39 protein-coding genes, 2 tRNA genes, 2 rRNA genes and 2 riboswitches (1 of these 45 running past the window's edge) are annotated in these 57,671 nt (G+C 56.3%); of the genes, 10 read left to right on the top strand and 33 right to left on the bottom strand.

What is annotated here, in order from left to right:
• The 9 genes from H6B30_RS04930 to H6B30_RS04890 all read right to left on the bottom strand — a co-directional run.
• A protein-coding gene (locus H6B30_RS04930) for a hypothetical protein (protein ID WP_205108506.1) crosses the window boundary here: on the bottom strand, nt 1–48 show its 5' portion. Its footprint begins 300 nt before the window's first position; only the first 48 of its 348 coding nucleotides appear in the window; its start codon is at nt 46–48; its stop codon lies off the left edge, out of view.
• Between the two features lie 158 nt (nt 49–206).
• The gene (locus H6B30_RS04925; RefSeq protein WP_205108504.1) at nt 207–1,862 is read right to left on the bottom strand and encodes a hypothetical protein; all 1,656 of its coding nucleotides are present in this window, start codon (nt 1,860–1,862) and stop codon (nt 207–209) included.
• A gap of 530 nt (nt 1,863–2,392) precedes the next feature.
• A complete protein-coding gene (locus H6B30_RS04920) occupies nt 2,393–2,998 on the bottom strand; it encodes a thiamine phosphate synthase (RefSeq protein ID WP_205108646.1) in 606 nt (201 codons plus the stop codon).
• A complete protein-coding gene (gene thiC, locus H6B30_RS04915) occupies nt 2,998–4,575 on the bottom strand; it encodes a phosphomethylpyrimidine synthase ThiC (RefSeq protein ID WP_205108502.1) in 1,578 nt (525 codons plus the stop codon). Before thiC ends, H6B30_RS04920 begins: the two co-directional genes overlap by 1 nt.
• A gap of 161 nt (nt 4,576–4,736) precedes the next feature.
• Nucleotides 4,737–5,351, bottom strand: a complete 615-nt coding sequence (locus tag H6B30_RS04910) for a thiamine phosphate synthase (RefSeq protein ID WP_205108500.1) — start codon at nt 5,349–5,351, stop codon at nt 4,737–4,739.
• On the bottom strand, nt 5,348–6,166 hold the full coding sequence (thiD, locus tag H6B30_RS04905; protein ID WP_205108498.1) for a bifunctional hydroxymethylpyrimidine kinase/phosphomethylpyrimidine kinase: 819 nt from the start codon (nt 6,164–6,166) through the stop codon (nt 5,348–5,350). The genes H6B30_RS04910 and thiD overlap by 4 nt, the downstream gene beginning before the upstream one ends.
• A gap of 119 nt (nt 6,167–6,285) precedes the next feature.
• The gene (gene thiH / locus H6B30_RS04900) at nt 6,286–7,416 is read right to left on the bottom strand and encodes a 2-iminoacetate synthase ThiH (RefSeq protein WP_205108496.1); all 1,131 of its coding nucleotides are present in this window, start codon (nt 7,414–7,416) and stop codon (nt 6,286–6,288) included.
• 4 nt (nt 7,417–7,420) lie between these two features.
• Nucleotides 7,421–7,621, bottom strand: a complete 201-nt coding sequence (thiS, locus tag H6B30_RS04895; protein ID WP_205108494.1) for a sulfur carrier protein ThiS — start codon at nt 7,619–7,621, stop codon at nt 7,421–7,423.
• A 235-nt stretch (nt 7,622–7,856) separates the two neighbouring features.
• The gene (locus H6B30_RS04890) at nt 7,857–8,630 is read right to left on the bottom strand and encodes a thiazole synthase (RefSeq protein ID WP_205108492.1); all 774 of its coding nucleotides are present in this window, start codon (nt 8,628–8,630) and stop codon (nt 7,857–7,859) included.
• 81 nt (nt 8,631–8,711) lie between these two features.
• Nucleotides 8,712–8,812, bottom strand: a riboswitch (TPP riboswitch).
• Nucleotides 8,813–9,302: 490 nt separating this feature from the next.
• On the opposite strand from H6B30_RS04890, the gene H6B30_RS04885 reads away from it, so the two are divergent.
• From H6B30_RS04885 to H6B30_RS04855, 7 genes are all read left to right on the top strand, one after another.
• Nucleotides 9,303–9,980 carry a response regulator transcription factor gene (locus H6B30_RS04885; protein ID WP_205108491.1) on the top strand — a complete coding sequence of 226 codons (678 nt, stop codon included), beginning with the start codon at nt 9,303–9,305 and terminating at the stop codon, nt 9,978–9,980.
• Nucleotides 9,977–11,257 (top strand): sensor histidine kinase, encoded by a 1,281-nt coding sequence (locus H6B30_RS04880; protein ID WP_205108489.1) that lies wholly within the window; start codon nt 9,977–9,979, stop codon nt 11,255–11,257. The genes H6B30_RS04885 and H6B30_RS04880 overlap by 4 nt, the downstream gene beginning before the upstream one ends.
• A gap of 192 nt (nt 11,258–11,449) precedes the next feature.
• Nucleotides 11,450–11,884 (top strand): PepSY-like domain-containing protein, encoded by a 435-nt coding sequence (locus H6B30_RS04875; RefSeq protein ID WP_205108644.1) that lies wholly within the window; start codon nt 11,450–11,452, stop codon nt 11,882–11,884.
• 276 nt (nt 11,885–12,160) lie between these two features.
• A complete protein-coding gene (locus H6B30_RS04870) occupies nt 12,161–13,051 on the top strand; it encodes a YitT family protein (protein WP_205108487.1) in 891 nt (296 codons plus the stop codon).
• A 130-nt stretch (nt 13,052–13,181) separates the two neighbouring features.
• Nucleotides 13,182–13,256: transfer RNA gene (locus tag H6B30_RS04865), tRNA-Val, on the top strand.
• 216 nt (nt 13,257–13,472) lie between these two features.
• Nucleotides 13,473–16,061, top strand: coding sequence for an ATP-dependent chaperone ClpB (clpB, locus tag H6B30_RS04860; RefSeq protein WP_205108485.1), 2,589 nt, complete (start codon nt 13,473–13,475; stop codon nt 16,059–16,061).
• 256 nt (nt 16,062–16,317) lie between these two features.
• Nucleotides 16,318–17,991, top strand: a complete 1,674-nt coding sequence (locus H6B30_RS04855) for a glycoside hydrolase family 43 protein (RefSeq protein WP_205108483.1) — start codon at nt 16,318–16,320, stop codon at nt 17,989–17,991.
• A 71-nt stretch (nt 17,992–18,062) separates the two neighbouring features.
• Here the strand turns inward: H6B30_RS04855 and H6B30_RS04850 are convergent, their stop codons facing one another.
• Nucleotides 18,063–18,770 (bottom strand): MBL fold metallo-hydrolase, encoded by a 708-nt coding sequence (locus H6B30_RS04850; RefSeq protein WP_205108481.1) that lies wholly within the window; start codon nt 18,768–18,770, stop codon nt 18,063–18,065.
• 912 nt (nt 18,771–19,682) lie between these two features.
• Here H6B30_RS04850 and H6B30_RS04845 point away from each other — a divergent pair.
• Complete coding sequence (locus tag H6B30_RS04845) at nt 19,683–20,939, top strand: aminoacetone oxidase family FAD-binding enzyme (protein ID WP_205108479.1); 1,257 nt, start codon at nt 19,683–19,685, stop codon at nt 20,937–20,939.
• Between the two features lie 195 nt (nt 20,940–21,134).
• Here the strand turns inward: H6B30_RS04845 and H6B30_RS04840 are convergent, their stop codons facing one another.
• The 4 genes from H6B30_RS04840 to H6B30_RS04825 all read right to left on the bottom strand — a co-directional run bounded on the left by H6B30_RS04840 (nt 21,135) and on the right by H6B30_RS04825 (nt 28,250).
• Nucleotides 21,135–22,433, bottom strand: a complete 1,299-nt coding sequence (locus H6B30_RS04840) for a hemolysin family protein (RefSeq protein WP_205108477.1) — start codon at nt 22,431–22,433, stop codon at nt 21,135–21,137.
• A 73-nt stretch (nt 22,434–22,506) separates the two neighbouring features.
• A complete protein-coding gene (locus tag H6B30_RS04835; protein ID WP_205108475.1) occupies nt 22,507–24,306 on the bottom strand; it encodes a M6 family metalloprotease domain-containing protein in 1,800 nt (599 codons plus the stop codon).
• Between the two features lie 76 nt (nt 24,307–24,382).
• Nucleotides 24,383–26,032: a fumarate hydratase gene (locus H6B30_RS04830; RefSeq protein ID WP_205108473.1), complete on the bottom strand. Its 1,650-nt coding sequence runs from the start codon at nt 26,030–26,032 to the stop codon at nt 24,383–24,385.
• Between the two features lie 478 nt (nt 26,033–26,510).
• Complete coding sequence (locus H6B30_RS04825) at nt 26,511–28,250, bottom strand: ATP-binding protein (RefSeq protein ID WP_205108471.1); 1,740 nt, start codon at nt 28,248–28,250, stop codon at nt 26,511–26,513.
• Nucleotides 28,251–28,846: 596 nt separating this feature from the next.
• Between H6B30_RS04825 and H6B30_RS04820 the strand changes: the two genes are divergently transcribed.
• Nucleotides 28,847–29,356 (top strand): hypothetical protein, encoded by a 510-nt coding sequence (locus tag H6B30_RS04820; protein ID WP_205108469.1) that lies wholly within the window; start codon nt 28,847–28,849, stop codon nt 29,354–29,356.
• Between the two features lie 292 nt (nt 29,357–29,648).
• On the opposite strand, the gene H6B30_RS04815 is transcribed toward H6B30_RS04820, so the two are convergent.
• The 15 genes from H6B30_RS04815 to H6B30_RS04745 form a co-directional block, all read right to left on the bottom strand.
• On the bottom strand, nt 29,649–30,227 hold the full coding sequence (locus tag H6B30_RS04815) for a flavodoxin family protein (RefSeq protein WP_205108467.1): 579 nt from the start codon (nt 30,225–30,227) through the stop codon (nt 29,649–29,651).
• Complete coding sequence (gene glmM, locus H6B30_RS04810) at nt 30,224–31,615, bottom strand: phosphoglucosamine mutase (protein WP_205108465.1); 1,392 nt, start codon at nt 31,613–31,615, stop codon at nt 30,224–30,226. The genes H6B30_RS04815 and glmM overlap by 4 nt, the downstream gene beginning before the upstream one ends.
• Complete coding sequence (gene bamK / locus H6B30_RS04805; RefSeq protein ID WP_205108463.1) at nt 31,616–32,239, bottom strand: BamK family beta-barrel-assembly machinery protein; 624 nt, start codon at nt 32,237–32,239, stop codon at nt 31,616–31,618.
• 142 nt (nt 32,240–32,381) lie between these two features.
• Nucleotides 32,382–33,419 (bottom strand): DHH family phosphoesterase, encoded by a 1,038-nt coding sequence (locus H6B30_RS04800; RefSeq protein ID WP_205108461.1) that lies wholly within the window; start codon nt 33,417–33,419, stop codon nt 32,382–32,384.
• A 407-nt stretch (nt 33,420–33,826) separates the two neighbouring features.
• Complete coding sequence (locus tag H6B30_RS04795; protein WP_205108459.1) at nt 33,827–35,359, bottom strand: acyl-CoA carboxylase subunit beta; 1,533 nt, start codon at nt 35,357–35,359, stop codon at nt 33,827–33,829.
• Nucleotides 35,356–35,871, bottom strand: a complete 516-nt coding sequence (locus tag H6B30_RS04790) for an acyl-CoA carboxylase biotin carboxyl carrier protein subunit (protein ID WP_205108457.1) — start codon at nt 35,869–35,871, stop codon at nt 35,356–35,358. The genes H6B30_RS04795 and H6B30_RS04790 overlap by 4 nt, the downstream gene beginning before the upstream one ends.
• A gap of 156 nt (nt 35,872–36,027) precedes the next feature.
• Complete coding sequence (accC, locus tag H6B30_RS04785; protein WP_205108455.1) at nt 36,028–37,539, bottom strand: acetyl-CoA carboxylase biotin carboxylase subunit; 1,512 nt, start codon at nt 37,537–37,539, stop codon at nt 36,028–36,030.
• A gap of 46 nt (nt 37,540–37,585) precedes the next feature.
• A riboswitch (cobalamin riboswitch) is annotated at nt 37,586–37,797 on the bottom strand.
• A gap of 384 nt (nt 37,798–38,181) precedes the next feature.
• Nucleotides 38,182–39,093: a glycosyltransferase family protein gene (locus H6B30_RS04780; protein ID WP_205108453.1), complete on the bottom strand. Its 912-nt coding sequence runs from the start codon at nt 39,091–39,093 to the stop codon at nt 38,182–38,184.
• Nucleotides 39,094–39,798: 705 nt separating this feature from the next.
• Nucleotides 39,799–42,120 carry a translocation and assembly module lipoprotein TamL gene (gene tamL / locus H6B30_RS04775; protein WP_205108451.1) on the bottom strand — a complete coding sequence of 774 codons (2,322 nt, stop codon included), beginning with the start codon at nt 42,118–42,120 and terminating at the stop codon, nt 39,799–39,801.
• Entirely contained in the window at nt 42,104–46,741 is a 4,638-nt protein-coding gene (locus H6B30_RS04770) for a translocation/assembly module TamB domain-containing protein (RefSeq protein WP_205108449.1), read from the bottom strand. The genes tamL and H6B30_RS04770 overlap by 17 nt, the downstream gene beginning before the upstream one ends.
• 679 nt (nt 46,742–47,420) lie before the next feature.
• Entirely contained in the window at nt 47,421–48,104 is a 684-nt protein-coding gene (locus H6B30_RS04765) for an RluA family pseudouridine synthase (protein ID WP_205108447.1), read from the bottom strand.
• Nucleotides 48,105–48,552: 448 nt separating this feature from the next.
• Nucleotides 48,553–50,049 (bottom strand): DUF7017 domain-containing protein, encoded by a 1,497-nt coding sequence (locus tag H6B30_RS04760; protein ID WP_205108445.1) that lies wholly within the window; start codon nt 50,047–50,049, stop codon nt 48,553–48,555.
• A 2-nt stretch (nt 50,050–50,051) separates the two neighbouring features.
• On the bottom strand, nt 50,052–52,109 hold the full coding sequence (locus H6B30_RS04755; RefSeq protein ID WP_205108443.1) for an ATP-dependent DNA helicase: 2,058 nt from the start codon (nt 52,107–52,109) through the stop codon (nt 50,052–50,054).
• A gap of 830 nt (nt 52,110–52,939) precedes the next feature.
• Complete coding sequence (fabG, locus tag H6B30_RS04750; RefSeq protein WP_205108441.1) at nt 52,940–53,686, bottom strand: 3-oxoacyl-[acyl-carrier-protein] reductase; 747 nt, start codon at nt 53,684–53,686, stop codon at nt 52,940–52,942.
• A gap of 65 nt (nt 53,687–53,751) precedes the next feature.
• On the bottom strand, nt 53,752–54,345 hold the full coding sequence (locus H6B30_RS04745; RefSeq protein WP_205108439.1) for a TetR/AcrR family transcriptional regulator: 594 nt from the start codon (nt 54,343–54,345) through the stop codon (nt 53,752–53,754).
• 327 nt (nt 54,346–54,672) lie between these two features.
• Here H6B30_RS04745 and H6B30_RS04740 point away from each other — a divergent pair.
• A tRNA-Met gene (locus H6B30_RS04740) sits at nt 54,673–54,745 on the top strand.
• A 157-nt stretch (nt 54,746–54,902) separates the two neighbouring features.
• Here the strand turns inward: H6B30_RS04740 and H6B30_RS04735 are convergent.
• From H6B30_RS04735 to H6B30_RS04720, 4 genes are all read right to left on the bottom strand, one after another.
• On the bottom strand, nt 54,903–55,595 hold the full coding sequence (locus H6B30_RS04735; protein ID WP_239483600.1) for a GDSL-type esterase/lipase family protein: 693 nt from the start codon (nt 55,593–55,595) through the stop codon (nt 54,903–54,905).
• A gap of 203 nt (nt 55,596–55,798) precedes the next feature.
• Nucleotides 55,799–56,224 (bottom strand): lytic transglycosylase domain-containing protein, encoded by a 426-nt coding sequence (locus H6B30_RS04730; protein WP_205108437.1) that lies wholly within the window; start codon nt 56,222–56,224, stop codon nt 55,799–55,801.
• 1,114 nt (nt 56,225–57,338) lie between these two features.
• Nucleotides 57,339–57,451: ribosomal RNA gene (gene rrf / locus H6B30_RS04725) — 5S ribosomal RNA — on the bottom strand.
• 97 nt (nt 57,452–57,548) lie between these two features.
• Nucleotides 57,549–57,671: ribosomal RNA gene (locus H6B30_RS04720) — 23S ribosomal RNA — on the bottom strand; the annotation flags it as partial.

Below are 57,671 nucleotides of genomic sequence, written 5' to 3'. Positions count from 1 at the left end.
GACAGAACTAACAGCAATAACAAATGCAAAAAATGTCTTTTGTCTCATGCCAATCCAAATCTATTGATTAATAATTTTCAACGCTGCAAAATTACGATATGGCATGCGTAAATCACAAAAAAGCGATTGAATTAAAATTGAATTCACACTTTCAATTTTAATTCAATCGCTTTTTCAGCCAACGAACCAGCCTGCTACACAGTCAATTACAATGAAGTTACAAACTCCTCAAAAGTCGTTTTATCATGGTCATCGCCCAAAAACCGCTCCTGCAATTTTCTTTTTGCCTTAGAAACTGCGCCATCTGTGCGCCCCAACAAGATGGCCATATCCTTTCCAGCAAGCCCCCCGATACGTATCAAAAGACAAAGCCTGTAATCCTGCTCGCTTATTTCACTTATACAATATAATCCATTCCTAAAGTTAGGAATAAGCTCATTGATGAATGTGTCTATCTCCATCCAGTCACTTTTCGACAAAACACGTCCGTCCTTTGCAGCCGCATGAACCATAGAATAGACACTCGACGTGACCAAACGCTCTTTTATTGTATCACAAATTGTCCGCTTTTGGTGAGCCATAGACACAAGCATCTCCAACTTTTCCTTCTGTTGCATCAACAACTTTGACTGCCCGGCATTGCGATCCTTGGTTTCCTCGAGTTCAAGTGCAAGCTTGTATATCTGTTCCTCTTTTTGTTTTATATTTGCTTCGCTTATCTCCTGCATTTCTTTCTGAAGAGAAATCCATCGTAGTTCGCGTTCCCTGTTATTCCGACGCGACACATTTAAATGTCTGACATAAAGCAAAACAACTCCCATTACAGCAAGACCGAGAGTCCATAAGGCCGCAAATGTCTTGAGTTTTCCGGCTTTTAACTCAGCATTCTCTATCTTATATATATTATAATTATAGCTTGCGTTCATACGAGACACGACCTCTTTGGCCGTCAGTCTATCCAAAGAGTCTGAATATTCAGAGAACAACGTTACATATTTTGACACTTTCTCGATTGCACCTTGCCGTAGATAATACTGTATTAGCAAGCGGCATGCAGTCTGCTTAGACAATACTGTGCCATCATCCAACATCATTTTACAATATGAATAGCCTTCATCATAACGCCCGGTGTTCATACATACAATGGCCTTCATACCGTAAAATGGTATCCTATCGAACTCCTTAATATAAGGACTGTATTTAGCCAAACAACTGTCAGCCTGCCCATACATTCCCGACTTGACATAATAAGAAGCCATTGAAGCAACCATACGTTTATATAATACACTGTCACGCGAATCCTTGGCACACAATATGGCTAACCGATGATAATACAAGGCACTGTCACACACCCCGCCATCTTCATAAGTATATGCCAGTTTCTCGTAGCAGTAAGCCATCATGGCCGTATCCTTGCGCAGCCGTTCAAGCCTGAGCGACTCTTTGAAATAATTCACGGCGGGCGCATACACCCCTTGTTCAAACAGCAGGAAGCCGGTCTGGAAGTTGAGAATGCTCCTCAGTTTCAGGTCGGTGGTGTCTGCCATGGCGTCCATGCCCTGCTGAAACAAGTCGATGGCCATTGGCGCGTTGCCAATGTCGCGCACCACGCAGCCCGCATAATAATAGGCTTGGGGCAGCAGATGGCGGTCGCCACGTCCCCGGTAGTGGTCGAGCACGGCAAAGGCCTCGGTGCTGTCGGCGCGTGAAAACGCCTCGTAAGCCTTGCCGCGCACCTTAAGCCGCAGCAGCCTGTAGTACCACAGCGCGTCGTCGTCCATGGCCTTCAGCCCACGTTCAACACTGCCAAGCACCACCATAGCGCTGTCGGGGCTCACTTCGCTGAGACTGTCGGCTGCCACAAGCCCGGGCGGATAGCCGGGCCTGCCACAAGAAAACAGGGCGGCAGCCAATATAAAAATGCGCAAACCAAATGCTTCATCTGCTTCACAAAAGTTTTATCCCATGCTTGCTACGTGACTTAGGAGGCGTGGCTACATGGCACAACGATTTAGGCGAACATGCACGAAAGGCACAAACACAAAGGCGGGAGAACGCCCGGTGAACTCCGGGCGCGGCCTACCGAAATGCAAAGATAAGCAAAAAACCACGGAAAAACGATGCCAAGGGCAGATAACTGCAACGGCAGGGATGTAAAAAATGTTTGCAACCGCCCTGGCATGCCTGCCGCGAAGGCAAAGCGCTGCAGGCCAGGCCATTGGTGCAACGGGCCGTTTCGCCCTGCGAAACAGGCCAAACAGCATTGCCGCACAGCCTGTTTTGAAAGGCAAAACGGCCCATGCGGCAACGCGAAACGGCTGCCTCTGGCAAGCATGTGAATATTTTTTACCGGCCCGGACAAAAGTTGCCGCCAGGCAGCGCAGACGTCAACCTACTCCGGCAGGCCGTCGAGCGCCGAGCGCAGCCGGGCGAGATAGTCATCAAAGCCGGGCTGCCCCGCACGCTCCCACACATCGCCAAGAAAGGCGGCACCGCCGAAACCCCAGTCGCGAAGCATGGGTATGCCATGCAGGCTCACCCCGCCGAGGGCCACCACACGGCTGTCGATGATGCCCGCCGAGGCCGCGCCGCGCAGTTGGGCATCGGTGTAGGCCGAGCGGTAGCCCTGCTTTGATATGCTGTCGAACACGGGGCTGAGCGTGACATAGCTCAGTCCGGGCTTGCGCCGGGCCACCTCGGCCAGCGAATGGCACGAGGCCGACACCGACCGCGGCACAAAGCCCGACGGCGGCAAAGGGTTGCGGCTGTTCAGGTGCACCCCCATGAGGCCGTAGTCGCGGCAGAGCCCGAAATGGTCGTGCACCACTATGCGGCCATGCCACTGCACGGGTATGGCATCGAGCAGTGCCGCGCAATGGGCGGCCGAGGCCCCCGGCTTGCGCAGGTGGAGCACGTCGACACCGGCGTCGAACAGCCGGCGTATATAAAAATCCTCCCCGGAGAAGAACTCCGGGGAGGTAAACACGATAAACTTCATCACAAGTCGCAGTCTTTGAGCGAGTGGCTTATGCGCGCAGCGCAGAAGTTCGGGCCGCACATGGTGCAGAAACGGCCCTCCACCTCGTTTGACGTCTTGTAATATTCGAGCGCGCGCTCCGGGTCGAGAGCCAGGTTGAACTGGTCTTTCCAGCGGAATTCGTAGCGCGCCTTGCTAAGCGCATTATCGCGGATGGTGGCCCCGGGATGGCCCTTGGCCAGGTCGGCCGCATGGGCGGCAATCTTGTATGTTACCACACCCGTGCGCACATCGTCCTTGTCGGGCAGCGCAAGGTGCTCCTTGGGCGTCACGTAACAGAGCATGGCCGTGCCATACCAGCCTATCATCGACGCCCCTATGGCGCTGGTGATGTGGTCGTAGCCAGGGGCGATGTCGGTGACGAGCGGGCCCAGAGTGTAGAAAGGCGCGCCGTGGCACTTCTCTATCTGCCGCTCCATGTTGGCCTTTATCTTCTGCATCGGCACGTGGCCCGGCCCCTCGATGAAGGCCTGCACGTCTTTGGCCCAAGCCCTCTCGACGAGCTCGCCCATGGTGTCGAGCTCGGCAAACTGTGCGGCGTCGTTGGCGTCGTGGATGCTTCCGGGGCGCAGTCCGTCGCCGAGCGAGATGGCAACGTCGTACTTGCGGCAGATGTCACAGATATCGTCGAAGTGTGAATACAGGAAGCTCTCCTGCTTGTGCACCATGCACCACTTCGAGATGATGCTTCCGCCGCGGCTCACCATGCCCGTGAGCCGGCCCTGCGAGAGCGGCACGTTCTTCAGGCGGATGCCACAGTGGATGGTGAAATAGTCGACGCCCTGCTCGCACTGCTCGATGAGCGTGTCGCGGAATATCTCCCACGAGAGGTCTTCGGCGCGCCCGCCCACCTTCTCGAAGGCCTGGTACATGGGCACGGTGCCCACCGGCACGGGGCAGTTGCGCAATATCCACTCGCGCGTCTCGTGTATGTTGTCGCCCGTAGAGAGGTCCATCAGCGTGTCGCCTCCCCACTTGCAGCTCCAAACGGCCTTCTCCACCTCTTCGTCAATGCCCGAGGTGGTGGCCGAGTTGCCTATGTTTGTGTTTATCTTTACAAGGAAGTTGGTGCCTATCACCATCGGTTCCGACTCGGGGTGGTTGATGTTGGCCGGTATGACGGCGCGCCCGGCGGCCACCTCCTGGCGCACGAACTCGGGCGTGATGTGGGTCTCTATGCCCAGCTCGGCGCAGTTCATGTTCTCGCGAATGGCCACATACTCCATCTCTTCGGTTATCACCCCGCGCTTGGCAAGGGCCATCTGCGTCTCTCCCGGCTGGCGCTTGGCTATCCAGGGGGCACGCAACTTGGGCAGGCCGCGCTTGAGGTCGGTCTCCACGTCGGGGTCGCTGTACGGGCCGCTGGTGTCATACACGTAGACGGGAGCGTTCTCCGTCATAACTTTCTTGCCGTCTACAATGTCGACGGTCGGGGTCAGACGCACCCGGCGCATGCCCACTCTGAGGTCGGGATAGAGCTTTCCGCTCATGTAAACCTTTTCCGAACTCGGGTAAGTAATCTTGATATTGTTGTCCATAATTAAGTTGTTTACTGTTGTAAATTTTAGGATTCTTTGGGTCGGGATGTATGGGGAGTCAAGGAGTAAGGAAGTAAAGGAGTCAAGACATTTGCCATGCCAGCCCGCCGGGCGGCGGCCATGCGGCGGCACCTGCGGCCATAGCCGCAACTCCCCGGCGCCTAAGCGTCGATCATCCGGCGCATCTCTGCCACGGGGTCGGCAGCGTTTAGCACTGCCCCCGAAACGGCAATGCCGCGCACGCCGGTACGTATGATGGCCGGAATGTCGTCGTAACAGATGCCACCGATGGCCACCACAGGCAGCGGTATGCCCGCCGCGCGCATGCGGTTGACGATGGTGAAGTAGCCCTCGAGCCCCACTATGGGTGCCAGGTTCTGCTTGGTGGTGGTAAAGCGGAACGGGCCGCAGCCTATGTAGTCGGCCCCCTGGCGGTATAGCCGCTCTATGTCTTCGAATGTGTTTGCCGTTCCACCGATGATGAACTCCTCGCCGAGCACTCGCCGGGCCTCGTCGACAGGCATGTCGTTTTTGCCGAGATGCACCCCGTCGGCCTTTATCTGCTTGGCCAGGTGCACCCTGTCGTCGATGACAAACAGAGCCTCATGCTGCCTGCACAGGGGCTGTATCTCTGCTGCCGCGGCCAGCACCTCGGCATCGGTGGCGCCTTTCATGCGCAGCTGCACCCACCGGCAGCCCCCCTCGAGGGCCATTCGCGCCCCGTCAACATAGCCGAAGCGGTCGGTGGCGTGGGTTATAAACTGTATCTGAGTCATACTGTCAGCATCTTTAACGGGTTGAAAAAATGGTTTACTGGGCCATGTCCCTGCCCTATGCCAACGCCTGCCCCGGCCGCAAGCGCGGCCGTGACATAGTCTTTTGCCAGCCTGACGGCATCGGCAACGGCGTATCCGCGGCCCATGAAACAGGCTATGGCAGACGAGAGCGTGCACCCCGTGCCATGTGTGTTGACGGTGTCTACCGACTCGGCGGCAAACGTTTCGACCAGCCGTCCGTCAGCGTCGTAAAGCCTGTCTACCTTGTGGCCGCCCTCAATGTGGCCGCCCTTGATAAGCACTGAGCAGTGGCTGTCGCGCGCAATCACCAGTCCGGCGGCATGGCATGATGCCTCGTCGGTTATGGCAAGGCCCGAAAGCGTGGCTGCCTCATGCATGTTTGGCGTGAGGATGGTGGCCAACGGCACCAGTTCGCTGCGGAAGGCGGCAAGCGCATCGGCCTGCATGAGTGCCGAGCCGCTGGTTGACACCATGACGGGGTCGACCACGACAACCTTCGGCCCGTATGGCCGTAGCGCGCCGGCAATGGCCTTTATCGTTGCGGCATCGTTGACCATGCCCACCTTTACGGCAGCCGGGCGGATGTCGTCCATGACCGCTCGTATCTGGCCGGCCACGACTGCGGGGCTGACAGGCTCTACGGCGCCCACCCCCATGGTGTTTTGCACGGTGAGGGCCGTTATTGCCGAGGCCGCGTAGCAGCCCAGGGCAGATATCGTCTTGATGTCGGCCTGTATGCCGGCCCCGCCGCTGCAGTCGCTCCCGGCTATGGAGAGAATTGGTATGTAACGCATAATATGGATTTTAAACAGTTAACGGCTGTGGCCGACGGCCGCACGCCCGGCTGTGCCACCCGGCGACAAGAAGCCGCCTGAGGGGCCCGGCAGCGCGGCGGCCCGGCCACGCCACCGATTCAGACGGCCATCTCGACGCGGTCGAACGAGGCGTCCCAGTTTTTCCAGACGGGCTCCATGCCCACGGCCTTGAGGTCGCGCTCCACCTCGCGGGCTGTGCGCTCGTCGCTCACGTGGAACTGCTCGAGGGCGTTGGGATAGCACGCATAGCCTCCCGGGTCGGTGTGGCTCTCGGCACTCATGGTGGTTACGCCGAGCGTGGCCATGTTGTTGCGCACCTCGGGAGTCTCGCGCGTGGAGTACGAAATGTCCACGTCGTGGTCGAAGATGCGCATTGCAAAGGTCACCTGGGCCAGCTCGCGGTCGGTCATCTCCACGTTTGGCTGGAACCCGCCGTTCTCGGCCCGGCGCATGCGGGGGAAGTTGACGCTGTACTGCGTGCGCCAGTAGGTCTTCTCAAGGTAGCGCAGGTGGTAAGCCATCATGGTCACCTCGGTGCGCCAGTCTTCCAGCCCGATGAGCGCGCCCATGCCAATCTTGTGTACACCGGCCTGCCCCATGCGGTCGTATCCGTTGAGCCTCCACTCGTAATTCGACTTCGGCCCGCGCGGATGGTACACCTTGTAGCGCGCCTCGTTGTAGGTTTCCTGGAAACAGATGACCCCGTTCAGCCCGTGGCGTCGCAACTTGGCATAGTCGTCGGTGGCCAGCGGCATCACCTCGATCTGCAGGTTGTTGAAGTAAGGCTTGGCCAGGTCGAGCGCCCGGGCTATGTAGTCGACGCCGGCCTTTGCCGGGTTCTCGCCCGTGAGCACGAGCAGGTTGTCGAACGGGCCCAGCTTCTTTATTGCCTGATACTCGCGCACTATCTCCTCTTCGGTGAGTATTGTGCGCGGCATCTTGTTCTGCACGTGGAACCCGCAATACACGCATGAGTTGGCACACGAGTTGGTGATGTATATCGGTATGAACATGTTGATGGTCTTGCCGAAGCGCTCGCGCGTGTACATGCGGCTCAGGCGGGCCATCTGCTCAAGGTACTTGTCGGCAGCGGGCGACACGAGCGCCATGAAATCGTCGACGCTGAGGTGGCGCTTGGCGAGCGCGCGGCGCACGTCGGCATCGGTCTTCCGCATTATCTTCTCGGTGGTCTCGTCCCACCCAATGTTCTTTATTACGTCGTAAAACATTTTGTTATCCTCCACAAAAAGCTTTGAGTATCACTATGTCGTCGCCCTCGACGAGTGTGCGTCCGGCCCATTCGGCGCGCGGCACCATGGCGTTGCCCACGGCCACTGCCACGCCGCGGTCGGGCAGGTTGCGCTCGGCAGCCAGCTGGGCCAGCGTTGTTCCGTCGGCCAGCACGGCCGGCTCGTTGTTTATCTTTACGTTCATAGCAAGTTGTAGTTATATTGGTTTGTGTAAATATTGCTTACCTCTGGTCCGCCTCCTGGGCACGGCGGCCTGAGCCTCTGGGCCACAGGCCGTTACGCCCACGGCCGGACGGCCGGGCCAAACGGGCCGCAACGCGCGCCCGAACGGGCTGTTTCGGCGGCCCATACAGGCCGTTTGGCAGCCCCGAACAGGGCGGGCCGTAAAGCAGGCAGAGCCGTTGTAAAGCATTTTCGCATCAGTTGAGGAACGCCGTGAGGGGCGAGCTGGCGTCGGCTGTCATGTCGGCCGACTGGCGCCCGAGCCCGGCCTCGTAGGCCTCGCGCCCGGCCTCGACAGCCTTCTTGAAGGCCTTGGCCATGGCAACGGGGTCGCCCGCCACAGAGATGGCCGTGTTGACGAGCACCGCGTCGGCACCCATCTCCATGGCTGCCGCGGCATCGCTCGGCGCGCCTATGCCCGCGTCGATGACCACCGGCACCGATGCCTCTTCGATGATGATGCCGAGGAAGTCGCGTGTGCGCAGCCCCATGTTAGTGCCTATGGGCGCGGCCAGCGGCATCACCGTGGCTGCACCGGCCTCGGCCAGGCGCTTGCAGAGCACGGGGTCGGCCTGGCAGTAAGGCAACACCACAAAGCCCTCCTTGACCAACAGCTCGGTGGCGCGGAGCGTCTCTACCGGGTCGGGCAGCAGGTAGCGCGGGTCGGGATGAATCTCCAGCTTGAGCCAGTTGGTGCCAAAAGCCTCGCGGGCCATCTTGGCGGCAAAGACGGCCTCGTCGGCATTGCGGGTGCCCGACGTGTTGGGCAGCAACTGAATGCCGGGGCGCACAATGTGGGCGAGCATGTCGTCGCCCTTGTCGGCCAGGTCGATGCGCTTCATGGCCATGGTCACCATCTCTGTGCCTGAGGCACCGATGGACTCGGCCATCACTTCGTTGGAACTGAACTTCCCAGTTCCCAGGAACAGGCGCGAGCCAAACTCGCGTCCTGCGATAACAAGCTTTTCCATTTAACCTTATTTTATATCAACATGCGCAAATAAGGAGTGTTGTCAGAGATTTGCCCGCGGCTGCCAGACCTGCAAGAAAGCATCATCCACAAGGCAGCTTCCCTACGTCGGCATTATCCGAATCAGGTGTTACGGGTATAATCTCAGCCCGGGCAACAGCCCGGGCACCCCTGCCGGCAATGAAAGCCGGACTCAGCGCGCTTTAGTTTTGTGACTGCAAACTTACACAAAAAAAATGAAACGCGGCACACAACATCACTAAATTGGCAATATTTAAGGAAAAGGCAACCACAAACAGCTGCACCGACGAGGCTGACGCCATGCATGCGGGAGGGCGGAAACGGGCTGAATGGCCGCAAGGCATGGCGGTTGGGGGCAACGGCCTCAAAGCCATCGGCGGGCGGATGAGGCCGAGGCAAAGGCATGGAGGATAAAAAAATAACGCGGAATTGTTTTGGGCGACAAGCTATTTAAGCTATCTTTGCAATGGTCAAGCTGCATTGGGGAAACCGGGGGGCAAGCTCGGCTACGGCCCGCCGGCATAGGCCTTGAAACAGGCAGCGGCACGGCGAGGCCACCGACAGGCGGCCGCAAAGCCACGGCGGAGGCGCCTGGGGCAAGGCGCGACAACCAAAGGCAGCATACGGACACAACAAATCAAGAACGGGAAAAATGAAAATACTGATAGTGGAAGACAACGACGACCTGCGCGAAATCATTGTAAGGTCGCTGGAAAAAGAACGTTACGTGGCCGAAACGGCCGCCTGCTACGCCGATGCCCGCACGAAGGCGTTTGTGTATGAATACGACTGCATACTGCTCGACATCATGCTGCCCGACGGCAACGGGCTCGAACTGCTGCGCGAACTGCACGCCGCCGGCAGGCGGGTGAACGTGATCATCCTGTCGGCCAAAGACTCGATAGAAGACAAGGTGAAGGGACTGGAACTGGGGGCCGACGACTATCTGCCCAAGCCTTTCCACCTGGCAGAGCTGCACGCAAGGATAAAAAGCGTGCTGCGACGGCAGATGAGGGGCGGAGAACAGGCCATAAGGATTGCCAACGTGACCATACACCCCGACACGTTTGGCGTTGACGTTGGCGGAAAGCCCCTCGAACTGAGCCGAAAGGAATACGACATCATGCTGTACCTCGTCAACCGCCAGGGGCGGCTGATAGAAAAACAGCCCCTGGCCGAAGCCGTCTGGGGCGACGACATAGACCAGGCCGACAACTTCGACTTCATATACGCGCAAATGAAAAACCTGCGCAAAAGGCTCAAGGCCGCAGGGGCAGGCATAGAGATAAAGACCGTTTACGGATTCGGCTACAAACTCGTTGAGACATGAAACTGCAAAACCAAATCACGCTGCGCCTGTCGCTCATAGGCGCACTCGTGTTTGCCTTCTGGGCGGCACTGTTCTACTTTGCCATCATCGACGAGATAAACGACGAGGTGGACGACTCGCTCGAAGACCACGCGGAGATGATAATACGGCGCTCGCTGGCAGGAGAGAAACTGCCCAGGGAGGCCAGCTACACCAACAACCAGTACTACCTGCACGAGGTGTCGGCACAATACGCATCGCAACACTCGCACATCAGATACGAAGACTGTGAGGTTTACACCAAAGCCAAGAATGAGTTTGAACCCGCACGCACCATCTCTTACATATTCATGGACGACAACGGGAAGTTCTTCGAGGTGGTGGTGTTCACGCCTACCATAGACAAAGCCGACCTCAAGGCTGCCGTGGCGTATTGGCTGATAGCCCTGTATGCGGCCATAGTGACATGCATCATTCTCGTAAACCTGCACACGCTGACCAAAGGCATGCGACCACTGAGGGCCATACTCGACTGGCTCGACGCATACAGGCTGGGCGAGCGCAACAAAGCCATGGACTTGCACACCAACGTGACTGAGTTCAGGAAACTGGCCAACGCCCTGGAACGCAGCACCGAACGCAACGAAACGCTATACGAACAGCAGAAGCGGTTTATCGCAAACGCATCCCACGAACTGCAAACACCGCTCGCCGTGATACAAAGCCGGCTGGAGATGATGCTCGACGACGGGCAGCTGACCGAGGCGCAAATGGGCGACGTGGTGAAAACGCTGCACACGCTAAAGGCACTGGCGCGCACAAACCGCTCGCTGCTGCTGCTGTGCAAAATAGACAACGGGCAGTTTACAAAAACCAAGCACATCAGCATGGCCGCAACAATAGGGCGGCTGCTGCCCGACATGGAGATGATTTACGCCAACAAAAACATAAAGGTGGAAATGAACGTAGAGGCCGACATGACTGCCGAAATGGACGAGTCGCTGGCCACCACGCTCGCGGCCAACCTGCTGAAAAACGCTTTCACCCACGGCAACGACGGCGGACGGATACGCATCTGCCTGAAAGCCAGGGCAATGACCATAGCCAACACCGGGGGCGACAGACCGCTCGACGGGGCAAAAATATTCGAGCGGTTCTACCATTCGGCCGATAAGGCCTCGTCGACGGGACTCGGACTGTCGATAGCTCAGGCTATATGCAGGCTCTATGGCATGGACATATTATATATATATGAAAACGGAATGCACGTGTTTGAGGTGTCACGCCGATGGCCATAAAGCCAAGACGCACAATGGCACAAGGCTACGCAACAAGGCAAACGGAAGGCATCGCGCGCTAAAGAATGTTAAACAGTGACGCAGCCAACCATTTTTCAGATTCTTTTCAGAATGGCTTCGCAACTTTGCAATACGAAAAGAAACAAAGTATTAACAATAAAATCAAAGGAGAAAAGAATTATGAAGACTTTCATCAAGAAGAGCATCATGGCAATAGTTTGCCTCGTGGCATTCCAGACAACGGCAATGGCCGACAACGACAAGCCCATCAACGTGAACCAACTGCCTGCAACCGCACAGCAGGTTATCAAGGGAAGCTTCAGCGGAATGAAGGTTGCGCTGGCCAAGGTGGAGAGCGGACTGATAGACAAGAGCTACGACGTAATATTCACCACAGGCGAGAAGATTGAGTTCGACCGCAACGGCAACTGGACCGAAATAGACTGCAAGCGCTCCAGCGTTCCCTCAAAACTCGTGCCGACGCAGATAAACAACTATGTGAACACCAACTACAGCGGCAACAAAATACTCAAAATAGAGAAAGACCGCAACGAATATGAGATTAACCTCTCAAACGGTGTTGAAATCAAGTTCAACAAAGACTTCATGGTAATCGACATCGACTGACACAACAAACGACTAACTCTAAGTAACGGTCAAAGAACGGCCCGGAAGCAAGACGCCCGCACAAACAAAAAGCAGGCTCTGCTACCGGGCCGCAATGCGTTTCGAACCGACGGCAAAAACAATTGGTAACGCACACACCGGCAACGCCACCAAAACCTTGGACAGACCTCCCGGCAAAGCAAAAAAACAAGCCACAGCATTTAAGTCGTTTTTTCTTTGCGAGTAATGAAATTTATACTATCTTTGCATAGTAACAGAAAAGAGTCAATATCAATCATGAACAAGATTGCAGACATAATAATAAAAAGGAGGCGCAAGCAAGTTTTCAAAGACATGTTCTTCCTGTTTCTGGGCATCGTCATATACTCGCTCGGCTACACGGCCTTCGTCCTGCCCGAACAAGTAGTGATGGGTGGCGTAACAGGTATATCGGCCCTACTCTTCTATGCGTTCGGATTTCCGCCCGGAATATCCATCTGGGTGCTCAACGTCACGCTGCTGCTCATAGCCCTGCGGGCGCTGACAAGGCAGTTCACCATACGCACAATAATAGGCGTTACCATGCTGTCGGCCGTGGTGGGCGTGCTTCAGCCTCTGTTCCAACAGTTCCACCTGATCACCGTCGGCGAAGACAAGTTCATGCACGTGCTCATCGGTGGCGCGCTGGGAGGCACGGGCCTGGGCCTCATCTTCTCACACAACGGGTCGACGGGAGGCACCGACATCATAATAGCACTGCTCAACAAGCACTTCAACATGAGCTTCGGGCGGGCAATGCAGTTCATCGACATCACCATCATCAGCTCGTCTTACCTGCTCTTCCACAGCATGGAGACAATAGTATATGGCATCGCCTTCACACTGACCGCAAGCTTCGTGTGCGACTATGTCATCAACGGCACACGCCAAACGGTGCAATTCATCATCATATCCAAGGAATATGAGAAAATCGCCGACAAGATAAACAAGCATGTCAACCGCGGAGTGACACTCATCGAGGGCAAAGGGTGGTACTCGAAACAAGAGGTTGACATACTCATCGTGCTCACACGGAAATATGAGTCGCAGGGCGTGATGAGCCTGGTCAAAGCCATCGACCCGCACGCCTTGGTGTCACAGACATTCTGCCACGGTGTGTTCGGCGAGGGATTCGACAAGATAAAATGATGGACGTGGCCTGTGTCATTGTGGCATAAAAATGCAACATTGGCAGAATTTAACATATACGGCAATAAAAAAATCCTGATTTTCTTGCGCAAGACGCTTTTATTTATTACTTTTGCACATCGAAACAAAGAGGGGCGTAGCCCAGTTGGTTTAGAGCGCCGCAGTCACATTGCGGAGGTCATCGGTTCGAGCCCGATCGTCCCTACACTTATACAAGTGCCTTGATGTTTTCACACAACAGATTGGAAACAGGCTGAAAGCACATAGAAACACAACCCACAACATTTAACAAACAACGCCTCAAGCGCACGACATGGCGCTTGGGCTCTGCCAAAATGTCATAAAATGGCCGCAGGGCACACTCTTTGTTCCTATGTTCGACGGATAACCAAACAGAGAAACAATAGAAAGGAGACATAATATGACATTAGACAAATTCACCATCAAGGCACAAGAAGCCATACAGGAAGCCGTCAACGCGGCAACCGCAGGCGGGCAACAGGTGATTGAACCTGTGCACTTGCTCAAAGGAATCATGTCCAAAGCCAAGGACGTGACCAACTTCTTGTTCCAAAAATTAGGCATCAACGCCTCTCAGATAGGCATTCTTGTCGAACAAGAGCTCAAGCACTTGCCACGGGTTCAAGGCGGCGAGCCTTATCTAAGCAACGAGTCGAACCGCGTTCTGCAGCAAGCCATCGACTATTCCGGCAAGATGGGCGACGAGTTCGTGAGCGTAGAGCCGTTGCTGCTGGCACTGCTCACGGTAAACTCCACGGCAAGCCGCATACTCAAAGACGCCGGGTGCACCGAAAAAGAGATGCGGGCGGCCATCAACGAACTGCGGCAAGGACAGAGCGTAAAGTCGCAATCGGCCGACGAAAACTACCAGAGCCTTGAGAAATACGCCAAAAACCTCGTAGAGGAGGCACGCCAAGGCAAGCTCGACCCGGTGATTGGACGAGACGACGAGATTCGCCGCGTATTGCAGATATTGTCGCGCCGCACCAAGAACAACCCGATACTGATAGGCGAACCGGGCACAGGAAAGACGGCAATCGTTGAGGGCCTGGCCCAAAGAATAGTCAGGGGCGACGTTCCCGAGAACCTCAAGGACAAGCAGGTATACTCGCTCGACATGGGCGCATTGGTCGCCGGAGCCAAGTATAAAGGCGAGTTTGAAGAGCGTTTGAAAAGCGTCATCAACGAAGTAACCAAGAGTGAGGGCCGCATAATACTCTTCATAGACGAGATTCACACCCTTGTCGGAGCCGGAGGGGGCGAAGGTGCCATGGATGCAGCCAACATCCTGAAACCAGCTCTGGCCCGAGGCGAACTCAGAAGCATTGGTGCCACCACGCTCAATGAGTACCAAAAGTACTTTGAGAAGGACAAGGCACTGGAACGACGCTTCCAAACCGTGATGGTTGACGAGCCCGACGAGCTGAGCGCCATAAGCATACTGAGAGGGTTGAAAGAGCGCTACGAGAACCACCACAAGGTGCGTATACAGGACGACGCGTGCATTGCCGCCGTGAAACTGTCGGAGCGTTACATCTCCGACCGGTTCCTGCCGGACAAGGCCATCGACCTGATGGACGAGGCAGCAGCAAAGCTCCGCATGGAGAGAGACTCCGTACCGGAAGAGCTTGACGAAATAACACGACGGCTGAAACAGCTGGAGATTGAGCGCGAAGCCATCAAACGGGAGAACGACCAGCAGAAGATTGCACAGCTCGACAAGGACATCGCCGAACTCAAAGACCAGGAAAAGCAGTTCAGGGCCAAGTGGGAAGGCGAACGCACACTGGTGAACAAGATTCAGGAAGACAAGCAGCAGATGGAGAATCTCAAGCTGGAGGCCGAACGGGCCGAGCGCGAAGGCAACTACGAACGTGTGGCCGAGATACGCTACGGACGCCTGAAAGCGCTCGAAAACGACATCGCCGCAATACAGAAGCAGCTGCACAACGCCCAAGGCGACGACGCCATGGTGCGCGAAGAGGTCACGGCCGACGACATTGCAGAGGTTGTCAGCAGGTGGACCGGCATCCCCGTCAGCCGCATGATGCAAAGCGAGCGCGACAAGCTGCTGCATCTGGAGGAAGAGCTCCACAAGCGTGTCATCGGGCAAGACGAAGCAATAACGGCCGTCAGCGATGCCGTAAGGCGCAGCCGTGCAGGGCTTCAGGACCCCAAGAGGCCAATAGCCTCGTTCATCTTCCTCGGAACTACGGGCGTGGGAAAGACGGAACTGGCCAAAGCACTGGCCGAATACCTGTTCAACGACGACTCGATGATGACGCGAATCGACATGAGCGAGTATCAGGAGAAGTTCAGCGTAAGCCGGCTTATCGGTGCCCCTCCGGGATACGTTGGCTACGACGAAGGCGGGCAACTGACCGAAGCCGTGCGCCGCAAGCCGTATTCCGTGGTGCTCTTCGACGAAATCGAGAAAGCCCACCCGGACGTGTTCAACATCCTTTTGCAGGTGCTTGACGACGGAAGGCTGACCGACAACAAGGGCCGCACGGTGAACTTCAAGAACACCATCATCATTATGACGTCAAACCTCGGAAGCCAATATATACAGCAACAGTTTGAAAACATCAACGCTTCGAACCGAAACGCTGTGGTGGAAGAGACGAAAACGCAGGTGATGGAGATGCTGAAGAAGACCATCAGGCCGGAATTCCTGAACCGAATCGACGAAATAATAATGTTCCAGCCGCTGAGCAAAGCCGAGATTGCCGATGTGGTGCGCCTGCAGATGAACGCTGTTAGCAAGATGCTTGAGCCGCAAGGCTTCACACTCCGCGTGACCGACGCTGCCATCGACTACCTTGCCGACGTAGGGTTCGACCCTGAGTTTGGCGCACGACCGGTGAAGCGGGCCATACAGCGCTACGTTCTCAACGACATGTCGAAACGAATACTCGCTGAGGAAGTGAACCGCGACAAGCCGATAATCATCGATGCCAACGGCGCCGGGCTGCAGTTCAGGAACTGACAACGGCACCTACTTACATCTTGAACGCCGCAGAGGCATTACCGAAAAGGTAAAGCCACTGCGGCTTTTTTGTGCCCTGGCAATGGCAAGGGCAGCCAGACTGAGCACAAAGGAGGCAAAAAAGCAAACGCAAATCACACTGCACAATGGTGGTATGTGGCGTTTTTTTCGTATATTTGCACTGAATAAACTGCGCTTTGCAACGGGCAAGCCTGCCGGCCTTGCCTTTGTTGCAAACATACCAAAACTGAAAACAATGACTATCAAGACCAAATTGCAAACCCTGATTGCCGCAATGATGGCCACAACGGCAATAGCTGCACAACAGCAGGCCTGCTTCAACTATTTCAGATACAGCGGCAACGACACACGGTTCGACAGACCCATAGACCGAACCCGCCAATACTTCAACCCCATACTCGCAGGATTCTACCCCGACCCTTCGGTTTGCAGAAAGGGAGACACCTACTACATGGTCAACTCCTCATTCGGATTCTTCCCCGGCGTACCCTTATTCACAAGCAAAGACCTCGTAAACTGGAAGCAGGCAGGCCACGTGCTCGACAGGCCCGGGCAGCTCCCGCTCGGAGGCCAAGGGGTGTCTGGCGGCGTATTTGCCCCTTCCATAGCGTACAACGAGCACAACAACACCTTCTACATGATTACCACAAACGTTGGCCGAGGCAACTTTTTCGTAAAGTCGGCCAATCCGGAAGAAGGCTGGAGCGACCCTATATGGCTGCCGACGGTGGGCGGTATAGACCCCTCGTTTTTCTTCGACAAAGACGGCAGCGCTTACATAGTGAACAACGACGAGCCGCGCGGTGGCAGCGGCTACGACGGCGAGAGAAGCATCATGCTGCACAAATTCTGCGTCGAAGGCGACAGCACAACGGGCGAGCAGGTCGAAATAATACGCTCGGGCAGCCATGTTGAGCAAAAGCCGATATGGATTGAGGGCCCCCACCTTTACCGCATTGGCAAGTATTACTACCTGATGTGCGCCGAAGGTGGAACAGGGGCAAGGCATTCGGAAGTAGTTTTCAGGGCAAGGCATCCAGAAGGCCCGTGGGAGGAATATGCCGAAGGCAACCCTATACTGACCCAGAGGGATGGCCTCGACCCGCTACGCCCCGACCCGGTGACAAGCGCCGGCCACGCCGACCTGGTGCAGACACCCGAAGGACAGTGGTACGCCGTGTTCCTGGGATGCCGCCCTTACGAAGCCGACATGTACAACACCGGGCGCGACACCTACCTGCTGCCAGTGACATGGAGCGACGGGTGGCCAACCATTCTCAAGGCCGGGAAAACCATCGAGACAGTAATCGACAAGCCCGGGCTGCAACCCGGAGGCGACTTGCTGACGGGCAACTTCACTTACACCGACAGTTTCAGGCAAGCCAGGCTGCACCACCGGTGGGTAATGCTGCGCAACCCTACCGACTTCTATGCCACCGGCACGACACGCGGACTGGCCATCACGCCAAAGCCGGTGAACATATCGCAACACCAATCGCCCGCGGCTGTGTTCGCCAGGCAGCAGCACACCGACTTCACGGCCGAGACCGAACTTACCTTTGAGCCTAAGTCGGAGAAAGACCTGGCCGGCATGGTGCTGCTGCAAAACGAAGACTACAACATCGTGATGGGCAAGACCATGGTGGACGGTCGCCCTGCCATAACCCTGACACGCACCGAGAAAGGCAGCGTGAGGGTGGCCACGGCCATGCTCACAGGCCCGGAGGCTGCGTCGCCGCTGCGGCTCAGGATATGCGGACGGGGCAGATACTACGACTTCGACTACTCTGCCGACGGCAGGCAATGGCAAACGCTGGCCCGAGGGGTCGACGCCTCGTGCCTGAGCACGGCTCTCGCGGGAGGATTCACCGGCACATGCATAGGCCTTTATGCCACCAGCGCCAACTGAACGGCACGCCACCCGGCCACCATGCCGGCCGAGCCAAGTCTACGGCAGCCACTACACCGAAAGGGCGCCCGTCAGACACAGATGCTTTGGCCCGGGCATGAGGGCAGCCAGAACCGGCCGCACAGCGGCGAGGCCTCAGGCTCGAAAGCGGCCGCCGAGCCTGCCGCGGAAGCGGTAAAGTGCATAGGCACAAACAGCGAGGTATGCACACGCTCCAAAAACTGGCGCGGCCCGCGCATGTAACCGCCCCCTATGCGGGCATCGACAGGAAAGAACGCCACGTCGACTCTGTCGGCAACCTTGCACACATCCTTCAGTTCGCCGAGATACATTGCCTCGGCCCGGCTGTCGCCTACGCCTGCCCCTGGCTGTGAAGGCTGCCAGTTGTTAAGGTCGCCGGCATGGAAAAGCCTGCAGCCACCCACGTCGATGACAAACGAGACGCCCGAGTCGGTAGACCCCGTGGCGCCGACCGAAATGTTGCCGTCGGCATAGCTGCCACCTTTGGCCAGCCAGTGGGCCGCATCCTTTGGGGCGCGGCGGCGGCGCATGATATCCTTCGACAGCACGTATGTCACCCCACTCCGACCGCGCCCCCAGTCAAGCACGGCGGGGTTGAAGTGGTCTTCGTGGAAATGGGAGGCAAGCACATAGAGCGGCTTGCCGCCAGCGAGCAGTGGCCCGATGACGCCGGCAGGGTCTTGCCAGAAGTCTATGACAACGGCGCACTGCTCTGTCTCGACCGCGAAACCACTATGATAAATGTATGTCAGCTTCATGTTCAAACGTATGTTTATGCCTGATTAGGCTTATGAATGTCTGCATCCTGCCAAATGCAATCAGCCGGCATGAGCCTGAAGAAGCAATCACCAGATGCCCCCGTTCATCGTGTTAGCCTGCATCACCCACCAAGGCTGTTGTCCGCCAACTACGGGCGACGGTAAGGAAGCCTGACTACAGTCAACTACCGATGAGTGCTTGGCAACTTGCAGACATCCATTTTACGCGTTTTACCCCAAACGGCCGTCAGACCGCGGCATGCCTGTCTCGGCATTCTTTTTATCATTACCAAACCCACCCACGCTCTATGACGCTTCGTGCATGCGCCTTGCCACGCACCGGCCCGATGCAACTTCGGCAATGGCTACGGCCAACCAGCACCGCAACCGGACGCAACAGCCATGGGACAATATCGCCGATTGGCAGCCCAGACCACCGCCTGCAACCGTAGCGCAGCCCGAGCAATCCTGCCGGAAAGGCCGTTTCACAGTGTAAAACGGCCCGAACGGGAACGCAGAACGACCTGAACGGAAACGCAAAACGGGCCATTCGGCAAGTGGCTGGCATACAGGCAGTTGCACAGCGGCATTTTAGTCATGGTGATTTCTGGCCGAACCAACCGCACATCACCACCGCCCCCGGCTCTTCACTGAGCTAAGCCGGCCAAGGCAAAGTTAACCATTTTCAGCCGAAAAACGCGCAATCAAAACCTCATTTTGCTGCGGAAGCGGGCTTTTACGGGGCCTGCCTACCGCCAGCCGGCGCATTATTAGGGAGAGGGCGAGGCTTTTCTCGCGATTTTTTATTAAGTTTGCAGACCGATGGGCCGGCGTAGGCCACAAACCGGGCCCGGCCGAGGCGGGCCACTACGGCCGCCACACCGCCCGGAAAAGCAAATAACCAGACAAACGATGAAGATAGCAATAATAGGGGCAGGGGCAGCCGGATGCTTTGCCTCGATACAAATAAAGCGGCTTTGCCCCACTGCCGACGTGACTGTATATGAAAGCGGCCGAAAGCCGCTGGCCAAGGTCTCGGTGACCGGCGGAGGCCGCTGCAACCTTACAAACACGTTCGACAACGTGCGCAGCCTTGCCTCTGTATATCCCCGTGGCGAGAAACTGATGAAGCGACTGCTCAAAGAGTTCGGGCCCGCCGATGCGTGGCAATGGTTTGAGGCCGAAGGCGTGAGGCTTGTGGCACAACCCGACGGCTGCGTGTTTCCCGCCTCGCAAGACGCCATGGAGATTGTGGGCACCCTGCTCCGCCTGATGGAGCGCAACGGGGTAAGGCTGGAAACGGGCCACAGGGTGAGCCTTGTCACCCCTGGCGGCGCCAGCGGCTGCAACAGGTTCGGCATCAGTTTCGCTGCCGAAGGGCTCGCGCCACGGCAGGCCGACATCGTGCTTGTGGCCAGCGGAGGCAGTCCGAAGGCGGCAGGCATGGCCATGCTTGCGCCCACGGGTGTGGAGACGGTGGCCCCGGTGCCGTCGCTGTTCAGCCTGTGCCTGCCCGGCGACAGCATCACCGGGCTTACAGGCACGGTGGTGAAGCACGCCACGGCAAGCATGACCGGAACGAAACTGAAGGCCTCGGGGCCGCTGTTGATAACACACTGGGGCATGAGCGGCCCGGCTATACTAAAGCTGTCGGCCCATGCGGCGCGCCTGTTGCATTCCAACGGCTACAAAGCCGACATAGCCATCAACTGGCTCGGCGAATGCAATGCACAAGAAGCCATGGAGACCATTGCCAAACTGGCGGCAGACAACCCGAAGAAACAACTGGCTTCGGCTTATCCGGCGCAACTGAACGCCCGCCTTTGGATGCGCATAATAGGCAAAAGCGGGCTCAACCCTGCCATGAGGTGGGGAGAGATGGGCCGCAAAGGCATGAACAAACTGGCGGCTGCACTTACGGCCGACATATATAATGCCGATGGCAAGTGCCGTTTCAAAGAAGAGTTCGTTACCTGCGGGGGCGTGGCGCTCGGCGGCATAAATCCCTCGACGCTCGAGAGCCGCACCTGCCCCGGACTGTTTTTTGCCGGCGAAGCGCTCGACGTCGACGGCGTCACCGGAGGTTTCAACCTCCAGGCCGCATGGACAACGGGCCACGTGGCGGCAAGTGCCATTGCCAAACTGTGCCGCCACGGCACCCAGGATTAACCCCCTAACCGGCCATCAAGACCGAGGGGGATATGCAATGCCGATTTTCACGGCTTTCAAATCGCTCCAATGCTGCTGCCGGCATCTTGCCGCCCTCTACGCCACGGCTCATGCCTCAAAGCCACAGGCAAGGGCGGCAGCCAACCAGCACGGCAACACAACCAAACCACAGTGGCCCCGAAGGGCCTGCCGGGGTCAATCGTCCTGCTCCTTAGACGGCTCTTTTACCCGGGTCACCAGCAGCTTGTCTATGCGCGCCCCGTCCATGTCGATGACTTCAAACTTGAAAGACTCCCACACGAAAGTCTCTCCGCAGTCGGGCACATGGTCCAATTGGAACAGGCACAACCCGGCCACGGTGTTGTAGTCCTCGTCGTCGAGCAAGTCTTCCTCGCCGAAATAGCTCAAGAAATCATACATGGGGCATTGGCCGTCGACAAACCATTCCTCGCCTTCCTTGCGCGGTATGATGTACGGTTCCTCCTCGGCCGGCTCCTGCACCGTGCCGACAAGGCTCTCAAGAATGTCATTAAGGGTGATTATGCCTATGCACGATCCGAATTCATCACACACCAACCCTGTGCTTATGTGTTGCGCCTTCATGTCTTCAAGCACCTTGTACACATCGGTGTTCTCGTAGAAATAGGTAGGCTTGTGCATTATCTTGCGCAGGTCGAAGTCGTTGTTGCCGAGCGTGAGAAACAGGTCTTTTATCGAAACGATGCCCTTCACGTGGTCGAGGTCGCCTTCGGCCACGGGGTATACGGCATACATGTTCTCCTTGATTATCTCTCTCACCTCGTTGGCCGTCATCGAGCAATCGAGCCATGTTATCTCGCTGCGATGCGTCATTATGGCATCCACCTCGAGGTCGCCTACGAGAAACACACGCCGCATGATGTCTTGCTCCATCGGTTGCACCTCTCCGTCTTCGGCCCCTTCGCGTATTATAGACTTTATCTCTTCCTCGGTCACCTTGCTGCCCTTGTCCTTCAGGCCCGTAAGACTGAAGATGAGCGAGGTGCTCTTAGACAGAAGCCACACGAAAGGATAGGCCACAAGCGACAGGCCGTACATGGGCACGGCCACCAGCTTGGCGGCTTTCTCGGCCACGGTGAGCCCGATGCGCTTCGGCACAAGCTCGCCGAAGATAAGCGTCAGGTAGGTCACCACAATCACGATGATGGCCTGCGAGAGCACAGACGCGTAATGTGAGGTCACCCCAATGCCGGCGAGCCATTCAGAAAAGATGACCGCCACCTTGTTGCCTGAGTAGATACCGGTAAGGATTCCGATGAGCGTAATGCCTATCTGGACGGTGGAAAGAAAACGGTCGGGCTCTTTCGCCAGCTTCAGCGCATACCGCGCAGAGCGCAGCCCGCTGTCAGCATCGGTAGAAAGGCTCGACTTTCGGGCGGAAATCAATGCAATTTCCGACATGGCAAACACACCATTGAGTAGGATTAGGCCAATAATGATGAATATTTCGTCCATTAAATGATTTGTGAATATATACTTCTTTCCGGGCTGAAACGGCGGCGGGAGAAGAGCCTCCCGCCTTTTGCCGTCATTGTTTTATTACTTTTATTGTTGTTCCGTTACTTGATTTCACCATATATACACCTGCGGGCAGCATGCCTGGCAGCCCGTCATAGGCGTCGACACGGGCCACACACCGGCCCGAAGCATCGAACACCGTTGCAGGATTGCCTTCCAGCAAGCCGTCGGTGGCTGTCTCGACGGTTACAATGCCGGAGTTGTAGGCCCCGCCCATAAAGTCGAACGACACCTCGCCCGAAGCATCGTCGCGCTTTATGTGCGTTATGGGCTTGCCCATGAATTTCGTTCCGCGCACGTTGGTGTTGAACACCGTGGCTGCCGGACGAGAGTTGTCGGTGAGCGAGTCGCGCCTGTTGTAAGGATAAGTCACGCGCGACGAGTTGGGGTCATAAATGCCGCTGGCCGGTATGATGGCCACGCCGAAGTGGTCTTCGTCGTCGTTCACGCTGTTGTAATACCATTTATCGGCATCATAATCAACATGCATCACTATCAGTCCGTTGCCGGGCACGTAGGCGTCCCAGCCTGTCTTGCGCCGGTTTTCGAGCAGGTAATACTCGTCGACGTCGCCATAGCAGTCGTTGCGCACCTTGTAGGCGGTGCCTCCGTCGCTCATAGGCAGCAGCCCGGTGACCGTAGTCGGTTCTGTCAGCTCTACGGCCTGGGCCCATCCGCTGAGCTCTTTCTCATGTATGGTATAGTTTGGCGGGCACCATCCGTTGGCATTGTAGCACCCGCTGGAAAGCAGGTCCCAATCGCCGAGCATGTCGTCTCCGCCTGTAGTATTGTAGAAGTCGGGCAACCCAAGGCAGTGTGAGAACTCGTGGCAGAACGTTCCGAGGCCGCTGAGCTCACCGCGGTTGTATGTCTCAATGCCATAGAGCTCGCATCCGCAGGCATAGGTGTCTATCTTTACTCCGTCTACCTCATAGCCGTCGGGCCACTGCCTGTAGGCCGACACATAGTATTCGTGAGGCCAGATGAAGCTTGTGGGATTGCCAGTGCTGGCCTGTCCGCCGCCGGCATAGAGCACAAACACCTGGTCTACCTCGCCGTCGCCATCCCAGTCGTAATCGCGGAAATTGACTCCGGCGGCCTTTGCCGCATCGCAAGCCTCAACCACCAGCTCGCCGACATGGATGTCTATCATGCCTATCGAGTCTCTGCTGGTGCCCGAATAGTCGGCTCCGTAATAATTGCGGTTGTGCTTTGCCATGACAGGGCCTATGATGTCGAACTTCAGGTTGAACAGTCCGGCGCTCTGGTCGGCAAAATAGTCGCTCACGCTGCCGTTGGCCCCGAAGTCGTTGAAGCCCTCCTTGTTGAGTATGTCGCCCCATACGCCATTTGCGTCAGCGTCGTAAAACCTCTTGTCGGGAAACTCCATCATTACCACAAGGCCCCGATGCTCGCTGCCGTCGGCCAGCGCCCTCGTTGCCGTACGGCTTGAGGCGCGGCGCTTGGCCACGTAAGCAGCCCTGGCCGAACGCTTGGCCACGGCTTCAACCGAAGCGAGCGACGACACCTGCCTGCGCTCCTGGGGCGAACGGCGGGCCTGCTCGTGGGCAACCACTCCCGACGACTTCAGGCTGAAGCCCAACGCATCGGCATAGCAGAAGTCGCCATTGGCATCGCGCAAGAGTGGCACGCCATCCTCTGTGAGGTAGTAGTGCATGTTCTCATCTCCACACAGGCGCACGGTTATTGTTGTGCCATCAGACTGCGTGAATGTGCGCCATACAGACTGGGCCGGCACTGCCCCCACCCTGACAGAGCTAAAGAGCAGCGCCATTGATGCTAATGTCAATCCAAGTTTTTTCATATCTTATCAGTAAAGAAAATAGTCCCCGCCCCGGGTCGAGGTGAGGACTAATGTATTGCATTTACTTGCCGCACACGGGAGCCCAAGGCTTCAGTTGCTTAAAGAAGTCGTTGCCCTTGTCGTCAACAAGTATGAACGCAGGGAAGTCCTTAACCTCTATCTTCCAGATGGCCTCCATTCCGAGCTCCGGATACTCTACGCACTCAATGCTCTTGATGCTGTTCATCGAGAGCACGGCAGCCGGGCCGCCTATGCTTCCGAGGTAGAAGCCGCCGTGCTTCTTGCAGGCGTCGGTGACCACCTGCGTGCGGTTGCCCTTGGCTATCATCACCATCGAACCGCCATGGTCTTGGAACTCGTCTACGTAGGGGTCCATGCGGTTGGCCGTTGTGGGGCCCATCGATCCGCAGGGCATTCCCTCGGGCGTCTTTGCCGGCCCGGCGTAGAGCACGGGATGGTCTTTGAAGTACTGCGGCAGGTCTTCGCCGGCATCAAGGCGGGCCTTGAGCTTTGCATGGGCGATGTCGCGTGCCACGATGATGGTGCCGTTGAGGCTCACTCGTGTGGCCACGGGATACTGCGAAAGTATGTTGCATATCTCGCTCATGGGCTGGTTGAGGTCTATGCGCACGGCATTGCCCTCGCCTGCGTTACGCAGTTCTTCGGGTATGAGCGAGCCGGGGTTGTCGTCCAGTTTCTCTATCCATATACCGTCCTTGTCTATCTTTGCCTTTATGTTGCGGTCGGCCGAGCAGCTCACTCCGAGGCCTATCGGGCAGCTGGCGCCGTGGCGCGGCAGACGGATTACGCGTATGTCATGGGCGAAATACTTGCCGCCGAACTGTGCGCCAAGGCCAATCTTGTGGGCCTCGTCGAGCAGTTGCTTCTCCAGCTCCACGTCGCGGAAGGCGCGCCCTGTCTCGTCGCCCGTCGTTGGCAGGTTGTCGTAATAGTGTGTCGAGGCGAGCTTTACCGTGAGCAGGTTCTTCTCTGCCGATGTGCCGCCGATGACAAAGGCTATGTGGTAAGGCGGGCAAGCGGCCGTGCCGAGCGTCTTCATCTTCTCGACAAGGAAGGGGACAAGCGTGCCTGGGTTCTGTATGCGGGCCTTTGTCTCTTGGTAGAAGTATGTCTTGTTGGCCGAACCGCCGCCCTTGACCACGCAGAGGAACTTGTATTCGCAGCCCTCGGTGGCCTCGATGTCTATCTGTGCGGGCAGGTTGCAGCGCGTGTTCACCTCGTCATACATGGTGAGCGGGGCGTTCTGTGAGTAGCGCAGGTTCTCCTCGGTGTATGTCTTGTAGACGCCGAGCGACAGTGCCTCCTCGTCGCAGAAGCCTGTCCACACCTGCTGGCCCTTCTCTCCGTGGATGATGGCCGTGCCTGTGTCCTGGCAGAAAGGCAGCTTGCCCTTGCACGAAACCTCGGCATTGCGCAGGAAAGTGAGCGCAACATACTTGTCGTTGTCGCTGGCCTCGGGGTCGCCCAGTATCTTTGCCACCTGCTCGTTGTGCGAACGGCGCAGCAGGAAATTAACGTCGCGGAAGGCGGCATTGGCCAGCATGGTCAGCGCCTCGGGCGATACTTTGAGAATGGGCTTGCCTTCAAACTCACCCATCGACACACCATCCTTGCTCAGGAGGTAATATTCTGTCTCATCCTTACCCAACTGGAACATTGGGGCATACTTGAAATCCGGTGTACTTGCCATAATAGTTATTTGATAGTTTAATGTCGGCCTGAACACTGGCGGGCCGAACCTGCAGGCGTTACCTGTTTGTCGGCGAGCCGCAGACGGCCGTGCGTGACGACTGCAAAGTTATAACTTTTTTCTGTATTTTGGCTATATTGTACACGATATTTAACGCAATTGACAGACGAATGGCTCTATATACCACCTGCAACAGGCTTAGGGGGCTGTGGAGCCGGCCCGTCAACTGTCACGGCCACGGCACAGACGGGGCTTAGTTTTATTCTCCCGAACAAGCCGCGGACGCAAAGGCAGTGTAACCAACTGACAGCCAACACACTGCGACAGCGGGCCGTTGGCAAGCCAAGCCACAGCTTTTCGCATAGCGCTACAACGTGCATTTGGCGAGCCTTATAACCGTCGGCTGTAACCAAAGCCCATCAAGCTGGCTTAGGGTTCGCCCGTATCAACGCAAGCCGACAGTTGCCTAATGGCGTTATCACAGCGAAGCAATGAAGTCGTCAAGGTTACCTGCCTCACGACCGGAACCGATAAAACGCTCTTGCAACTTGGTTTTTGCTTTCGACACCGCACTCTTTGTCCTGCCCATGACCGTGGCCATGTCTGTACCGCTCAGCCCCCCGAGCCTGATAAGCAGGCACAGGTGGTAGTCTTGCTTGCTCAGTTTGCTGATGCCATAAAGGCTCGCCTTAAAGCCGGGTATCAGTTCGTTGACAAACGAATCAAGCTCATCCCATGCCGCATCAGACAGTATTGCACCGGCAGCAGCTGCATCCCTCACCATCATATATATTGAGGAACCGGCCAGACGTTCCTTTATGGTTGTGCGGATTGACCGCCGCCTGTTTGCCATGTCTACAAGGGCTTCGAGCTGAGCCTGCTGCATAACCAGTTGCTGAGCCTGTTGTGCGCCATGCCTTTCGGCCTCGCCAAGTTTCAATTGCAACTCTGCCATGCGCCCCTCCAGTTCTCTAATATGGGCATCGCTGTGCTCTGCCATGTCGCGCTTCAGTATTTCGAAGCGCATTTCGCGCGCCTTGGCCCTTTTGCGAACCCACAACAAACCCACTATCAGCAATGCCGCAAGCACAAAAGCAAGGCTGCCATAAAGCATTTTCCACATGTTGGCCCTGGCATTCTCCACTTCCAGATTGGCCGCCTTGGTCTTATAGTTGCTGTAATTGTAGCTCGCATTCATACGGGCCACCACGTCTGCAGCCTCAATCACCCTTACAGAGTCTGTGTATTTGTCATACAAATCAATATATCGCGATGCATTGCGAACGTCATTCCGAGCCGAATGATACATTACAAGAAGCCGACAGGCCTTTTGCTTGAAATAAACATCCCCTTTATCTAATAAATATAAACAATACATATTGCCCTTATCACATCTCCCTGTATTCATGCATACATCGGCCATAAGGCCATAAAACACCATTTTATCAGCATCATGTACATACTCCATATATGGTGCCAAACAACTATCAGCCATAGAATATTCACTATTCTTTATATAGTAAGAAGCCAAAGATGCTGTTATCTGCTTAACTAACAGAGAGTTTCTTTGAGTTTTTGCTAATGATATGGCACGATTAAAATACAATAACGCACTATCAATCTTATGCGAATCCATATAAGCAAAAGCCTGCTTTTCGAGACAATAAACCATCATTGCAGTGTCTTTACGTATCTGTTCCAAGTGATATGATGTTCTAAAATAATCTAACGAAGGAGCATACACGCCTTGGTTCAGCAATAAGAAACCTATTCTGAAATTAAGAGCACTGCGGAATTGCAAGTCCGTCGTATCAGCCAATGCGTCCATTGCACGTTGAAAATATTCTACTCCAGCAGGTGCATCCCCCAAATCATAGGCTACACTGCCCGCATAATAATAAGCACGCGACAACAAATTGCGGTCGCCACTGTTCTCGTAATGGTCTAATACAGCCATGGCCTCAACCTTATCACCCTCATTATATTTTATATAAGCCTTGCACTTGGCTTTAAGACAAAGCAACCTGTAATACCAACGAGAATCGTCGTCAAACTCAGATTGATGAGAAGACAATCCAGACAAAAAAGCAATGGCACTGTCAGGATTTGCCTCACAAAGACTGTCGGCAATAAGAAGCGAAGACGGATAACCTTGATGTCCGCACGAAAAGAGGCTGGACAAAACCAGGATAAAAGGAAATATAAATATTGACTTCATCCGCAATTAGAATAGATTTCTATCATGAAAGACCTTGTCAATTGGTCGTAAACCAACTTAAAACAGTAACACAAAGGTAGAAAAATTTACCCAACAAACCATAACAATGGCCATTTTTTCGCATTTCATGCAAAACATTACACATTCATCCGAATTATATTCGATAATAAATCACTGCATGTTGTCAACTTTCAAAATGGCTGTTGAAAGGTAAACATTGACATTCCATATATTACAATCTGTTATTCGTGCGCAAAAATTCACCGTTGAACAAAAGTTGAAAAGCACAATTCAACTATAATTCAACTAATATATGAGCAATAATTCCACAAAAACCATAACTTTGTAACGCAATTTATTACAGGTTGAAACCTTGCTATCATGAAACAGGAAGCAGCTCCACTCATGACGCCCGCATAAGCAACAGCCATTGGCACCAATGACGCAATGGTGGAAAAGTGAAGCAAGCACACAACATGCACAACGATTGCAAACGGCATGCTGGGTCACACGATACAATAAATAATATCCGTGGCCGACGGCAGCGCCAAGTTATGGAACACTGACATATTCTTCAAATAAAACCGTTTACGCTTATGGAAATACGGAGGTTTACACTCATCATGATGCTAACAGGATGCTTTGCGGCAGCGGCTCCGGCACAAAAGAAAGAACTGACGCTTGGTGTCGACGCCCACTCTTCGTTCTACGACATGTCGTTTGCGCCGATAGAACTGGGCCTCGACGTTGGCTATGGCTTCACCAACTGGCTGAAAGCCGGGCTGCGCATAGAGCAGTCGATAGCCCTCATGGAAGAAGGCGACGCGCGGACGTTTGCCAAGAACAACACTGCAGGAGCCTTTGCCTGCTTCGAGATGCTGCACTTCAACACGTGTGCGCTGTCGCTGAAAGCCTCGGGCGGTGCTTCGCTGAAAAGCGACGACTGGAAATACGTATATTACGACGGCTACCTCTGCCTTTCTAAACGCAAGGGCGACCTCGGCACCAACGTCGGCATAGGAGTAAGATATTACGACTCGCGCTCCGAATTCATGGACAACAAACTGCGCGGTTACTTGTCGATAGGAGTATCTTACACGCTATAGACACAACCTGGAAACGGCAAACGGGGCGCAAGCCCGGCTGCAGTATGGCGGCGTTGACACCATGGCCAACCAATCGGCATGTCGCTCAACGCCGCTAAACCAACACTATGCGTATGGCCGCCAAACAAAATCATTGCGCTTGTGGCACGCCGGCCAAACGCCCAAGCACCCTTTGCGGCATCATGCCGGCTGCTTTGTAGCCACGCAACACCCTGCACCTCGGGCAAAGGCTCAGGCCCGCACAGTCGGCATCAGGATATAGAAGCCCGTGTGCCACGCCGCACCGTAGAGGCTAAAGCCTGCCCACAAGCCTGGCGCAACGGCGCAACTTGCGGGCTCCTACCAGCGGCGCCCCTTTCGTTCCGCCATGCTGCACGGTGCCGACAATGCCGAAACCGCTGTAATGCAGTATCTCGCGCAAGGCCCTGACGGTGCCGGCCGATTGGCCGAACAGGATGTTGAAAGGCCACGGCGTGGTGCATGCAGTCACGATAATGGCCCGCTTGCCCTTGTGCAGAGGGCGCGGCAAGCCACGCTTTCCCTCGCCCATCATGGCGTAGACCATGCGGTCGAACAGCACCTTCAGCTGCCCCGGCATGTTGCCCCAGTAACAAGGGGCTCCCACAACCACGGCATCGGCATCACGCAAAAGCGCAGCCGTGCGGTGCGCATCGTCTTCGGGAAGCACGCAACAGCCCTTGGTCCGGCACGCCATGCACCCCGTACATGGAGCCACATGCAGGTCGGCCATGCGCACGACGGCGACGTCGAACCCTTTGCCAACAGCCTCGCGCTCAATGGCCTCGAGCATGGTTGCCACGTTGCCGCCACGGCGCGGGCTGCCGTTGATTACGAGCAGGCGACGGCTCATGCATTCTGCTGCATGTCGTAAACCACCTGCATCAGTTCCTTTCCGATGGCCTCGGCCTCGTCGATTGTCGGGGCCTCGCTGTAAACGCGTATTATCGGCTCGGTGTTCGACTTGCGCAGGTGAACCCATTTGTCGGGGAAGTCAATCTTCACACCGTCGATGTCGTTCACCTTCTGGTCTTTATACATCTGCTTAACGCGCTCCAATATGGCATCTATGTCGGTGTCTGGCGTGAGGTCAATGCGGTTTTTGGCCATGAAATAGGTTGGCAGCCCTGCACGAAGCTCGCTCGCCTTGCACCCCTTGTGGGCCAAGGCCGACAGGAACAAGGCTATGCCAACCAGGGCGTCGCGCCCGTAATGGCTCTCGGGATATATTACCCCGCCGTTGCCTTCGCCACCGATGACGGCCCCCGTCTGCTTCATCAGCGTGGTCACATTGACCTCGCCAACGGCCGAAGCAGCATATTTCCCCCCGTGGCGCTCAGTGACATCGCGCAGCGCGCGGGTGGAACTGAGGTTGCTCACGGTGTTTCCGGGCGTGTGGGCCAGCACGTAGTCGGCCACGCTGACCAGCGTATACTCCTCGCCAAACATCTTTCCGTCTTCGCATATAAATGCAAGCCTGTCTACATCGGGGTCGACCACAATGCCAAGGTCGTAGGCCCCGCCACGCATCTCGGCCATTATCCCGCCCAGGTTTTTCTCAAGAGGCTCCGGATTGTGGGCGAAGTCGCCCGTGGGCTCGCCGTTGAGCATATTGTAGCCAACGCCAAGCCTGTCGAGCAACTCAGGCAAGATGACGCCGCCCACGCTGTTGATGGCGTCGACACACACCTTGAACCCGGCCTTGCGCACAGCCTCAACGTCGACAAGCGACAGGGCCAGCACCGACTCGACATGGCGGCGGGCATACGACGAATCCTGCACGTAACAGCCCACATGGTCGACGTCGGCATAGCAGAAGTCTTCGGCCTCGGCCATGGCAAGCACCTCGTTGCCGTCGGCCTTGGTCAGGAACTCGCCCTCACTGTTTAGCAGCTTGAGCGCATTCCACTGCCTCGGGTTGTGGCTGGCAGTGATGATGATGCCCCCGTCGGCCCCCGACATTCGCACGGCGAGCTCGGTGGTCGGTGTCGTGGCGAGCCCTATGTCAACCACATCGAAGCCCATGCCAAGAAGCGTTCCGCAGACAATGCTGCGCACCATCTCGCCCGAGATGCGGGCATCGCGGCCCACCACTATCTTGCCCCGCCCGCTGTTGCACCCACGCCTGATGAAGGCGGCGTAAGCCGTGGTAAACTTCACTATGTCAAGCGGGTTGAGCGTGTCACCCGTGCGGCCCCCGATGGTGCCGCGTATGCCGGATATTGATTTTATTAGCGTCATTTATCTTTCCCTCTGATAAGTTATCACATAATAACACGGATAAACGTTGGTCGAGGCATACGTCTGCCCCTGTGAGTGGGGCACGATGAGCTTGACCATGGCAATCTCCTCTCCGGGAGTGTTCTGCCGCCCTATGTTGATGTATGTAAAGGGCACCAGCCAGCCTGTAGGCACCGAAGAGCCATAAGTGGAATACATTACCCCGCTGACGAACGAGGCCGTGTAGGTGGCCCCGGTGCGCACAACGGTCATCTTGTCGTAATTGCGCGCGTCGTAGTCGTTGCGGGTCTGCATGGCCCGGTCGAGTATGTTGTATTCGGTGTAGCGGCACAGCACGTTGACCTGCTTGTTTTCCTCAAGCTCGTCGCCGCACCCCTTGCGCACTATCTGCATGTATACGCCGCTGTTGTCGAGGTATACAAACTCGTTGTCCTCGACGCTGGTGGAGTCGCCCTGCGCATGAAACTGGTCTTCGCCTATCACCTTTATCCCCTCTTCGGAGATGAAAGCGTTTATCGCATCCTGTTCTTTCTCTTTCTTCTCGCCATAGGTCTCGTAGTCGTTGCACGAAGCCAAAGCCAGCACGGCAACCATGGCGAGCACGGCATAAAAAGTCTTCTTCATTGTCGTTTCAAACATTTTGTCCACAGTGGCGGCCCGGGCGCTTCGGCGCCAATGCCCTGCATGCCGGCGGCAGCCACTGCGGGTAATGGAAAAATAGCGTGGCAAAGTTAATAAATTCTTTGCAACGAAGGGCATTATTAGGCTACTTTAACGTCGGTTCAAAGTGTGCTATGGCCCTCTTGGTTATCTCGACGGCCTCGTCGATGCTGCAGTTGAGCCTGCCGCCCGAGGCGTTGAGGTGTCCACCGCCGTTGAAAAACATCTCGGCAACCTTGTTGCACGGGAAGTCGTCGACGGAGCGCAGGCTCACCCACACGAGGTTGTCGCGGTCGCGGTCTTCGCGCAACGATATTGACAGTTTGAGCCCCTTAATCTGCAGCGGTATGTTCACCAGCCCCTCGGCGTCGCCTTTTATGAAGTGGAAATCGAGCAGGTCGCGCCGTGTGAGCGTGAAGAACGCGGCATGGCGCGCCCTGTCTACCACGAGCTTGCGGTAGAGCACGTACCCCACGAGCCTGAGCCTGTTTTCGCTGTAGTTGTTGTAAACGTTGCGGTATATCTTGTCCTTGTCTATCTGCTTGGTCAGCAACTGGCTTATAATGAAGTATATGCCGGGGCGGGTGCTGTTGTATGTGAAGCCCCCCGTGTCGGTCATCATGCCGCAATACACCGGTGCGGCGAATGCCGCCCCCAGCCTGTCGAAGCCCCCGAGCTGCCACACCACCCTGAAAACAATCTCGCTCGTCGAGCACATCTCGGTGCGCGACACCATGAGTGAGCATCCGGGCATGTCGGGAGCCAGGTGATGGTCGAACATCACCTTTGGCGCGGCAGCCCCCACAAGGGCGTCGGCCATGGCGTCGGTGCGCGAAGGCTGGTTGAAATCAAGGCAGAACACCAGGTCGGAACCGGCAAACAGGGCGTCGGCCTCGTCCTTGCGCCTGTCGTAACGCACTATGGTGTCCGTGCCCGGCATCCATTGCAGGAAGTCGGGAAACTGGTCGGGCACCACTATGGCGGGCTCCTTGCCGAGCGTCTTCAGGTATTCGGCCCAGCCCAAGCTCGCCCCTATGGCGTCGCCGTCGGGGTTGACGTGGCAACAAATCACTATATTGTGTGCGCCGTCTATAAGTGAGCGCAGCATGCCGCATTCGGCAGGCGATAACAAATCTTTAAGCATAACAGCTGCAAAGATACTTATTTATTGGCAAAAAACGTCATCAGCGGCATTAAAATATGCCGGCGGGCAGGATGGCGCGGCAAAAGCCGGCCGGAGCCGGACAAGGCGCAAATCACGACAATGCCTGCGCGGCCGGGCCGCGGCGGCGGCATCGCTCTGCCAAACGGGCCGTTCGGGCTGCCCGGACGGCCCGTTTGGCAGGGCTATCGGGGCCGTTTTGCAGCGCCGCCACGCCCATGCGCCAACGCGCTGTGTGCCAGGCTGTTGCAGCGACGGGGCCACATGGTAACAAATTACGACAAAATCAGTCGCCTGCCACATGCCCCAAGCCATTACAACACGGGCCGCCCGGCCACCTTGAGGCGGTGGCATGGCGGCCCGTGCACAAGCATATGCCGGCGCTGCTGCTACAGCGGCATGTTGCCGTGTTTCTTCGGCGGGTTGCTCTGGTTTTTGTTGCGGCACATCTCGAGGGCGCATATCAGCTTGCGGCGCGTGTCGCGAGGCATGATGACCTCGTCGATGAGCCCCCGCTCAGCCGTGCGGTACGGGTTGGAAAACTCCTCCTCGTAGGCAGCGGCGGCGGCGGCCTTCTCTTCTGCCGACGCCTTGCGGTAGAGAATGTTCACAGCCCCCGAGGCCCCCATGACGGCAATCTCGGCCTGTGGCCATGCCATGCACACGTCGGCGCCGGTGTTCTTGCTCGACATCACGATGTAGGCCCCGCCGTAAGCCTTGCGTGTAATCAGGGTGACCTTGGGCACCGTTGCCTCGGCATAGGCATAAACAATCTTGGCCCCGTGGCGTATGATGCCTCCGTGCTCCTGCACCGTACCGGGCAGGAAACCGGGCACGTCTTCTATGGTAACGAGCGGGATGTTGAAACAGTCGCAGAAGCGTATGAAGCGCGCGGCCTTGTCGGAAGAGTCGATGTCGAGCACTCCGGCAAGGAAGGCTGGCTGGTTGGCAACGATGCCCACGGTCTGGCCTGCCAGCCGTGCGAAGCCCACCACGATGTTCTTAGCAAAGTGCGGCATGACCTCGAAGAAATAGTTGTCGTCTACCACCGGCTCTATCACGTCCTTGATGTCGTAAGGCTGGTTGGGGTCTTCGGGCACGACGGTCTGCAGGCTCTCCACCTTGCGGTTCACGTCGTCGGTGCACTGCGCCACAGGGGCGTCTTCCATGTTGTTGGAAGGCAGGAAACTGAGCAGCTCGCGCATCTCCATGAGCGTCTGTTCCTCCGACGAATACATGAAGTGGGCCACCCCGCTCTTGTTGCTGTGGGTGTAGGCGCCGCCCAAAGTCTCTTTGTCCACCTCCTCGTTGGTCACAGCCTTCACCACGTCGGGGCCCGTGATAAACATGTGGCTCTTCTCGTCGACCATGAAAATGAAGTCGGTCAGGGCAGGCGAATAGCAAGCGCCTCCGGCACACGGGCCGAGTATGGCCGTGAGCTGCGGTATGACGCCCGACGCCATGGTGTTCTGATAGAATATCGAAGCGAACCCCGCCAGGCTGCTGACGCCTTCCTGTATGCGTGCGCCGCCCGAGTCGTTCAGGCCGATGATGGGCGCCCCGGTCTTCAGCGCCATCTGCTGCACCTTGACAATCTTGGCGGCGTTGGTCTCACTGAGCGACCCTCCGTGCACGGTGAAGTCGTAGGCATAGACAAACACCATGCGCCCGTCAATCTTTCCGTAGCCGCACACCACGCCGTCGCCCGGTATCTGCTTTTTGTCCATTCCGAAGCGGGTGCAGCGGTGGTTCACAAACTTGTCCACCTCGCAAAACGTGCCCTTGTCGAGCAACATGTCGATGCGCTCACGCGCCGTCATCCTTCCAGAAGCGTGCTGCTTCTCAATCTTGTCGAGCCCGCCACCCTGGGCAGCCCTCTTGTCCAGTTCCTCAAACCGGGCATATACTTCTTCTCTGTTCATTCTTCCTTGCTTAAGTCCAATTCAATCAACGTCTGGTTATCCTGTACCGAGTCGCCCTCGGCCACCAATATGCTGCGCACGGTGCAGTCGGAGTTCACCTTGTAGTTGCTCTGCATCTTCATTGCCTCGAGCACCACGGCTATGTCGCCGGCCTTGAGCCTGTCGCCCACGGCCACGGGTATGCTGACAACCTTGCCCGGCATGGGGGCCACAATCTTGTCCGACTGGCGCTCCGACGAGTCTTTGCGCAGGTGCAGGTACTTTGCCTGCGTGTCTACCACATCCACATGGTATGAGCGGTAGAACATGTTTACATCGTAACTCTTGCCACCCTCGCCCCTTATGAGCTCGGCGTTGTACGAGTTTCCGTCGTGAAGGATGGAGCAACTGCCGTTTTCGGCCATCACTATGTCAACCACGACCGGCTTGCCGTCGATGGTAAGCTCCACCCTGTTGCCTTCCTTGCTGACCAGTGTCACGTCGGCGACACGGTCTCCTATGTGTATCTCCATATTTTCTTATTAAGTTAAAACGGTTAATAGGCCAACGTGCAGGCGGGCCACCGTAATGCCCGGCCCTGCCCGGGGGCAATGGCCCGGGGGCCCAACGAGGGCCCGCACACCGGCCGGCGCGCCTACAGCACCGCCGGCCACGGCTTGCAGCCGCTGTTATATCCTTAGCACACCTTTCTGCAACCCGAACTCGCGCCAGCGGCTGATGGGCCGCGAGTCGACCGTCCGCACGGGCGTGTTTTCATCAAGGTTGAACAGATAGTCGACGTAGGCGGCAACCATGGCCATGTTCTCTATCTCCTCGTTGCCGCCGTTGGGACGCTGCAACGAACGTGAATATTTTTCAAGAAACGACGTGTCATACTCGCCCTTGACAAAAGCCGGGGCGTACATTATGCGCCGCAGGTAGCTTATGTTTGTCTTCAGGCCCGTTATCTTAAACTCATACAGCACTCGCCTCATGCGCTCTATGGCATACTGGCGGGTGACGGCCCACACTATCAGCTTGCCTATCATAGGGTCGTAGTACAGCGGTATCTCGTAGCCCTCGTACACATAGCTGTCTATCCTCACGCCAATGCCGTTGGGCTCTGTAAGCTGGCGGATGACGCCGGGGCACGGCATGAAGCCGTTTTCGGTGTCTTCGGCGCAGATGCGGCACTCGATGGCGTGGCCGCGCTGGAAGAGTTCGTCCTGGCGGAAGCGCAACTTCTCGCCGTCGGCCACACGCAGCTGCTCCTTGACGAGGTCGACGCCCATCACCTCTTCGGTTATGGGGTGCTCCACCTGCAGGCGTGTGTTCATCTCGAGGAAGTAGAAGTGGCGGTACTTGTCAACCAGAAACTCTATCGTGCCGGCCCCCCTGTAGCCGACGGCCTTGGCTGCCGCCACCGCCTTGGCGCCCATCTCGCGCCTCAGCTCGGGCGTGAGGAACGGCGACGGGCTCTCTTCGACAATCTTCTGGTTGCGGCGCTGCACCGAGCACTCGCGGTCGAAGAGGTGCACAACGTTGCCATACGAGTCGCCGAGTATCTGGAATTCGATGTGGTGGGGCTCTTCGACGAACTTCTCGAGGTATACTGTGTCGTCGCCAAACGACGACAGCGACTCGGAGCGGGCGGCATCATAGGCCTCCTTCACCTCGTCGTCGCTGTGTATGAGGCGCATGCCCTTGCCCCCGCCTCCCATAGATGCCTTGAGCATCACGGGGTAACCTATTTCCCGGCAGGTGCGCAAAGCCTCGTCGGCGCTGCCCAACGGCTCGGTGGTTCCGGGCACCACAGGCACGCCGGCGGCCATCATGCGCTTCCGTGCGGCAATTTTGTCGCCCATTTCCTCCATGGTCTCGGCGGTGGGGCCGATGAAGATGATGCCCTCGGCGTCACAACGGCGCACAAAGTCGGCGTTTTCCGACAGGAAGCCGTAGCCGGGATGTATGGCGTCGGCCTTGCAATGCTTGGCTACGGCGATAATCTTTTCGATGTTAAGATAACTCTCGTGCGACTCTGCCGGGCCTATGCAATAGGCTTCGTCGGCATACATCACGTGACGGGAGGTGCGGTCCACCTCCGAGAACACAGCCACCGTGCGCAATCCCATCTCACGGCACGAGCGCATGACACGTACCGCTATCTCGCCACGGTTGGCTACTAAAACCTTTCTAATCATCCTTATTATATTAACAACATACTTGTCAGGCCAACCCACGGGCCGGAACAGCCTTAACCGAATGGCAGGTCTTCTGACTGACTCCTGTTTCTGAAACCTTCCCGAACTTTACACAAGTAAAGGCCAGTGGCGTTGAGTTTCCTTTCAGAACGTAAGCGGAGCTTCACAGCAGCGGGACTGTCCGGGAGTTCCACCCGATTCCCTTTTAATCCGGGGCGCGAGGTATCGGCGCCGGAACCAATTCGGGCGCAAAGGTAATACTTTTTCGTTTTATGGCCTAAAAAAATGCTAATTATTTTTAACCACCGCCGGTCGACAGACAGCCTGGCGCCTGGTTCGGCGCCGTTGTCTTGCTACCCAAACGCCCGCATCATCACCGCCGCGCCTTGCCCGGCGCCTTGCCCCGACGCAGCCCCATGAGCTTTCGGCATTGACGGACAGCATCACGGGAGGCGACACAGCGAATTTGCTTGTGCCACGCAGACAGCCCGGGACTAACGCCGCACGCGGGCACAAGTGCTTTCTGGCCCAAACTTACAACAGCGCCCAAGCCGAAAGCAAACAAAAAAACACGCCCCGGGGCACTTGCGGCGTTGCGCTGGGCTCCATGGGCGTGTTACGATTAAAACCTAAGAACAAAGTTCAGAAGAGCTTGGCGGGGTAAACGCCCTCGTCGATGAGGCTCTGTATCTTGTCTACCACTCCTTGGCGGTCGGCAGAGTAAGTAACTCCGAACCACTTGCTCGTAGTGTCGAGCACCTTGACCGTGGCCGTCTGCTCGTTGATGAGCTTGTTGACCATCAGCGGAATGAAGAACTCGGCCTTGGGGTTGGCCATGTTCTTCGGGTCGGCCAGGAACTCCTTGAAGTATGCCTCGCTGTGCTCGAAATAGTCGGGAGTGAAGCCCCACATGTTCATCGACACGGGAGTGTTGTCCTCGACGGGCACCCAGGCGCCCTGTTCGTCCTTATAGCATATCGGGCCGTCTACGCGCATGATCTCCGTACGCTCAACCACGGTGGTCAGGTTGCCCTTGTCGTCCTTCGAGCAAATGCCTCGTGCCACGGTGCCGTTTTCCGAAAGGGTGTTGCCAACGCGGAATCCCACCATGGCATAGGCGTTCTTGCTGCCCTCGGGCAGGTCGGAAAGGAACTTGCCAATGACCATGAATGCGTCGCGGTTGTAGAAGTCGTCGCAGTTGATTACGCAGAACGGCTCGTGTATTACGTCCTTGGCCATGAGCACGGCATGGTTGGTTCCCCACGGCTTTACGCGCCCTTCGGGGCAGCTGAAGCCCTCGGGCAGTGCGTCGAGGCTCTGGAAGCACAACTCTGCCGGCACGTGACCCTCATACTTGCTCAGTATTTTCTCGCGGAAATCCTGCTCAAAGTCTTTGCGGATGACGAAGACAATCTTGCCGAATCCGGCCTTGATGGCATCGTAGATAGAGTAGTCCATTATGGTCTCGCCGTTGGGGCCGAGTCCGTCGAGCTGCTTGAGCCCTCCGTAGCGGCTGCCCATGCCGGCGGCCAGGAGTAACAATGTTGGTTTCATAATCTTTTATATTTGGTGTTATTTATAGTTGTTTAAGTTTGATGCTTAGTATATGCAAAAGTAACAAATATAGTTGAGAGTGGAGCAATGCGGCCGCATAGTTAATATTATTTAACCCCAGAATGACGCCGGGGCGCAAGGCGATGGCATGCAACTGCCGGCATATTGGCCGCCGGCCGCGGCGAAGGTGCAGCCCGCCACGCCGTCGGCAAGCGTCACGCCGGATGCCTCAGGCATGGCGGAAGCGCCGGTGAGGCATGCCAGCAATGCAAAAAACAAACAGCAGGCGGCATGGCGGCCGGGCGCAGGGAGCCCAATGCGGTGGCAGCCGGGCCCCGCGCACACGGCCCCACCCGCCCCGTTGCCGTGGCCCGCAGGTGTGAATATTGTTTACAACATGCCCCGTGAGAATGAAGCGGACGCCGGCTTCCGCCATCTCGGCGGCAAATACGCCGCTCTCGGAACACGTAGCGCAACGTCCTCTGCCAAAGGGCGTTGCGACGGCAGCAGCGGCAATTGCCGCGCCCGAAGACGTCACAGGGGAGAGCCGAACGGGTCGTTTGGCTTTTCAATCCTTGCCGTTTTGCCCTGCCCGACGGCCTCAGGCGGCTGCCAACGGGGCCCAAGCGACGCCACGGCAACTGTTTGAGCCGGTAGGCAGGTGGCTTTTTCCGGCAAATAATGCTGACAAAGCGGGCTTGCCGCTCAGAACGGATAGCCTATGGCAAAGTGCACCCCGAGCCCGTCGGAAAACTTCGGAATGTTGTAATAGCCGCTCTTGCCGGTGTCGTAAGGCACGTGGAGGGCTATGCCAAGGTCGAGCCGCAGCACGAAGAAATCGAGGTCGTAGCGCACGCCGAGGCCCGTGCCGGTGGCCAGCTGGCGCCAGAAGGTGTCGAAGCGGAACTCGGCGTCGGGGCGGTTTTCGTCTTTCTTCATCAGCCAGATGTTGCCAGCGTCGAAAAACAGAGCCCCATACAGGCTCCCGAAGATGTTGAAACGGTACTCAAGGTTCATCTCGAGCTTTATGTCGCCGGTCTGGTCGAGGTATGAATACGTGGACGAAGGGGCAACATATTTGCCCGGCCCGATGCTGCGTATGGTGAACGCCCTGATGCTGTTGGCGCCTCCCACGTAGAACTGTTCGCTGTAAGGGCCGCGCTCGGAATTGCCGTAAGCATAGAGCACGCCGGCGGCCACGTGGCCCACGAGCTGCGACTTGTATCCCAGCGACCACGTCTTGCGCAGCGAGGTGCTGACCTTGACAAACTGTGCAAACGGATTTCCGAACAGGTCTTTCTCCTTGTCGTTAAACTTCTTGCCGGCAGCCATGTAGCCCAGCGAGAGCAGGTTGCCCGACTCGGTGAGGCTAAGCTCCCATGCCACGGGGTTGCGGTATGACGCAGGGCTGGTGTAAGTGTACGTGTACTTTATCTTCGGCACAAACTGATTGCGCATCGACACGTATATCGCAGGATTGGCATCCATGATAGAGTCGAACGCCTCGGTGGTGTGGTTCAGCATGGTGTAGTCGAGCAGGAAGGGGCTGAACTCGTGCATCGAGTTGGGCGAAGTCTGGAACTTGTACGTCACCGCCCCTGTGACGGTGAGCATCTTGAAATAGTCGGCGCGGTTGAGCACATTGCCAGAGAGCGAGAACAGCGTCGAGGGCGTCGACGCAAAGCGGTGGCGCCTGAACAGCTTGAACGGCGTCTCGAGCCTCGGATACTCTATCGACACGTCGGCGCCATACTCGTAGGAGTTGATTTTAGAGCTGTTGCCGTCCACCTTCCTGCCCGTCTGCCACTCGTATGAGCCCTTGAGGTTTACCGTGAGCTTCTCTGCCCCGCGGAAGGCGTTGCGCTTGGTAAGCCCAAGCACGAGGCCCGGGCCTGTTCGGTCGTTGCTCTTCAGCGAGTAGTTGGCCTCTATCGAGCCGTCGTAGGGCTTGTCGAGCACGCAGTTGAGCGTCATGTCGAGCGTGTCGCAGTTGGCTGTAGTGTCGCGTGGTGCAAACGAGAAGTCGGCCAGGCTGAACAGGCCGAGGCTGTTGACGTTGTTGGCCGACTCCATGTAGGCATCCTGGCTGAACAGCTGCCGCGGCCTCAGCTTTACGTCGCGCAGCACTGCCCCCGGGCGTATGGGTATTTTCTTGCCCACACTGCGGCCGGCAAAATAGATGGACAGGTAGCGGTGAACGAACGAGTCGGTGAGCTGCTCACCCATGTCGCGCCTGAGGTTGACGCGCAGACGGCCCAGGTACCACTTGCGCTTGGCCAGCTCGGGCATGCCCCCCGCCGGCTGCACATGCACCTCAACCTTGCCGGGATTGGACACCGAGTCGGCCACGAACACGGCGTGGCCCGCGCTGTAAAAATAATAGCCGTTGTTGCGGAACAGCGTGGCCAGCCTGCTGCGCTCGGCATCGAGGGCCGCGGTGGTGAACGGCTTGCCGGGCTTCAGGCCGCTCTGCGCGGCCGTGGCGTGTATCAGGCTGTCGGCCGCCGGCTCGTAGCCCACATACTTTACTGTGTCGATGGTGTACAGCTTGCCCGGGGTGACAATGTAGCTGAGCTTGGCTTTCTTTGGGTTCTTTTGTGGAATGATGCCGTAGGCCACCTGCGCGTCAAAGTAACCGTTGGCCCTGAGCAGGTTCTTGGCAACGAGGGCGCGCGTCTCGGGGGCCACATAGCTGAGCAACACGGGCGCCGAGCCAAACTTGTCGCGCATCCAGCGCCCGAACTTCGAGTCGGCGTTGGCATACTTGTTGAACACGGCAAGCTTTATCTGTAGCGGCGACCGGTAGTAAGGACTGCCCAGCAAGGAGCCGTTGGGCTTGCATGCCAGGGCCGCCTCGACCTCGTCTTTCACGTTGTCAAAGTTGGCATCAGAGTCTGCCACGACGTATTGCGTCTTCTTCATGCCCGTATACAGCATATCGTCGTCGGGCAGGTTGCTGGTCGTGGAGCACGAGGCAAGCGCCCAGAGTGCCACAGCCGACAGCAGTATGTCAATAGTCTTTCTCATTGCTTTTAATCGAATCTTGTTCCGCCCTCTCGCGTTGCTTGCGCTTCTTGCTGCGCAAGTCGAACAGCTCGCTTAGGCTTGCCATCTTCTTTCTCCATACGAAACCGGCGCCATACTCCGTGATCTCGCCTTCAAGCAGGTCGTTGGCGTTCTTGTTATAGAACAGCCTTACATAGCGCTGGGCCGTCTGGTCGAGCCTGTACTCAAGCGACACGTTGTCGATGAACGCCTCGTTCTGGGTGCCTGACGCCGCATTGTCGGAGCCCGACGACACCTTGCCGCCAATGATGAAGCTGAAACGGTTGTTCCAGAAGCGCTTTGCAAACTTGAAAGAGTAGTCGGTGCGGGTGTTGCCCGAGGCGTCGGAGCTCTGGTCCATGCCCACGCTCATGTCAATAGACTGCATGGCGCTGTTGGTGATGCTGTTTATCTCGCTCTGCAAAAACGAGTTGAGCGCATTGTTCATCGAGAAGCCCCCTGTGTTGCCATCGGCCAGGTACATGCCCGTGGTGAGCATCGTGACGGCAATCTTCCCCCTCTGCTCCACGCTCATGGCCGCCAGTTCGTTTTTCAATGTCATGTCTTCGGGGGCGTCGAGGGTAAACTCCAGGCCCATGTCCTGCAGCGTCTTGGTCACCTTCACGCCGCAGTCGAACAGCACAGTGCGGCTGCTGCCCGACTCCGACGGCACGTTTGCCTTCACCTGCTCGGTGGCGGCAATGTTCAGTCGCGGGTTCATCACATTGCCGTTGAACTCGATGTAGCTGCCCTGCTGTATGTGGAAGGTCTTTAACGGGATTATCGGCAGGGCGTACTTCATCTCTCCCTCGTTGAGCGTGTAGCGCCCGTAGAGCTGGAAGTTGTCTATGTCGTTGTAAACGAGGCGCAGCTCGCCGCCTCCCTCGAGGTTGACGTAGTTAGACTGGTCGGCGTTGAGCGCACACATGATGCGCGCTCCCTGCTCTATGTTGAGCATCAGCTCCATGTCGAGCCCGCCCATTTGCGGGGCGTTGCTCTTCACAACCTTGGTCGTGTCGCGGAAGTCGGTAAACGTCACAAGCTCGCTCAAGCGGTCGTCGGAGCTTAGGGGCGAGTCTTTCAGCACATACGTCAGGTCGGTCGTCCCGAGCACGTCGAGCTGCCCCCTCATGCTCAACCTGTCGAGAGCCCCGTTCATGCGGCCGTTGAAATTGACAAAGGCCTTGCCGTAAGCCACCGAGCTCGGGCGCTTCCTGGCGTTGATAAGCTGGTAGTTGCGAGCCCTCATCTGCATGTCGAGCGTCATCCGTGAGGGGTCGGAGAAGTCGACGTTGCCGTAGATGTTGAGCGGGTTGTCGTTGTGTGAGTACAGCGTGAAGTTCTCGAAAAGCAGGTTGCTGCCCACGATGCGCACCGGATCGTTGTCCATGCGCAGCTTAAGGCCGTAGGGAACGCTCGTGATGTACGACGAGTCGAGGTATATCTCGCCGTCTATCTGCGGCTTGTCAAGCCCCCCGTTTACCGTCAGCTCGCCGTCGGCATATCCCGACAGGGCTATTATCTGGTCGGGTATGAAGCCGTTGGCCAGCGCCAGCGGCAGGCGCTTCATGTTGAATGTGGCCTCGATGCGGCCCCCGTCTGCATCGGTGTACTTGCCCCGCAGCAGGCCCACCTCGGCGTCGTTGTGGCTCAGGCGTGCGCCAACGAAGTGCGACCCGGAGTCGCGCATGAGATAGGCAAACTCACTTCCCACGTTGCCTATGTAGCTATGCTCATACGAAAAGTCGTTTACGGTCAGGTCGGACATTACCGTCAGCTTCTCTTCCTTGTCTTGTATGATGTGGAAATCGCCGAAGAGCAGCCCCCCTATGCTCGGTGCGAACGGCAAGACCGCCGTAATCTTGCCTAAGTCGAACTTGTTGAGACTGACCGTCAAGTCTTGAAGCACATCGGGATTGCTGTCTTCCGTGTAAATCTTCACGCCCGTATAGTCGTCGGCAATGAGGTCGACGCGCGCATGCACCCTCCTGTCGCGGCCCAGGAATATGTAATTGTCGGTGTTCAGGGTGAACTCCTTGTATCCCAGCACTGGCTTGTCGGGCGTGAGGCGCACATTGATTCCGCTGTCACACATCTCGGCCCTCGCCCCGAGATACGCCCCCAGGCTGTCGGCAGCGTCGTAAAACTTGACGTCGAGCCCTGCCTCGGTCTCGAAGTAATAGCCGTTGAGAAGAGTGGTGAAAGCCAGCTGCGGGTTGTCCTTGCGGTTTTGTACGCGCCCCACGAAGCGCAGCCGCGAGGCCGAGTCTTGCGCCACGTAGAACCTCACGGTGTCTATCATGGTGCTGTCGGACACGAGCGAATAGAGGTGCATGTTGCCGTTGAGGCCCCGCTCGGGCGACGAGTTGAGGCTTAGGAAGAGGTCGTCGAACACCACGCCCTTGGTCTTGAGGAAGTTGGCAAACGGGTTGCCGTCGCGGCTGGCCAGCCTCAGCTGCAGGTAAGGCAGCAGTTGCGTGAGCCTGTCTTGGTCTATCACCTTGTCCTTGCGCTGCCGCTCGGCCTCGGCCATGATGCGCCCCACGTGCTTCATGATGGCCTCATAGCCGCCTCGCGCCGCCAGCCTCAGGTCGAGGCTGCCGCTGCTTACCATGGCCCACGTGGTGTCGGGGCTTGTAGACAGGTCGACATTGATGTCTGTGGGGTGGAACTTCATCTTGCCGCTCTCTATCCTTATGTCGGCCACAGAGCCCTTGAGCATGTGCGTCTGGCGCAGGTTCGACGCGAAATCGAGGTGTGCGCAGATGCCGGTGGAAAGGGGTTGCCCTGTCAAGTGCATGCGGTATAGGTCGGCATTGCGCAGGTCGGCCACGAGCGTGGTCTGCACCTTGCGGCGGTTGAGCAGCGCGTAAACATCGACGCTGCCGTCGAACAGGGCATTGGTGCCGGCCACGCTGACGTGCCCCTTGCCGCCGCTGAGCGTGGCGCCAGCCTCAAGCCGCCCCACCCCGAGCGATCCGTATGCCAGCGTATCTACAACCAGCTTGGCGCGCAACCGGCTCGACGGCGACAGGAAGTCGAGCCCCCGGCCGGCAGCCTCGGCCCTGCACGATACGGTGAAAGCAGAGTCTTGCGGCAGGAAATGGCTCACATTGAGACCGTTCACGGCCAGACGGGCCTCATAGGCGGTGGTGGCAGCATTGAAACGGCCGTCGACCGTCAGCCGCCCGGCGCCCTCGCGCGCCGACAACCTTGCCGAATAAGCGTTGCCGTCTACGGTGGCATGCCCATCAATAGCTATGCCACGGGGTATGCGGAAGGCCGGTTGGGGCCCGGCCAAAGCTGTGACGAAGGCCAGGTTTTCCGTACGCCCGGTGAGCCTGACGTCGGCACGCAGGCGGTTGGCGGAGGTCACATTGTGAGCCTTGCCCGACGCCGACAGCCTGAAGGCAGTGGGCAGACTGACATCTATGCCGGCAATGTCAAGGTCGCCCACGGTGCCGCTCACTGTGGCACGCACCGTAAGCGGCCTGTCGGGGTATGCCCTGACAAACTGCCCCGGCAGCCCTCCGGCAAAGCGCATGATGTCTTGCTTGCCCACCGAGGCCAGCAAGCGCAGGTCTATCTTGCCCGGGTTGCGCTCGTCCATGGCGCTGAAGTCCACCGACGCCTCGGCCCTGAGGTCGGAGTCGGTCGTGCGCAACGATAGCGAAGGCAGGCTCAGGCGCACGGAGTCCATGAGCACTCGGCCCTTCAGGTCGGAAAGCCTTATGCCGCTCTTCTCGTCCATGCGGCAATAACGCAGGTTGAGCCGTGTCTGCGGCGACTCGTAGAACACAGAGTCAATGCCTATGGCTATGCCGCTCAGGGCTATGTGGTTGGGGTCAAGGCCGTCGGCACGCGGGGCGAAGTTGTTGTCGAACGCCACCGTGCCGCCTGCCCACTCTATCGTGCCCACGGTATAGCGGCCACGCTCAAGGTCTATTACGGCGGCGGCGGCGGTGAGCCTTTCGGTGCGCGCCCTTACGCTGATGGTGTCGCCCGGCGTGTGTATTGCCACGGCGGTGCGCTCTATGGCCAGCCGGTCTACGTTAATGCGCCATGGCGTGGGGGCCGACGCGGTGTCGGGGGGAACCACCGTGTCACACAGCTCCACCACCACATCGGCATCGGCGAGCCTGGCATCGTTGACCTCGGCCGTTCCCGATCGGAGGTCGATGCCGCGGCTGTGAAGGCTAAGCCGCCCTATGCGGCCGCGCACGCGGGTGGTAGCTATGAAACCGGCCGTGTTGACATGGGCGTCGGTGAGCTCGAGGGCGTCGACCGTCAGCCTGCTGCGAAGCAACTGGCCAAGGCCTACGTCGACCACCAGGCGGCCCACGTCGGCAATTGTGTCGCGCACCTGCGGCAACGAGTCGTTGCGCTGGGTCATCCTGAATCCATCGACACCAATGTCGAGCGGAAACACCAGCGACACGCGGCGCACGCTGATGTCCATGCCCGTGGCTTCCGATGCCGACGACACTACGGTCTGTACGGCCCAGTTCTGAACCGGCGGTATGTAAAGCAAAACCGCCAGAACAATGAAAAGCACCACGGGAAACAGCAGGATGCCCAATATCCAGTACAATAACCTTTTCATTTGCTTATTCACACTTATAAGGTGTTACGTGCTTTCAAAGCGCCGGTCACAGCAAACCGGACGAAATGACAAGATGCCTGATTCCGATTGTATGGTGCCGCCGTTTGTATTTACAAAGGTAAGGAAAAATATCGAAAGCAAACACTTTCACATCAAAAAAAGAGCTTGGAGAAGCAGTCCGTCCCTTGCAATGGAATGCTTTGCAAGCCTGACAAAGCGGCCGCCGCTGTCATTACAGCCCAAAAAGGCATTGTAATGTTGCAAAGCATAAGTAGCTGTTCAAAATTAACCGATACAATAGACCTTGCAGTTGTCCGCTATATCTTTGCCACCATCTTGTGAGCCCTTTCGGGCCGCATGCCAAAGTCCTAAGAGAGAGCGTAGCCCGCTACGCTCTCTCTTAGGACTTTGGCATGCATCTCCGAAATAGCGCACAATTTGATGGCAATTAATTTTGAACACCTACTTATTCATATTGAATCATATCAAACTCACGCCAACATTAAAGGCTACGACAGCAAGCTCCATGGCTTACACACCGTAAGCCTTGGGCAGAAAAACGCTGCGTAACGCAAAAACGACGATACGAAAAGGCATGGACAGCACAGCTTTAACCACTGAAGGCCGACCGCCGGATGTTTGTTTTCATTACCGACTGAGGTTATGCCCCGAGCAAGAGCTACCCCTCGACGGCCCCCGCGACAAGCTCGCGCCAAAGCCTGTCGGCAGGCAACGGGGCCTCGACCACTATGCGCTCACGGCTCACCGGATGCACAAACTCCACCCGGCGGGCCAGGAGCGAGATGCTGCCGTCGGGGTTGCTGCGCGGAGCCCCATACTTAAGGTCGCCCTTTATGGGGCAGCCCATGGCCGCGAGCTGGCAGCGTATCTGGTGGTGGCGGCCTGTAAGGAGAGTCACTTCGAGCAACGAGTAGTTGTCGCCCCGCCCTATGGTCTTGTAGCGCAGCACGGCTTGCTTGGCCCCTGCCACCTCGCGGTCGTGGGCGTAGCTCTTGTTCTGGCGCTCATTGCGCACAAGCCAGTGGGTGAGCGTGGCCTCGGCCTGGCGCGGCGCCTGCCTCACTATGGCCCAATACGTCTTGTGGACGTCGCCGTCGCGGAACATGCCGTTGAGCCGCGACAGGGCCTTCGACGTGCGTGCAAACACCACCACGCCCCCCACGGGCCTGTCGAGCCTGTGGGCCACGCCAAGGAACACCTGCCCCGGCTTGGCGTATTTTTCCTTGATGTAGGCCTTGACGTCGTCGGCCAGCGTGCGGTCGCCTGTCTTGTCGCCCTGGACTATCTCGCCCGGAGCCTTGTTTACTATGATGATATGATTGTCTTCGTAAAGTACTTGCATTTTATCTTTGTCTTGAAATGTTTATGCCGGCATCCGGCCTGCCGTGCCGACAGCCCGCGGCAATGGCGCCTACATCAAGCTGCGGCATGGGCCTGAGGGCACACACAAGCCACCGTAGGGCGACAAGCCTGCACCGCATGGCTCGTTTTCCATGCAAAATTACTCTTTTTTCGCGAGAATATCATTGCATCGGCCCATTATTTGGGCCACCGAAGCAAGCAGGGCCCGAACCACCCCGACATGGTGGTAGCGCCGCAAGCAGTATGTAGCCTTGTCAACGCCACGCTTCCCAAACACTTCTGTCCGGCTGACGGCAGCCGGGCCGACTGCCGATGCAACGGCATCACGACAACACGTGAACGCCACCGGCAAGGCTGCGCGCCACCACCAACACAGGCAACAGACTGCAGGAACCGGCCGAAGCTGGCTTGGCACAATGCACCGACGCCTATTGGCTCTTGCATTTTAGCGACGCACACCGCCAAGACCACTCGTCGCGCTTTTTGTTATAATCATACACGGCTATGGCCGTTGCAGACTCGTTGCCAGCCAGACAGTGCTTCCGGACGGTCGCCGGGGTGATGAAACACCTCACCCCCTGCCCTTCGATAAAGGCAAAGGGCTTGTCGGCTGGCTTGCGTATGTTGCCACTGACCAGTTTGATGTATCCGTTGCCACCAAACCCGGCCGCGTCCAACAGCCTCGAACCGACAACGCTTGCCTTGCCGTCGGGACTGGCCACCCAGTTGAGTGTGAGCAGAGTTCCTTCGGCAACCCGGGCTTTCAAGTCGCGCAACGTCACCACCATGCGTTTCTTCTCGCCATATACAATGGCTGCGCGGCGGGCTGCGATGTCGACATGAGTAACGACAGCCACACTCTCGTTTGTACCATAAGACAGCATGGCGTCTGTCATAAGCTTGTAGTCCAGCCCGTCGCTGCTGTCGGCGACGGCGGTTTGCATCCACGGCGCCCTAAGCCAGTCTTGCACTTCGTAGGGCAGCCGCCACCCCTGCCGGGTGTAACACCCTGCAGTTTTCTCTATGTGATACTTTGCCCGCCCGTAGTCGTTGAGCGACAGATATGCCGACGCCAGCCGAACCCTGACCTTGCCAAGAAACGACTCCTGGGCCTTGCAGTGAACAGCACGCAACAGGCAGGCCATGCATTTTTCCGTGTCGTCGCAATACACCTCGGCCAACAACTGCCATATCCAAAACTCCGACTGCTTCTTTCTGGCAAAAGGCATCACCACAGTCAGCGCGTCATCCCTTGCCGCCCCGGTGGCAAGCATGAGCTTGCCGCAGAAGTAGCCGGGGTACATCATGTCGGGAAAGTCTTCGGTCAGCTTCTCTATCTTAGGCCGGAAGGCGCTTATGCGGCCAACGTCTCCCTTGCGCAGCAACGCCTTGGCATATCCTATGTAGGCCTGTTCGGCCAACGACATGGCTTTCTTTCCGTTTTCCAATCTATACTGCTCGAAGTCGTCGGGCTGCAGGTTGTCAAGGTTCCACCACTCAATGAAATCGGCCAGGCGCTCCCATTGGCCAAGGCGCAAGCACGACTTCAGCAGGCAGGAATATCCTTTCGACGGAGCAAAGGTGTACTTGCCGACAAGGCCAAACAGGCTGTCCATCTCATGCAATGAGCCCGGGGCCACGGTCTTGGCAAACTCGGCCATTTTCCACAACACGTTGCTGAACATCATAGCGTCGCCCGATGTGGTCAGCAAATCCAGGCCCGCAAGCTCTTCGGCGTGTGCCAAGAATCCGCCGCGGTCGTTGTTATCCAAGTCCGTTTTGAGCAAGTAATACAATGCCCACCCCATCTCACGCTGTGCCCAAACGTCTTGCGGCGCCTCGCCAAGGTCGGCCTTGGCCTGTTGGTAGGCCTTGGCCACGTCGCCCGCCTTGCACATTGCCGTTATGTCTTTAACTGTTGCCATGGCTATTCAAAATGAAGTTTTATTTCCTCTATCAATGCGGCAAGCTCACTGTCGGCCGCCCCCATGAGCGACATGGGCATGGCATAAGTCACAAATCCGGAGCCGTTGACATAAAGCTTGATGTAAGAGTGGCTGCACGATGTGCGAAAGTAAAATGCCACGCTGTAGTCTTCGCTGTGCTCAACGACGTTGGTCATGGCTATGCCCAGCCCGTCGCACGCTGAGCGCACAAGGCTGTAGAGTTGCTCATGCGTATCGTCTGAGGGCTCATAGCCAAAATATAGCGGCATGGCATTCTCGTCGTCAAGCAGCATGCCCACCATCACACTGTGGGCAGTGGCACTTTGCGGCACCGCCTTGAGGAAGATGCCGCCCTTCTTGTACCTTATGTCATAACGCTCAATGCCGTCGGGCGTGGTTATGTAATAAATCTCTTGGTATGGCCGGCTTTCCACCCTGTCTATACTGTATGGCGTCAATTTCAGGTTGGCGTCTATGCACATCCATTTAGCATGCAGGTATACCGGGGCATTGGCATCGTGGAAAGGTGAACTGTCGACACTGCCGAATACCCTGCATTCCTCGCTTATCTTGGAGCACTGCCGTATCGGCTCGATGCGGAACCTTGCAAAAGGGGTGATGTGGGGCAGGTTGGCAAACCCAAGGTAACGGCGTGCCCGTGTGGTCGCAGTGTACGCCCAACGCAGGCATTCGTCGCTCAGCCCGGTGCGCCCGCTGTAATCAACGAAAGCGCATGCCCATTCTCCGCCCTGGCATTTGTGGCCTGTCACGGCATAGCCATACTTAGCTTGAAGGCAGTTGAAATAGGGGTCTTGCCTCAAGGCGTCTGCAAACCCGGGCGCTCCGGGGCGGAGATTGGGATTGCGCATGCGGAAGTTGATGAACAACGCCCTTTGTTCGTCTATACCCAAAGACGGCCTGCCGTCATTGAGCAAGTCCAGAAGCAACATGCAGCCTTGCGTGCCGTCATGCGGATTGGGCACCTGTATGTAGGCAAACTCCATCTCTATCACCTTACGAACCTTGACGCCGCCCTCCTGGACGTAGACAGGTGCAGACTGCCTTACGGTCTCGCCGACGTGCCGCACGGTGACGAACTCGCCGTTCATGCGCTCGAGCAGGTAATTGTTTTTGACTACCATAAGCACATCGCCGGCCCTCAAAGCTGGTTGGTCCTCACCGTACAGCCGCCTGCGCACTTCCTTGTTGTACTCGCAAGCCGACCTGTTTGAATAACATATTATCACACTGTCGTTTCCGGGCGCCCCACTCCTTGCCTCCATATACCTGTCTATCAGTAGGCCGGACGGCAACGACTCTACCTCGCCCTGCCGCTCTTCGAAGACCATTCGGTTGCGCTTTTCTTGCTTCAGCAGGTCTCTTATCTGCATGGCGTTATTCAATATCACGCTCCCGCCCGTCTGTCTCAGCACCTCGGTCAGCTCGGCCCTCATCACCTTCAGGCCCTTGCCGGCAAAAAAGTCGGCTGAAAGTGCATTCGAAACAGTTTCGCCCACCGGCGGCAACTGCATAGGGTCGCCAACAAATATGACCTTGCCACCCGACGCGGGGCGCACGTAGGTCAGCAGGTCGTCCATCAGGTTGTCTGTGCCAAACACAAACAGCTCCTGCTCCTTTTTTCGCGAACACAACATGGAGGCCTCGTCGACAATGGCCACTACCATCTCGCTTGTATTGCTTATCGGGAAACACAGCCGGTATTTGGCATTGGCCATATCCTCTGCCTCTGTGGTTTGCAGTGCCGCCCCGCTATATATTGCCTTGTGTATTGTGGTTGCAGCATAGCCTGTCTTCTCGCTGAGCACACGTGCGGCCCTGCCGGTGGGAGCCATCAACGCCACGGTACGGAACCGTGAAACATGGTCGGCAATATGCTTGACCATAGTGGTTTTGCCTGTGCCGGCATAACCACATAGGATGAAGACCGATGCATCGCCCTTCATAAACTCGTCTACTTTGTCGAGCACACGCTGCTGCTGTGCTGTCAATGTCATCTCAACAATGCTACCATTACTCATAACCAAACTCTTTTTCCGGGCATGCATACATTGCCTGTGCATGGCGCCCGACAATCCTTTTGTCAGTACTCACTGTATCCAACAGCCCGGCTGGCTCTCCGGCCGGCGCCGGAAGAGACGCTTTGCCATGGCGGTTGAACAAATGTTCATATAGAGCATCATATCCTACATTCGCATTATTGTCAGTAGGCATCAGTTCATAGATTTAACCTTGGCGAATAAACAACCGTGCATTAAACGCCACATGCTTTCAAAATTTCAAATCGGTTTGCTGCCCTACGGCCATCGCCAATAGCCGCAGAGCGCTTGTTGTTGCAAATATAAGAATAATTGTTTGTTTTCAGACAAACATCTATAAAAAATTAAAATGAATGCGCGCAAATTGCCAGGCAGTTGTTGAGGGCTTACAATAGTCGGGGTTCATTACGGTGGCCCGGAGCTGGCATACAACTGCCTTAGTGGATAATGCCTGCCGGATGCATTAACGAGCGCTGCGAGCGACAACTCATCATAACTCCCCGATAACGCCTTCTAACCCTTCATGACTACTCGCATTTGGCAGAATGGGGATATTCATTAAACCTAAATCACATGCGCGCGTGCAGCCTACAGAGCGCCCATGCCCGTACGTTCAGCAGGGTGCAAAGGGCACCGATGCGGCAAGCATGCCTACACCCGCGTTTGCCGACTCAACAAACGAAAGCTGCGGCAACAGCTAACGGGCAAAAAAAGCAATCCATGACCCACAACCGCCGTGGCAAGCGCTAAGCTGTGCGTAACGACGACCATAAGTCATGGATTGATGTTTACGACTGTCTATGTTCGATTTTTTACATGTTCATTCCACCGTCAACCTGGATTACCTGGCCGGAGATGTAGCTCGACATGTCTGATGCAAGGAAGACTGCGCAGTTGGCAATGTCGTCTACGTTGCCGCCACGGCGCAAAGGTATCTTGCTTATCCACTCCTTGCGTATGTCGTCCGGCAAAGCCTGGGTCATGGCCGTGTCGATGAAACCGGGGGCTATGGCGTTGGCACGTATGCCCTTGGGGCCCATTTCCTGGCCTACACTCTTGGCAAGGGCTATGAGGCCTGCCTTGGAAGCGGCGTAGTTGCTCTGGCCTGCGTTGCCATGCACACCCACCACCGATGCCATGTTGATGATTGAGCCCTTGCGCTGGCGCATCATGACGGGCACACAAGCATGGATGAAGTTGAACGCGCTCTTGAGGTTGACCGCGATGACTGCATCCCACTGGGCCTCGGTCATTCTCAGCATGAGCCCGTCTTTGGTTATGCCGGCATTGTTGACAAGGATGTCTATCGAGCCGAACTCCTCCTTGACCTGCTTAACCACCTCTTCGGTCTGTGCAAAGTCGGCAGCATTGCTGGCGTATCCCTTCACTTTCACTCCCTTGGCGGCAATCTCGGCCTCGGTGGCCTTGCCGTTATCATCGATAACGAGGTCTGTGAATGCGATGTTTGCACCTTCTTCAGCGAACTTGAGCGCTATGGCCTTGCCTATGCCGCGCGCAGCTCCGGTAATCAAAGCTGTCTTACCTGATAAAATTCCCATATCTAATGTTGTTTTTAAGTTTGGTTTTGCTGTTTGGCTGCTTGCCCGGCAGTGCCGCCGGGGATTTACTTTATAAGACGCTTGCCCAATGCACCGTAGACCACCTTGGCCACGAGCGGACGACTCATCTCTTCTGTCATGCCGTGGCCCAGACGCCCATATATATAAGGAACCTCAAGCCCCTTGATGCAATAATGGGTGATGTCGGCAACAAGGTCGATGTTGTCTATGTCGAACTCGCCTTCGGCCTTGCCATCGGCATAGACCTTGCGGAAGAGCTCTATTTCGTCTTCGTCAAACTTCTTGCGCACCTTCTCGACCATCCATATGTTGCGGAAGAACTCGGCCCGGAGATTACCGTTGCGTACAACGGTTTCTTTGATCATGCTCAGATGGGTGTATATCAGCTCTATGATTTTGTCTTGCGGACTTGTCTTCTTTGCTGCCACCTCGTCGAGTTTGTCCGACAGGCGCTCCAACTCCGACTCAATCACTGCATAATATACATCCTCCTTGCTCTTGAAGTATGTGTAGAGCGTACGACGCCCTTTGCCCGAAGCCACGGCAATATCGTTCATTGTAGTGCCTTCGATGCCCTTCTTTGCGAAAAGCTGGCGGGCAATGTCCACTAATTTCTGCCTCGTCTTCAATATCGACATACACAATTCTCCTTTAATGGGTTAATGCTGATGGTCTTGCACATTGACTTTGACGTGTGCAAAAGTATTAATTATATTTCAATTGAGCAAATAAATGCCAGATAAAAAACAAACATTAGCACATTTGAAAACGATGCTCATTTGTCATCGCCACCAGCATTGCCTTTTTGCCGACAAACGCCAACAGACTGGTCGAAACGCCAATAATAATGCCCACAAATGGCTATACCAACCTGTTTTTTGCAAATAAATGCAAAAAGATGGGCGTAATATTTGCACATGAAGAAAAAAAGCAGTATCTTTGCACTCGCAATTAAGAAATAACATCGCGGAGTGGAGCAGTTGGTAGCTCGCCAGGCTCATAACCTGGAGGTCGCATGTTCGAATCCTGCCTCCGCAACACAGTGAAAGCGCAAGACCAATGTCTTGCGCTTTATTTTATTTATATGCCCTGTCCGAAATCATGGAATCACTGTGCAGACAAACGAAAACGGCTGCACGGAAAAGTCACTCTCCGCACAGACAGGATTGATGTCATTGGGCAAAATGATTGATGGTCAGCGTGTCAGCTGCATTACGTGGCGGCGCAATTCAAATGCCCACAGCTTATAACCTTGGGCCGACAGATGCAAACCGTCTGTGGTCAACTCACGACGAAGGGTGTTGGTGCCACGCCTTACAAACTTGGAATACAGGTCTACATAGGCAATGCCCTTGTCATTGCAATAGGCAGACAAAAGGCTGTTGACCTCGCGCACGGCACCCGTCTTGCCTTCAAGCAGCTTCCACTTGCCAAACGACTCATTGATAGGCAACAAGCTTTGAACGTAGAGCTTTGTCGATGGCGACTCTCGCCTTATTGCCGCAATGACCTTCTCCACCGCGCTGGCCACTTGTGAAGCTGTCAAGCCATGGCTTATGTCGTTTATTCCGACCATGAGGAATATTGCGCGCGGCCTGCCTGGCAAAATCTGGCTTAACCTATGGTATATGCCTGTTGCATCATCACCGGCAATGCCGCGATTGACAACAACCGGCGAATGGAGCAGCTTTCCCCAATCGCCGCCAAACTCGGTTAGGCTGTTGCCAAGCATCACTATGTCACAACTGTCTACGGGCGGCATCTTGGCAAACTGTGCCACGCGGTCTGTATAGTGCTTGAAAGGCTTGTATGTCACATCCTGCGCCGCCATTGCGCTTGCCGCAAGAGCTACGGCACAGGCACATAAACATCTTGAAATAGTGTTCATCTACAAATCTGTTTTACTTGCAAAGTTACATCTTATGAATGAACGAATGCCGTATTTTACATTTTTTTAGTTCATTGTGACTATCCCATCGCGTCAATCCATGAGATGGAGGCTGTAAACCAAACATGCCGTTCACACTCTGCAAAAAAATTGCGGCCATAACGCCGCAAGGGCGTCATGGCCGCAACATTGTTTAAAATTAATCACTTCATTGCTTTCATCACTTTGTCAAAGTAACGCTGCGTTCGCTTTACACTGTAATTCATACCTCCATTCCAAGAACGTATGGCCTTCTCGATGTTGTTGCCGGGATTGAAGTATGACTGTATCAACAGGAACATCTCCTTTGATTTAGCAACACTGAATCGATCACGCAATGTGAAACGCTTCTTGCTCTTTTTACGCTTGAGAATCTGGTTGCACTCTTTCACCAGGATAGGGGTTATCTGCATCGCGCCACACGAACTTCCACTCCTCGCATTAGGGTTTCCACTACTCTCAACTTGAATTATCGCCTCCATCACAGGTTCCCAATTAAAGTCCGAAGCCTGAATGTTATCCTCTGCTGAAGCAACGGAAGGAACAAGGACTAACAAAGCGATAACTACAATCTTTGTTATTCTCTTCATTATCATTTAATTTATGGAGATAGGATTCAAAGGTGCATCCCGCAGCGCGACTGAAAGAGAAAATCAATCTGCGCTTTCTCCAGTTAATACTCTTTAGATGACTATTCCCACTCGGGAACTTACAATGTCATCTGGATTTATTTACGGGTGCAAAATTACAAAAAACAGCTTTAACCACCAAATTTTTTGAAGAAAATTAAGAGATTTAGCACTTCCTACAAACCTGATTATCAATATTTTAGCCCGAAAATCAGATAAATGGGTACTGTGTAATACTCTCGGTAATGGGAAACAATGCAAACGCAATACTGTCATAATTGTTATCGTAAAATCACATGGTATTTCTATAACAGGATTGATGGAAATACATAGTCATGCATTTCAGATTCAGATTAACTGATATATGTAAAATCAAGGTTTCAGATACGGTTTCGATGATGATGCAACTCACATCAATCGAATATATTATATCAACAAAACAAATATATTGATTTTAATCATAATGATTACAGCTTGCCGTGTGTTACATTAATAATAATATGTGGCAACTTTGTCATGCATGTATGCCGCCAACAGCCGGGCAACATTGCTAAGCCGTGTTGTCATGGTTTCATTAAAGCGTGACCTCATGTACACACGTCCGACAGTCAACCCAAACGGAACTGCCAACCCTGATTCTAACCTGCAGAAGTGCAGTCGCTCTGATCAAATCCAGGCATCAACAAATTAGCATGCAAACAGAATCCTGTCATTGCTAAGCGACGGCGGGTGGCAAAACTGCGAAGCGGCAGCATGGTATGTGGGAAAGCGGGTTGGGGAGATTGGCCGGCATGGCGAGACAAAAAACCGATACCATGCGGAATGGCGGCAGGGAGGCATTGAGCTTTCACGCCACCCCGGCCCAACGTACTATGCGCATGGGGCAGGCCGCTGCCCGACAGGGCGCGCAGCGGCGGCGTCCGCTGCCTGCACGGCTGCCGGCGCAATGGAGCAATCCGGCCGTCGTGGCCGCCCCCGGCAGACCTGGGGGATGGGATGCGCGGCCGAGGCCGCTGGCGGGGATACAAAAAAATGCCGCCCGACCGGGGATGAACCCGGCGGGCGGCAACATGAAAGGCGGCGGCATCCTACTCTCCCGCATTGCAGCGCAGTACCATCGGCGCAACCGGGCTTAACTTCTCTGTTCGGGATGGGAAGAGGTGGAACCCCGGCGCAATGGCCACCTGTGTTTTCCTTCGCATGGCCTATGGCGGCATGCGTGGCACACAGCACACAAGAAAGCAACCTGCCGGCCGGCACACAAAGGGCGCCGGGAAAGGAACCACGGGTCGAAACGTTCGGGCAATTAGTAGCGCTCGGCTTTGGCGTCGCCGCCTTTACACCTGCGCCCTATCAACGTCGTAGTCTGCGACGGCCCTCAAGGAGCCCTAATCTTGCGGACGGCTTC

This window comes from Marseilla massiliensis (assembly GCF_016899955.1).
GTDB classification, from domain to species: domain Bacteria; phylum Bacteroidota; class Bacteroidia; order Bacteroidales; family Bacteroidaceae; genus Prevotella; species Prevotella intestinigallinarum.
Note: the sequence above shows the minus strand (reverse complement) of the source record. Positions and strands in the feature narration are given on the sequence as shown.

Excerpts from the sequence above, each read along its gene's own strand:
- H6B30_RS04780 (WP_205108453.1), bottom strand. The coding sequence starts at position 39,093 with ATGAAACCAACATTGTTACTCCTGGCCGCCGGCATGGGCAGCCGCTAC.
- H6B30_RS04760 (WP_205108445.1), bottom strand. The coding sequence starts at position 50,049 with ATGGCAACAGTTAAAGACATAACGGCAATGTGCAAGGCGGGCGACGTG.
- thiH (WP_205108496.1), bottom strand. The coding sequence starts at position 7,416 with ATGTTTTACGACGTAATAAAGAACATTGGGTGGGACGAGACCACCGAG.
- H6B30_RS04745 (WP_205108439.1), bottom strand. The coding sequence starts at position 54,345 with ATGTCGATATTGAAGACGAGGCAGAAATTAGTGGACATTGCCCGCCAG.
- bamK (WP_205108463.1), bottom strand. The coding sequence starts at position 32,239 with ATGAAGAAGACTTTTTATGCCGTGCTCGCCATGGTTGCCGTGCTGGCT.
- clpB (WP_205108485.1), top strand. The coding sequence starts at position 13,473 with ATGACATTAGACAAATTCACCATCAAGGCACAAGAAGCCATACAGGAA.
- H6B30_RS04890 (WP_205108492.1), bottom strand. The coding sequence starts at position 8,630 with ATGGAAAAGCTTGTTATCGCAGGACGCGAGTTTGGCTCGCGCCTGTTC.
- H6B30_RS04850 (WP_205108481.1), bottom strand. The coding sequence starts at position 18,770 with ATGAAGCTGACATACATTTATCATAGTGGTTTCGCGGTCGAGACAGAG.
- fabG (WP_205108441.1), bottom strand. The coding sequence starts at position 53,686 with ATGGGAATTTTATCAGGTAAGACAGCTTTGATTACCGGAGCTGCGCGC.
- H6B30_RS04790 (WP_205108457.1), bottom strand. The coding sequence starts at position 35,871 with ATGGAGATACACATAGGAGACCGTGTCGCCGACGTGACACTGGTCAGC.
- H6B30_RS04840 (WP_205108477.1), bottom strand. The coding sequence starts at position 22,433 with ATGGACGAAATATTCATCATTATTGGCCTAATCCTACTCAATGGTGTG.
- thiC (WP_205108502.1), bottom strand. The coding sequence starts at position 4,575 with ATGGACAACAATATCAAGATTACTTACCCGAGTTCGGAAAAGGTTTAC.
- H6B30_RS04765 (WP_205108447.1), bottom strand. The coding sequence starts at position 48,104 with ATGCAAGTACTTTACGAAGACAATCATATCATCATAGTAAACAAGGCT.
- H6B30_RS04800 (WP_205108461.1), bottom strand. The coding sequence starts at position 33,419 with ATGCTTAAAGATTTGTTATCGCCTGCCGAATGCGGCATGCTGCGCTCA.
- H6B30_RS04735 (WP_239483600.1), bottom strand. The coding sequence starts at position 55,595 with ATGAACACTATTTCAAGATGTTTATGTGCCTGTGCCGTAGCTCTTGCG.
- thiD (WP_205108498.1), bottom strand. The coding sequence starts at position 6,166 with ATGCGTTACATACCAATTCTCTCCATAGCCGGGAGCGACTGCAGCGGC.
- H6B30_RS04920 (WP_205108646.1), bottom strand. The coding sequence starts at position 2,998 with ATGAAGTTTATCGTGTTTACCTCCCCGGAGTTCTTCTCCGGGGAGGAT.
- H6B30_RS04730 (WP_205108437.1), bottom strand. The coding sequence starts at position 56,224 with ATGAAGAGAATAACAAAGATTGTAGTTATCGCTTTGTTAGTCCTTGTT.
- tamL (WP_205108451.1), bottom strand. The coding sequence starts at position 42,120 with ATGAGAAAGACTATTGACATACTGCTGTCGGCTGTGGCACTCTGGGCG.
- H6B30_RS04795 (WP_205108459.1), bottom strand. The coding sequence starts at position 35,359 with ATGAACAGAGAAGAAGTATATGCCCGGTTTGAGGAACTGGACAAGAGG.
- H6B30_RS04755 (WP_205108443.1), bottom strand. The coding sequence starts at position 52,109 with ATGAGTAATGGTAGCATTGTTGAGATGACATTGACAGCACAGCAGCAG.
- H6B30_RS04845 (WP_205108479.1), top strand. The coding sequence starts at position 19,683 with ATGAAGATAGCAATAATAGGGGCAGGGGCAGCCGGATGCTTTGCCTCG.
- glmM (WP_205108465.1), bottom strand. The coding sequence starts at position 31,615 with ATGACGCTAATAAAATCAATATCCGGCATACGCGGCACCATCGGGGGC.
- H6B30_RS04820 (WP_205108469.1), top strand. The coding sequence starts at position 28,847 with ATGGAAATACGGAGGTTTACACTCATCATGATGCTAACAGGATGCTTT.
- H6B30_RS04885 (WP_205108491.1), top strand. The coding sequence starts at position 9,303 with ATGAAAATACTGATAGTGGAAGACAACGACGACCTGCGCGAAATCATT.
- H6B30_RS04815 (WP_205108467.1), bottom strand. The coding sequence starts at position 30,227 with ATGAGCCGTCGCCTGCTCGTAATCAACGGCAGCCCGCGCCGTGGCGGC.
- H6B30_RS04855 (WP_205108483.1), top strand. The coding sequence starts at position 16,318 with ATGACTATCAAGACCAAATTGCAAACCCTGATTGCCGCAATGATGGCC.
- H6B30_RS04870 (WP_205108487.1), top strand. The coding sequence starts at position 12,161 with ATGAACAAGATTGCAGACATAATAATAAAAAGGAGGCGCAAGCAAGTT.
- H6B30_RS04880 (WP_205108489.1), top strand. The coding sequence starts at position 9,977 with ATGAAACTGCAAAACCAAATCACGCTGCGCCTGTCGCTCATAGGCGCA.
- thiS (WP_205108494.1), bottom strand. The coding sequence starts at position 7,621 with ATGAACGTAAAGATAAACAACGAGCCGGCCGTGCTGGCCGACGGAACA.
- H6B30_RS04830 (WP_205108473.1), bottom strand. The coding sequence starts at position 26,032 with ATGGCAAGTACACCGGATTTCAAGTATGCCCCAATGTTCCAGTTGGGT.
- H6B30_RS04825 (WP_205108471.1), bottom strand. The coding sequence starts at position 28,250 with ATGAAGTCAATATTTATATTTCCTTTTATCCTGGTTTTGTCCAGCCTC.
- H6B30_RS04910 (WP_205108500.1), bottom strand. The coding sequence starts at position 5,351 with ATGACTCAGATACAGTTTATAACCCACGCCACCGACCGCTTCGGCTAT.
- H6B30_RS04770 (WP_205108449.1), bottom strand. The coding sequence starts at position 46,741 with ATGAAAAGGTTATTGTACTGGATATTGGGCATCCTGCTGTTTCCCGTG.
- accC (WP_205108455.1), bottom strand. The coding sequence starts at position 37,539 with ATGATTAGAAAGGTTTTAGTAGCCAACCGTGGCGAGATAGCGGTACGT.